This is a genomic window from uncultured Roseobacter sp., assembly GCF_947492555.1.
Taxonomy (GTDB): domain Bacteria; phylum Pseudomonadota; class Alphaproteobacteria; order Rhodobacterales; family Rhodobacteraceae; genus Roseobacter.
This window is the reverse complement of the sequence record NZ_CANLNE010000002.1, coordinates 54511-110492: the sequence shown is the minus strand read 5'-3', so window position 1 is coordinate 110492 and position 55982 is coordinate 54511. Positions and strand designations below refer to the sequence as shown.

Below are 55982 nucleotides of genomic sequence, written 5' to 3'. Positions count from 1 at the left end.
ACTGAACAGCCACTTTTTCCTTGATCGAACTTGTTTCTTCACCCTCGGTGATAAACGCGTCGCTTACATCAACCTGATTGCTTTCAGCCATCACTAACTCCTGATACCGCGCGAGCATCAGCATGCATTAGCCTTAAGAGGTCATTTACAAATCAGGCTTTAAACATTCGATTTTACTACAATTGATCTCATCCAGATATCAGGATGAACGCTTTGCTAACCAAATGACGGCAAACGGTAGACCGCGCTGACCATGGGAGTTTGATCCACTGTGCGGTCAAAGACGGAACGACCAATGAAGAAAGTAACGCCGCCGCGCATCGGGGCGTCGGTTATCGTGTCTTCGCTTGCGATAAACATGCTTGCCTTGGCATTGCCACTGGTTGTCTTGCAAGTCTTTGATCGCGTTATTCCGTATGAATCCCATGCAACATTGACGCTGCTCTTCGTTGGCCTCTGCGTGACAACTGTTCTGGATTTTCTTCTGAAATGGGCGCGCATCGTGGTCATGGGGTATCAGGGTGAGCGATTTGAACTCGTGCTGGGCGATCATTTCATGGATCGGTCTTTGAATGCGGAGCCCATCGCTTATGAAGCATCGTCCACCGGTGTGCATCTTGAACGCCTGAATGCCTTGGCCCAGTTGCGGGATTACTACAGCGGTCAAGGCCGCCTGTTTTCGATTGATGTGCCGTTCACGGCGATTTTCATCGTAATGATTGGCTTGATTGGCGGCTGGCTTGTGCTCGTGCCGCTTGCCAGTTTGGTTCTGCTTTATCTCTTCAAAACTGCCCTACAGCATGCGCAAGGGCCAATCTTTGAAAAGCGTAAAGTGTTGGATGGAAGGCGTTATTCGTTCCTGATCGAATGCCTGTCGCAAATCTTGACGGTCAAGTCGGATACGATGGAGCCGCAATTGTTGCGTCGCTACGAGCTTTTGCAAAAGCAATCGGTCGACATCAGCCAAAACCTGATCCAGGTCTCGGGCTTTTCACAGTCTTTCGGAGCGCTCTTCTCACAGGCGGCCGTGGCCGCGATGGGGCTTTTGGGTGGATATTTGGTTATCATCGGACAAATCGGGATAGCCGAGTTGGCTGCATGCATGTTGCTGAATGGACGAACGGTTCAGCCATTGCTCAAAATGCTTGGCCACTGGGCTCAGACTGAAAGCATTGAGGCGGCACAATCGAAGGTCAATGAAATTTCGGCGCTGCAACAGCGCCGTGCTGCAACTGGTTTTGTGCCGGGTCTCGAAGGCCACCTGAGCTTTGAAAATGTTTCAGCAGGTCGCGAAGGCCAGGAAAATCTGGTCTTCTCTGACGTCACACTGAGTTTGAAAGCAGGTGAGGCATTGAGCGTTGTGGGAGAGGCCGGTTCGGGCCAGGCGACCTTCATGCGTCTTATCCTTGGCGAACAGATACCAAAGTGTGGCCAAATCCACATCGACGGAAAGACCGTTGACGCGTTTTCAGCCACGCGTGGCCATGGTGGTATCGTCTATGTGGATCAGACACCCGCGATCTTTTCCGGGACTCTCTTGGAAAACACCTCCTGTTTTGGAGAAGGAGAGGCAATTGCACGCAGTCTCGCCATCTCTGCCGAGTTGGGCTTGGAGAAGAAAGTGCACCACCTGCCCATGGGCTACAGCACTCCCATGGGTCAGGTGGGACCGGTTGCGTCCAATTTGGCTCTTTTGCAGACCATCGCCTTGGTCCGGGCACTCGCTCTTGAGCCACGTATTCTGTTGATTAATGATGCTACGTCAGCGATGGATGAACGCGCTGTGACGCGCGTTGCGCACTACTTGAAGGCTATCAAGGGCAAGACAACTCTTGTGATGGCGACCCCGCGGCAGCAACTGCTTTCCCTTGCAGATCAGACGATCATGCTGGTCGACAGCACGACGGACAGTTTGTTGCTCTGGGACAATGATGCTGTTGACGATGCGACGACCGCCGCAGGGCTGGCGAAAAGGAGCGCGTGATGGATACGGTCATTCATCCCGGTCTGGGACTCTTGCAAAAACTGATGATGGCAGCCGGTTGGCACAGTAGCCACCGAAACTTGACCGAAGCAGCACCGCATCTTGCAGATCAGATGTCAGCAGACGATCTGATACTCACACTGAGGAACCTCGATATCCCTGTGTCCGTGGCCCAGGCACGGCAAAACGAAGTAGCTGAAACCGATTGCCCGGCGCTTTTCGTTGAAAGCTCGGGGAGAGTAACGGCCATTCTTTCTGTGGAGAATGGAGAGTTGCTGGTCACTGACGCTGAAAGGGAAGATCCGGTTCGGCATGCTCCGTCGAAACAGCGCGGCACGGTCGTCAAAGTCGAACGGTTTGCGCCATCAGACGAACCACAGACTTTTGAGGATTTCCGTAAAATCACAGCGGGTTTTCGACGGCTTTTGCCTTGGCTGGTCGTGGCATCTTTCATGACAAACCTCATGGGGCTCGCCACGCCGCTGTTGATTATGATGATATATGACCGGGTAATCCCATCCGGAGCAACGGATTTGGTCGTTTCGCTTGCTTTGGGTGCCGCGTTGATACTGACGGCGGATGCAGGTTTCAGATTCGCGCGATCATCTGCGGTGGCCTACATGGGCCGGGTTGTCGAACACCGACTGGGGTTAGCCCTTTTCCGCAAGCTAATGTCCTTGCCGCCCGATCAGATCCAAAAATCGGATGTGGAGCAACAGATCGCGCGTTTCAAGCAGTTCGAGGGTATGCGGGACATTTTCTCTGGTCAGGTTCTGACAACGGTGTTGGATCTTCCTTTCATACTGGTTTTCCTCGGGCTGATTTTTGCGCTGGCACCTCAGGTAGGATTCCTGGTGCTTGCATTGATTGTGGTCTTCCTGCTGGCCATCTGGGTGACATTGCCGGTGCAACAAACGTTGAATGCTCAGGCCGCATCGATCAAAGCAAAACAGCAAAAGCACCTCTTCGAGACTGTAAACGAACAACGAAACATTTATCGCCTTGGGTTGGGAGAGTTTTGGCACAAAAGATATGCTGCCGTCGCTCAAGAATCTGCCGATGCGTCGCGCAAAGCGCGCAGATTTCAGCATTTGTGCCAAGCTTTCGGACAGAGTTTGATGATGATTTCCGGTGTCGGGGCGATTGTTCTGGGCACTCTTGCGGCGATGGACGGGAGCATGTCATTTGGCGCGCTCATTGCGGTCATGGCTCTTGTCTGGAAGGTTTTGACGCCCCTGCAATCGCTCTACTCCAACGCGCCGCAAATCCTAGGCTTTTTGAAAAGCAGACAGCAGGTTGACCGGGTCCTTTCAATGCAACAGGAAATGGTTCGAGGCGCGGCATCATCGCATCAAAAGGAGTTTGAAGGTCGCGTAACTCTTAGTGGTGTGACACATCGGTTTGCTGATGCAACTGACCCGGCTCTGTCGCAAGTGTCTCTGGATATCGCGCCGCGCGAGTTCGTGGTGATTGCCGGCAACAACGGCAGTGGGAAAACCACGTTGCTCGAAGCCATTATGGGACTGCATCAACCTGTTGTGGGGTCGGTGCAACTCGATGGAATTGATATACGCCAGATCCCTGTCGATGATCTGAGACAGTCTTTCAGTTATGCACAGAAGAAACCTGAGGTTTTCCACGGAACATTGCTTCAGAATTTCCGTCTCGCCGCGCCGACAGCACATCTTGAAGACATCGAAGCAATGATTGCTGCGCTTGGACTTGACCAGGAGGTAGACAGCTTTCCGGATGGTTTAAACACGCGATTGACGGAGACCTACCGCAAGTCTCTATCGTCTGCGACCTCACGTGGCCTTGCGCTTTCCCGCAGTTTCATTCGGCCAGCAGCCGTCTACCTCTTGAACGACCCGAACGCCGGCCTTGACTACATTCGGAAGGCCGCGCTCACGCGGTTTCTCGGCGGGCTGAAGGGGAACCGTACCATTGTGCTTGTTTCGGATGATCCGGAATACATTCGACTGGCCGACAGATGTGTTTTCATGGCGGACGGACGCATTGTTGCCAATGATACTGGCAACGACGGACGCCGGAAAATCAGCGCACTGATCGCTGCAAACAAGGAATACTGAGATGGCATGGTTTACGCATCGAACAGATCAGACGGGCATTTTTGACCGAAACGCTGCCCGCGAAAAGAACCGTGAACCTCGTATTTCCGCGATTGTTGTTTTCACACTTGCGGCGTTTCTTGCCGGGGCGGTCACACTGGCCATGCGGACGACTGTTCCAGAACTTGCGCGTGCAACGGGAGAGATCACAACACTTGGGAGAGCCTATCAAGTTGAGAGTATCAATAGCGGAATCGTCAATTCAGTCCTTGTGAAGGAAGGGCAGCAAGTGAGTGAAGGCCAGATACTGGCAACGCTCACGTCGCCCAGCCTGGAGCGCAGTATCCGTAGTGTGCAGCAGCAGTACAATGCCATTCTGTCCAGGACCGAAACCCTGTCCTACATCCTCGATCACCTTGACCTTGAAAAGGAAGATCTTTCAGAGGCAGGCCAGGCCTTTGCAGATGGGACAAATTACGCGCGCTCGCGTCTTTATCTGCACGAGTTACAAAAGGAGATTTCTCGAAACAGGGCAAAAAACCTCAAGACCATCATTGAAAGATTAGAAAACGCGCGAGACTTGATGCAAAACCGCGTCTCGGAAAAAGAGGCATCAGTCGCTCGGCTGTTAAAGCTCTTTGAATCAGGCAGCATCACTCGTGTTCGTTTGGACGCCGAACAACAGTCTTTGGATGAACTTAGGGGTAGGCTGATTGACGCCAGTATCGAACTGGCCACAACCAGCGCAAACTACACAGAAGTACGTGATAAACCGCTGGAAAGCGACTTGGCGCTGCGAGAACAGACCCTGACAGAGCTTTTTGACCTGACGCAGGAGAGGGATGCATTGGCTACTCAACTTGCCGCACTTGAAGGCCAACAGGAAGAATTACTGGTACGTGCCCCTAGCGGTGGTGTTATCCAATCGGTTGATTTCCCGAGGATTGGAGAAATTGTGGAGGCCGGCGCCACGATCTTTGAGCTCATCAATACAAACGATCAACTGGTCGCGGAAATAAAAGTCGGCGAGGCTGACATTGGCCATATCCGCCGAGGGGACAAGGTATCCCTAAAACTCACTACTTTCGATTCACGCCGCTACGGCGAAGTGACCGGGACGATATCGAGTTTGTCTCCGACAGTCGTTACGGACCCCAAGGATGGCCAGGTTTACTTTCGTGGTGTTGTGGAGCTCGACAGCCTCACAATCGGTGCTGGCGAATTCAAAAAGCCTTTACGTGTTGGTATGACTGGCAGCGCAGAGATTGTGACGGACGAGCGCAGCATGCTCGCTTATCTTGGAAAGCCGGTGTATCGATCATTGGAAAGGGCTTTCGGAGAGCGCTGATTAATACATCTCTCCTGCCATTGGTGCCGGGAAATGAGGGTTGTGTTGCGAGTCCTTATCGAGAACCTGGGGTCTATCTGGCACCCCCGTGGCTATCTTTAGCCTTTTCAACGGGCATCAGGCAGTATTGCTCCCGAGGCGTTCATACGTTTTGGCCGGTTAGACCCAAATCGTGTCAACACTGTCCCAAAGCAATTTGATGCCCGCCAGAAATAGAAACCCGTATACAAATCGTGTGAAAACGGATTGCTCGATGAACCTGTGCAGCACCGTGCCAAGTGCAATCCCGACCAGTAACATGGGTGCCAGGATCAAGCTGACGTTCATACTGTCCCGTGTGAAGTGACCCATGGCGCCGTAAGCCACTGTTTTTGTTGCGTTCATGGCGAAGAAAAACATCGTGTTTGTCCCGACGAACACGGATTTTTCCATACCTTGGCGTAAAAGAACACCTTTTACAGGCGGTCCACCTGCATGGGCAACAAAACTGGCGAAACCGGACAATGCTCCAAGCGCAAAGACGGTTTTTTTCCCAGAGTGCTTTGGTGTCCGCTCGCGATACTGAACCCACACAAACTGCGCAACGAAAAAGATCGCAAGCAGGCCCACGGCGCAGCGGATCACATCTGCGCTCATCCATTGAAATGACAGAGCACCCAATGCGAGACCTACCGCCGCGCCAGGCAAGAGCATTCCTACGATCGCGCGGTTCCAATGCAACCGATATTGCCAGACGATAATCAGATCCATTGCCAGCAGAACGGGCATCAGAATCGCGACGGCCAATTGAGGTGCGATATAGAGGCTCATCAACGGTACCGACATCACGCCCAACCCACCGCCAAAGCCGCTTTTTGAGATACCCGTGATCAAGACGGCACTCGCAGCGATGAGGTAGAATGACACGGAGAGATCCATGGTGGGTCCTTTCAGCGGATACGCATCCAATACGCCAGTCGTAAAAATCTGAAAAATGGTTTATATAAATTTAAAAAATCACATTCTGAGATACTAATGCGAGACCTGAACGCACTTGAAAGCTTTGTAATTGCAGCCGAAACATTGAACTTTTCGCTTGCTGCAGAACTGCGCAATACCGTGCAGTCGGCGATCAGTGCGCATGTCCGGAAACTCGAAGACGAATTGGGCTGTATCCTCTTCACGCGGGGACGGGGGCGTCCGATGCACCTGACCCCCGAGGGAGAGGCCTTCGTGATCTACGCGCGCCGCATTCTGGGCCTTTCCGATGAAGCGGTAAAGGCCGTTCGGGGTGCGCGGACTTTGCGCCGGATCAGGCTGGGAACGACAGTGACGCTTGCTATGTCGGTTGTCACGCAGGCATTACGTCAGTTTGCGCAAGTCGAACCGGATGTTCAGATTCATATCCAATGCGAGCGTAGTGATGCTCTGCTCGCCCTGCTGGATGCTGGAGAAATCGACGTCGCTTTCATGATGGATCAGGGGCGCCGTCCGGGGCGTGATTTCGTTGAAAGCACGGCGCTGGTTTGGGTTGGTGTTGCTGAGTTTGACAAAACTTCGGCTCAAGAGGTGCCGCTGGTCTTTTTGACGGATGGGAGGGATCTGCGGGGGTATGCATTTGAAGCCCTGGATCGTGTTGGACGGACTGGATTCTTGGCGCACCTGAGCCCGCACCCAATCGGGGTTCGGGCCTTCGTGCTCGCAGGTTTGGCAATTACGGTAATGCCGCAAACAGCCGTTGTCCCGCCGCTGGTAAATCTGGGATCGGCGCTTGAGTTGCCCCGTTTGAAAGATGTGGCGCTGTCGCTCTATCACGACCCCAGAAAAGCGGGGCAAGACGTTAAGCTGTTCTCGAGGGCCATTCACGATCAGCTTGCAACGGAAGTGTGAGGCCGAGCCTCCAAGATACTCAACATCTGACGTCGTCAGGCCCAACTACAAGGTGTGGACGGCCCATTGCGAACCCGGGAAACACAATCAAGTTCTCTGGCGCAATTTCCTGTTGGCAGATATTTGCTCTTGCCCAACCCACTCACCAGTTCTCATTATTATCCGCCGCGCACCACAATTGGGTGCGCGGCCAGAGATTGGATCAGGTGGAATGCCCAATGATTCTGTTTAGCGTTTGAGACGGGCGCATAACTGCAGCTGTCTTGTCCGCGTTCGTTCGGTAGTAACCCCCAAGCTCAGCGGCGGGCCCTTGCGCAGCGGCAAGCTCAGAGAGCACTTTTTCCTCATAGGTCGCAAGCTCCTCTGCGATTGGGGCGAAATGAGCGGCAAGCGCCGCATCGTCTGTCTGAGCGGTCAAAGCTTCCGCCCAATACCGCGCAAACCAATAGTGGCTGTCACGGTTGTCCGGCTCGCCGACCTTGCGCGACGGTGAGCGGCCATTGTCGAGAATGCCTTGCGTCGCTGTTTCGACGGCTTTGCCAAGTACACGAGCCTGATTGTTGTCTTTTGCGTCGGCAAGGAAGATCAGGCTTTCTCCGAGCGCGCAGAACTCACCGAGGCTGTCCCAGCGCAGGTGGTTTTCCTCGACAAGCTGCTGGACGTGTTTTGGTGCAGAGCCGCCGGCCCCGGTTTCAAAAAGACCACCGCCATTCATCAGCTTCACGATAGAGAGCATCTTGGCAGAGGTCGCCAGTTCCAGAATCGGGAAGAGGTCCGTCAGGTAGTCGCGCAGTACATTGCCCGTGATTGCAATGGTATTCGCGCCCTTGGTGATCGTTTCAAGCGACGCGCGGGTGGCCTCGCGCGGCGCCATGATCTCGAACCTGTCGGCCGCGCCTTGCGCTTCGAGGATTGGCTTGACGTAAGCAATAAGTTCCGCGTCATGCGCACGGTTCTCGTCCAGCCAGAAGATCGCGCGGCAGCCTTCGGCCTTCTGGCGCGAGATAGCGAGGTTGACCCAATCCTCAATCGGGGCCTTGCGGGCGGAAGAGGATCGCCAGATGTCGCCCGCTTCTACGGTGTGTTGGTGCAGGACAGTGCCATCGTCCAAGATCATCTTGACGGTGCCAGCCTCGGGGATCTCGAACGTCGTGGGGTGCGAGCCGTATTCCTCGGCTTTTTGCGCCATCAGGCCGATATTCTGCACCGTCCCGGCAGTGGCCGGGTCCAGTTTGCCGTTCTCTTTGAAGTAACTGATCGCTTCGTCATAGACCGGCGCATAGGAATTGTCGGGGATCACGCAGTTCGCGTCAGCTTCTTTGCCATCCGGTCCCCAGCCCTTGCCGCCTGCACGAATGAGCGCGGGCATCGAGGCGTCGATGATCACGTCCGATGAGACGTGCAGGTTGGTCACGCCTTTGTCGGAATCGACCATGTACATCGGCGGGCGCGCTGCCATGCAGGCGTCGATGTCCGCCATGATCGTGGCGTTGTCTTTGACCCGCGCCAGCAGGTCGCCAAGGCCGGAATTTGGGTTTACGCCAAGTTCGGCCATTGCGGCGCCATGCTTGTCGAAAACCGGCGCAAGGAAGGCCTTAACCGCGTGACCAAAGAGAATAGGGTCCGACACCTTCATCATCGTTGCCTTCAGGTGCAGCGAGAAGAGGATGCCCTGTTCCTTAGTTTTTTCAATCTCCGCGGCGAGGAAGTCTTTGAGAGCCGCGGCACTCATAAAGGTCGCATCGACGACGGTGCCTGCGGGATACTCAAGGCCGTCCTTGAGGACCTTCTCACCTGCGGCCGTCTCAAGCACAATTTTTGCGCCCGTGTCTTTGCCGAGGGTCGCGGATGTTTCGTTCGAGAAGAAGTCATTGCCCGACATGGACGACACATGCGTCTTGCTGTCCGCTGTCCAGTCGCCCATGCGGTGCGGGTTCGCCTGCGCAAAGCTCTTCACAGCTTTCGCGGCGCGGCGGTCGGAATTGCCTTCCCGCAGAACCGGGTTCACGGCCGATCCCTTGATCGCGTCATACTTGGCACGTATGGCTTTCTCGTCGTCGGTCTCGGGCGCTTCGGGGTAATCGGGCAGTGCAAAGCCTTGCGACTGAAGCTCTTTGATTGCGCCCACCAGCTGGGGCACGGAGGCGGAGATATTGGGCAGCTTGATCACATTCGCCTCAGCCGTCTTAACCAACCGGCCCAATTCGGCCAGATCGTCGGACTGGCGCTGATCTTTGCTCAGATTTTCCGGGAAGGTCGCCAGAATGCGTCCAGCGAGACTGATGTCCTTTGTTCCAACGCTGACGCCAGCGGCTGCGGCGAATTTTTGAATGATCGGCAACAACGAAGCAGAGGCCAGCTCCGGTGCCTCATCGACTTTGGTGTAAATGATATCGGACATGAGATGCTCCCAATGACTAGAGTTGGGGCCCTGATATCTGAAGCGATCCGGAACGTCGACTGTATACCGTCGTATGCGGTTCGATATTTTTGTGAAATAGGTGCAAATCAGACAATTTTAGCTCTTTGCTGACACTCATCGAAGGCGCAGTGCAGCATTCTCCAAACCGGACATTGGTCATTTGCGAAGTATTTCCAACGAAGCAATGAACGGTTGCCGATAATTCTACAATTCCAGCGCACGTCCGGAATGCCTACTTTTCAAAGGCTACCAGTTGGGAAAACACCAAGACAGCTGGCTTTTGGATCAAAACAAATCTCATGTTCAGGAATTGTCAGGTCGGGTGGCAACGCTCGTGCGTGCGGCAATCGCCAAACCTCGTGCTAGCACGTCGAAGACGATCCGGATGCGTCGGCTGGTTTGTAACTCCCGGTGCGTGACCAGCCAAATCGGGAACTCCAACGAAGGGAAATCGGGCAGAACCTTCTCCATACCAGGCTCCACCTCTCCCAGAACTTCAGGCTGCATCGAAACCCCGTACCCGGCTTTCACAAGCTCCCATGCAACGGTGCCACTGGTGCTGGACATCACGAAGCTCTCCGCGCGCACTGGAATGCCCATGTTATGAAGCGGGGCCATCAGGCGTTCGGGATCCGCATGCCCAACGAAGTCATAGTCGGCGACGTCGCGAAATGTGCGGGGGCGGCCGACACGGTCAAGGTAGGATGTCGCAGCATAAAGATTGGCGCGAAAATCGCCAAGATGGCGTGCGATGAGGTCCGGTTGCTCCGGCCGGATGTGCCGGATCGCGATATCCGCCTCGCGTTGTGTCAGGTTTTGCATGTCGCTTGAGGCAAGGATGCGGACGCGGATTCCGGGAGCCTTCTCACGAAGAGGCATGAGCACACCCGGCAGGATCTCGGTAGACAACAAGTCAGTTCCTGTCACTGTAACTTCGCCTGTGACCTCCCGGGATTTGCCTTCGGCGACCATGGAAACGAGTGTTGCAGCCTCACCCATGGCGCGAACGTGATCGAGAAGGTCTCGACCGGACTCGGTCAGGGTGAGCCCTCGGACGCTGCGCTCGACAAGCGTCACCCCAAGCGCCTCTTCCAGAGCGCTGATCTGTCGACCGATGGTCGGCTGAGTCGTCTTCAAAACGCGGGCTGCGCCGCTGAACGAACCCTCTTCGGTTGTCGCGAGGAAGGCGCGCACCTGGTTCCAGTCGAAAGAGATGGCCTGCCAGTTCATTCATCAGCGTATAGCAGATGGACAGTTTTGAGCAATCGACCATTCCCAAACACATAGTAGAACCGCTCTTGACGCCCAAACAACCATAGATCCCCGTCGGACCCCTGTTTGACCCGGTCCGACGTCAAGCCCAACGCAAAACCTCGAATGCGAAAGTCCAAGACATGCGAAAAATTGATCGTCACACTCTGCTCTCGGCTCTCTGGCTCTTTACCCTGCTGAACATCATCTTCCGCGATATTCACCAGTTTGCCCTAAAGTCTCATCTGGAGATGCTGTTGACAGGGCGCTACAACGGCATGCTGATCACTGAAGAACTCATGCTGTTGGGCGGCGTCCTTGTCCAAGTTCCAATCGCGATGGTTCTCTTCTCCTTGTTGCTGACCCGCAGGATAGCGCGCCCCGTCACAATCGTTGCGACGATCATCACGACCTCGACGCTCCTTTCAACGGCGCCGACCGATATGGATGACACGTTCCACCTGGGCATTGAACTTGCGGCCATGATGGCAATCTTTTGGGCGGCGTGGACCTGGTCCGATGCGGATCGGATCGCAGTTTGAGCGCCCAGAAAATTCAAGGCCAATCAGATGTTCGCTCAACGCTCTCGGCGGGACCGAGCCGGCCAGTACGAGAAACTGGCACCACGCTACGACAGGCTTCATCACCGGTGGCTCCGCCACGCGGGTGGCGAGGCTCAAGCCGCCTTGGAGGCCTTGGTGCGCGCTCTCGCCACGTCCGATATGAAGTTGCTGGATGCGGGGTGTGGCACCGGCCGTTTGGCACGAACGTTAATTGCTGAAGGTATGCGGCCGAAATCGATCACCCTGCTCGACCCGTCGGAGGCTATGCTTGCGCGCTGCGCCGACATTCCGGTGTTAAAGATAAAAGGACGACTGGAGGCACTGCCGTTCGAAGACGGCGCATTTGATCTTGTGACCTGCGTCTGGGCCCTGGAAACCGTCCCGGATCCCCATTTGGCATTGACTGAACTCTGCAGGGTCGTTCGACCCGGTGGCGCACTTTGCCTCGCGTTTTGCGCGGATGAGCCTGCCCGTGGTCTGGCAGACTGCCTGATGCGGCAGGCGCTTTTGTATCGCGGTACCGGCCAGTTTTTGTCGTGCGCTGACTTGATGCGGGACATCGAGAGTTTCGACGGATTTCAAGCGCGCGCCATTCCAAGCCAAGGCCCGGCCGCGACCGTTCTTGCCAGGCGGACGGACGCTTTGGTTCAGGCGATCTCCAGGCCAAAAGCTGAACTGGAAAAGCCATAGCCGGGTCAGCGAGTTCTTTTGCGATAGCAGCCTGTACGCTTGGATTGCCGAGGAGCAATGCGTGCAATCAGGTCTCGACCGGTCTCTGGCGAAAGCGACGGCTGCTTTCTAGTGCTGAACTTCGAACTGACCGATAAGCCATTCTTCTACAGCGTTGATCGCATGTGTTGTTGCCATGTCTTTGGGTCGCACAAACCAATATGCATGGCTGGCATCCAGTGAGACATGGAAAGGTGCCACGAGCCGTCCTGCGGCGATGTCGTCGGCGACCAGCAGTGACCGTCCAAGTGCGACCCCCTGACCTTCGACCGCAGCCTGCAGAATCGCGCCGTCATCCCCAAGACGTGGTCCGGCGGGCGGAGATTGCTGGCATCCTGCGGCTTCGAACCAGGCTGGCCAGTCTTCTGGAATGTCGCCGCAAAGAAGCGTGGCACGATACATGTCTTCAGGCGCGTCCAACTCATGTTTCTCGGCATACTCCGCAGAACAGACGGGCGTTACGGTTTCTGTGCCGAGCTTGACCGCTTCCAGATTGCCCGGAGGTGCCGGGCTGTAGCGGATGGCCGCGTCAACACCCTCCGTAACAAAGTCCACGAGATGCCGAGACGCCGTAATGCGAAGATCGATGTCGGGGTTTGCGCTCAGGAAATCACCCAAGCGCGACGCAAACCAGCGCGCTGCGACCGACGGAAGCATCGAGAGAGTGACAATCTGATCAGATCGTTGTGCATCTGCAACTGCGGACCAGGTCTGGGCGAAGGCGTCCGCCAGTTGACGCGCCAGACGTTCGCCTGCCGGGGTCACGCTTAATCTGGCGCCGTTGCGCAGAAACAGCGCGACACCCAACGTCGCCTCCAGATCCGAGACCTGACGCGACACGCCGCTCTGCGTGATGCCAAGTTCCCCTCCGGCAGCGGTGAAGCTGCCGCACCGGGCTGCTGCCTCGAATACCTGCAGGGATCGTAATGGTGGTTTAGCATGAGTCAGGCGCATGCCCTCCCTCATATTTTCTCATTTAAGCAATTTAATATCATCCATTAGCATGAGTTGAACTCAGATAATAGACTGGACGCGCCATGGCCGATGCCCCCTCAACCTCCCTCACCTCCCCCGATCTGAAGAGCTATGTGCCGGATTTGCCCCTGGTGATCTGGATGGTTGTCCTGACCGTTGTCCTTGGCCTTGCAGCTGGTCTTGGAGCGAACGAAGTGGTCGGGCAGTTCAACGCAGGGTTTGGACGGGCCTTGGGTGAGTTTGCCTTGATCCTCTTGCCGTCGTTTACCTTGGCTGCGGCCTTGTCGCTTCAGAACATTGCGTCCAACGCGGCGGGCCGAACGGTCGCGCTGGCCTCGCCGGTTGCGGGCGCAGGGATGATCTGTCCGGACACCGCCTATGCCGCGCTTTCTCCAGCGGCTGGGCGCTACAAGATGGATACGGCGTTTGGGGCTTATGCGGGGTTCAAGCTGCTCTATCCGGCTGGCCCGCTGATCGTGGCGGCGGGCTTGGGTGTTACCAGTGCCCAAGGGGTCGAACCTGCCACTCTGTTGCTGTGCGGCGTGCTGTTGACGCTTCCTGTCTGGGCAGCAGGGGTGGTGTGGGGACGCTTCGCCACAAGAGGCACCGCGACGACGAGCGAAACGGAAGGTCCAGCAGACAATGGCCGTTTGTTAAGGGCATTCGCGCCGTTTTTGGTGATGGCGGCACTGCTGATCTTCGGGGGCGTGGTCGGGACGACCGGAAACAACGTATTGGACTTTCTATTGCTGCCGAAGGGGGCATTGATCACCGCTGCGATCCTCGCCTTGTTGCAAACGCCATCTGACAAACGGCGCGCGTGCCTGGATAGCGCGGTCCGACGGACAGGTTCGCTTCTATTGGTCATCGGCGCGGCAAGTGCGTTCGGCGCGGTGCTGACGGGGCTGGTGGCACTGGACCGTCTGGTGCCGCAGGGTGACGGGGCGCTGACCCTGATCGCACTCTTTGCTTTGACCGTGCTGTTCAAGCTGGCCCAGGGATCGTCCATGGCGACATTTGCCGCCATCGCGCCCGTCGCGGCCCCGATCGTCCTGGCCAGCGGTGTCAACGAAATTGCGGCGGTCTTCGCGATTTGCCTGGGCTCCTTCATCGCGATCCTGCCCAATGACAGTTACTACTGGCTGGTTCGTCGGGACGCTCTCGAAGATGAGCCGAGCGAAGGGCGCGTCATTCACATCCTGACTGGCGGCGCACTGGTGCAGGCGTTGGTCGGCATGACTGTTCTTCTGGCCGTGGTGGCTTTATGGCCCTGATAGAGATCGTGATCTGAAGGCTGGACACGTTGGCGTAGCCGCGATTGATGCATAAGGTCTGGCATCCGGACTTGCCGTTTTTCGTGACACGCCTCGTGACTGGGAATGCTTCGGCGCAAGTATTCTGACGGGGGTAGGCTTTCTCTGGTCGCAGAAGACTGCGGCGCGGTCGCGGCTTTCTCCACGAGGTTGCCGTATTGTGCAGTCTTCCCGGAGGTGTATCGTAAATCCGTCCGATTGGTGGACTGCATGATCCGCACGCTTTCGACCTCCGTATTCCCGCGGACCCTGATCTTACCGGATGTCCTACGAAGTTATTCGCGCCAGATTTCCTGGCGCTGGCGTTCTGCAACGGCTTGAGAAATTCCAGCAAACCGTTTCGTCATGTACCGAATAAACCGCCGTTTGGCCGGGGATTGGCTTTCCATATCGTTCCAGAGCATTCCCAGTTCACGCTTCGGGTGCTCAATTCGAATGGGCAGAGCGACAATGGTGTTTTTGGGCTGCATGTAAACCACGGAAAACGGCAAAACCGTCAACGCTTTTGAGCCTGCAAGAACGTTGATGATGGAAGACAATGTGCCACCTGAGTAACTGACTTTGAAGTCACTGATGCCAATACTATCAAGCACGTCCCGTAGATCTTGGTAGAGAGGGCTTCCTGCAGGTTGTGTAATCCATGGAAACTCTGAAATCTCCTCCAAGCGCAACGACTTCTTTCTGGCTAATGGATGGGCCGATCCGCATGCGATCACATTTCGGCCTTTAAGTATTCTTTGGAAACCGATGTCATCAGGGACGTCACCCGGTTCCATTGGGCAGACACAAGTATCTACGGTTCCTGCTCTCAGGGCCTCGATCAGTTCTTCAGCATATCCATAGCTTTGGTCGACGCGCAGCTCGGGAAATTCATCTTGGAACCCGGCAATAATAGTAGAGATGACGCCGTCCATAAAGATAGGCGTGCCCGCGACGCGGACGGAGCCCGCGTGGCCGCTTATGAACTGCGAAGCGATATCTTGAGCCTGTTGCGTCGCGCGCGCGATCACGCGCCCTTCAGAAGCCAGCCTCGTGCAAAGTTCGGTTGGCTGCAGGGGTCGACGCCCTTTTTCGAACAGGCTTTCTCCAAGACGGGCTTCGAGGTCCGCCACGATCCGAGACAGGCTTGGCTGTGATTTCCCCAGATCACGTGCACCCTGGCTCATTCCTCCCGCATCAACGATGGCTGACAGGATGTGCAGGTGCTTTGGATCAATTAACATAGCATTATGCTATATTATTTGGCGGAAGTATTATCAACATGCGATATTTCGCTCGCTAGCCTGATGTCGAGGAGGAATCGACATGGCTTTTCCAGCGATAGGAAATGAAGGCGATGAGCAAGTGCGCGTTCGGTTCGGAAGAGCCATTCGTCGCGATCTGGCATCCGAATTAGAGCGGCTTGGCAGCCGACAGGCGATGATCCTGTCTACACCGCAGCAAAGCGATTTGGCCTTCGAGGCCAGCGAAGTGCTCGGACCGCTTGCCGCCGGCGTGTTCTCCAAAGCCACCATGCATACACCCATCAACGTAACTGAAGATGCATTGGAACATCTGCGTGCGTCCCGCGCTGATTGCCTTGTCGCACTCGGGGGCGGGTCGACGATTGGGCTTGGAAAGGCTCTCGCATACCGCACTGATCTGCCCCAGATCACGGTGCCAACCACCTATGCCGGAAGCGAAGCGACGCCCATTCTCGGGCAAACCGAAGATGGGGTCAAAACGACGTTGAGCGACCCAAGGGTGCTGCCGGAGGTGATCTTGTACGATCCGGAACTGGTGGCCACTCTCCCGGTGGGTATGACGGTCACATCCGGCCTCAACGCAATGGCACATGCGGCAGAAGCGCTTTATGCCGAGAACCGCACAAAAGAAACCACGAACCTTGCTATCGAGGGATTGCAGGCCTTGGCCGAAGGACTGCCCAAGGTTGTTGACGCGCCGGGCGATCTGGACGCGCGCGAGATGACGCAACGCGGTGCCTGGGCCTGTGGCACCGTACTGGGCCGGGTTGGCATGGCGTTGCACCACAAGCTTTGCCATACGCTTGGTGGGTCATTCGATCTGCCTCATGCAGAGACGCACGCGATTATTTTGCCGCATGCAATCGCCTACAATGCGCGTGCCGCGGCACGTGAGTTAGAGGCCATCACCGATGTACTGGGCGGCAAGTCGGCGGGTCAGTCGCTCTTTGGGTTTGCAAAGACACTCGGTGCGCCGCTTGCACTGCGCGATCTGGGCGTCAGCGAAACCGACCTCGACCGAGCTGCCGATCTGGCGACACGAAAACCCTATCCAAATCCACGACCCGTAACTCAAAACGACATTCGCGCGCTCTTGCAAGCGGCGTGGGCCGGCGATGCGCCAGCATTCTGAGACAGACGTGACACGAGGGAGAACACGCATGATTACGAGACGCACACTTTTAAAGAACTCGGCAGCAACCAGCCTGACACTGGCCGCTGGAGGATTGGCAGCCCCAGCCATCGCACAAGGCGCAAAGATCAAACTGGGGTACGTCAGTCCGCAGTCGGGGCCTCTGGCCGCCTTTTCCGAAGCGGATCAGTTCATCATCGACGGATTTCTCGGCTCTGAAGCGGGGTCCAACTTCGAGGTTATCGTAAAAGACAGCCAGTCCAACCCCAACCGTGCCGCCGAAGTCGCCAAAGAACTTATTCTTGATGATGAAATCGACTTGATGTTGGTTGCCTCCACACCCGAAACCACCAATCCTGTGGCGACCACTTGCGAGGCCGAAGAAATCCCTGTGATTTCCACGGTCGCGCCCTGGCAGCCCTGGTTCATCGGGCAGCAAGGCAACCCGGGCGATCCGAGCTCGTGGGAGCCGTTCTACTACAGCTTTCACTTCTTCTGGGGCCTCGAGGACGTCATCTCGGTTTTCACCGCGATGTGGAATCAGCTGGAGACAAACAAGCAGGTCGGCGGGCTCTTCCCTAATGATGGCGACGGCAATGCTTGGGGCGATCCGAATGTGGGCTTCCCACCGGTTTTGGCCGAACAGGGCTACGGGTTAACGGATCCAGGCCGTTACCAGAACCTGACGGATGATTTCAGCGCGCAGATCAATGCTTTTAAACAGGCCAATGCTGATATTGTCACTGGCGTGCCGATCCCGCCCGATTTCACGACTTTCTGGACCCAGGCCAAACAGCAAGGGTTCAATCCAAAAGCAGCCAGCATCGGCAAGGCGATCCTGTTTCCGCAGGCGGTCGAAGCCCTTGGCGATCAAGGACACAACCTGTCGTCCGAGGTCTGGTGGTCGCCGACACATCCATTCAACTCTTCGATCAGCGGGCAATCTGCTGGCGATCTCGCCGCGGCGTACTCAAACGCCACCAACAAGCAGTGGACACAGCCAATCGGCTTTGTGCATGCGCTCTTTGAAATGGCCGCAGACGTCATGGGCCGCACGGATGATACAGGCGATGCGGACGCTGTTGCCGCGGCAATCGCTGCATCCCAGCTTGAAAGCATCGTGGGCCGGATTGCATTTGACGGTGCAGGACTGCCGCCCTTTGCAGCGCAGAACGTCGCCAAAACACCGCTTGTCGGGGGACAATGGCGCCTGAAAGACAGCGGAGATTACGATCTGGTGATCGTCGACAATACTGACCATCCGAACATTCCGACCGGCAGCAAAATGGAGCCGATCAGCTAAGCGGTCTGTCCCGCTACTCTGTGGCTGGACAACGCGGGCCGAGGAACTCTCATGACCATGCTCACCCTTCAAAATGTATCAAAAAGCTTTGGCGCGCTGACCGTGACAGACAACGCTAGTTTCGAGGTGCCCAAAGGGCAGGCGCTGGGTATTATCGGGCCGAACGGCGCAGGGAAATCCACCCTCTTCAACCTCATCACCGGTAATCTGCGGGCCGATCAGGGCAGGATTCACTTTGAAGGGCGCGATGTTACCACAGTTTCAGCGATGGAACGTTGCCTGACAGGCATCGGGCGGTCCTTCCAGATCCCGCAACCTTTCGAGAAGTTGACCGTGTATGAAAACCTTCTGGTTGCTGCCACACACGGCCGCAATCAATCGGAGGCTGAGGCGCATGACGCTTGCGTCGACGTACTGGAGCGTACCGAGATGTTGCGTCGTGCGAACCTCCCTGCGGGCAAGTTGAGCCTTCTGGAGCGCAAGCGGCTGGAACTTGCGCGTGCCATGGCGACGAACCCCAAGCTTTTACTATTGGATGAAATCGCAGGCGGTTTGACGGAAGGCGAATGCCAGGCGCTGATCGGCACGATCAAAGATATCCACGCTCAGGGCGTTACGATCATCTGGATCGAACACGTTCTGCATGCGCTAACCTCTGTTGTCGAACGCCTGCTGGTTCTGGATTTCGGAAAGGTCATCGGCATCGGCGACCCAGACGCGATCATGAACTCGAAAGAGGTCAAAGAAATATATTTGGGGATCGAGGTCTGATGGCACTTCTGGAGACGCAAGGCCTGACCGCGAATTACGGTGACTTCCAAGCTCTCTTTGGTGTCGACATAGCCCTGAGTGAGGCGGAAACGATTGCGATTATCGGCGCCAATGGTGCCGGAAAAACCACGTTGATGCGCTCGATCTCGGGCGTGCTGCAGAATGCACCCGACATGGTGCGCTTTGAGGGGCAGGGGATTGGTGCCCTGCCTGCAGATGAGATCATGGCACAGGGCGTCGCCATGGTGCCCGAGGGCCGCAGACTGTTTCCGTCGCTTACGGTCGAAGAAAACCTGATGATCGGCGCCTACGGGCGTAGCACGGGCGGACATTGGTCGCTGCAGACGATCTACGATCTGTTCCCGATCCTCAAGGAACGCCGTCACAATCCCGGCACGGCTCTTTCAGGTGGCCAACAGCAGATGGTCGCCATTGGCCGTGCGCTGATGTCGAACCCTCGTGTTTTGCTATGCGATGAAATCAGCCTTGGCCTCGCGCCGGTCGTGATCAAGGACATCTACAAGGCCGTGCCTGCCATACAGGCCGCCGGTGCCAGCATCATCGTCGTGGAACAGGATATCGGTCAGGCCATGGCTGTGGCTGACCGGGTGTATTGCATGATGGAGGGCCGCGTGACGTTGTCGGGCACCCCCAGTGAGCTGAGCCGTGAGGCCATCCACGACGCCTATTTTGGAGCGGGACATTGATCTGGGTTGATACAATCGTGCAGGGTGTTCTGCTGGGCGGTCTCTATGCGCTTTTCGCCGCAGGCCTGAGCCTTGTCTTCGGGATCATGCGGCTGGTGAACCTCGCTCATGGTGATCTGATCGTCATGGGGGCCTACCTGATCCTCGTTCTTGTCACCCTGCTGGGGCTCCCCCCGTTTGTCGCGTTGCTTTTCGCTGTGCCTTTGATGTTCGCGTTCGGCTGGGGGCTGCAGAAGTTCCTGCTGAACCGGACGCTCGGTGACGATATTCTGCCGCCGCTTCTGGTAACATTCGGACTGTCTATTGTGCTGCAGAACGCGCTGTTGGAAGGTTTTTCGGCCGACAGTCAGCGCCTGCCAACGGATGCATTGACGACGGCCTCTGTCGCCGTCGGGCCCTTGAACCTGGGCGTTATGCCGTTGCTCACCTTTGCCTCGGCGATTGCCGTGATCATTGGTCTCAATCAGCTTTTCTATCGCACCTCGCTGGGGCGGGCTTTCAGGGCCACGTCGGACGATGCGGTGACCGCAAGCCTCATGGGGATCAAACCGGCCAATATTTTCGCAACGGCCACGGGCATTGCCTTGGTGATCGTTGCAATTGCCGCATTGTATCTGGGATTGCGCTCCAACTTCGATCCCAATGTCGGACCCGCGCGCCTGATCTACGCTTTTGAAGCAGTCATTATCGGCGGGCTTGGCTCGCTCTGGGGTACGCTTGTCGGGGGGATCATCATTGGCGTGGCGCAGACCGTCGGGGCGGCGCTGAACCCTGAATGGCAAATTCTGGCCGGACACCTGGCTTTCCTCGCGGTGTTGCTGGTGCGCCCGCGTGGCCTCTTTCCAAGGGCGCATGACTGATGGCTACTTATTCTGTTCAAACCCGCACGCGTGCCTCCAGTGGCTTTGCAGTCTTTGCGACACTTGCGATTGTCCTTTTGATCCTGCTGCCCTTCTTCGCCGGGCGCAGCACCATTCAGGACATGTTCTTTATCCTGACCATGCTGGTGCTGGCGCAGTTCTGGAACCTTCTGGCAGGCTACGGCGGCCTGGTGTCCATCGGCCAGCAGGCGTTTGTGGGCATGGGCGCTTATGCGATGTTCGGGGCGGTAATCTTGCTGGGGGTCGACCCCGTCCCGTCGATCCTGCTCGCGGGTGTCGCGGCGCTGATTATTGCCGTGCCAACCGCCTTTTTCGCCTTCCGTCTGCAAGGGGCTTACTTCGCCATCGGCACATGGGTCATCGCCGAGGTGTTCCGCCTGCTGGTCGCGCAGTGGAAGACGCTGGGCGGAGGCACCGGCACGTCATTGCCGCGCTCGGCCACGCGGGAGATGTGGTTCACCGATGCGATAAAAACGCTCTTTGATGTGAAAGCCTCTGCCGCGCGTGACATCCTGGCCTACTGGCTGGCGCTGGCGCTGGCCCTGGCAACCATCGGCGGCATCTATTGGCTGTTGCGTACCCGGCGCGGCCTCGCCCTCGCGGCGGTGCGCGACAATACGGAGGCCGCGAAATCCGTTGGGGTCGATGCGGCACGCATGAAATGGGTGGTCTTTCTGACATCGGCTTTTGGAACCGGCCTCGCTGGCGGGCTGATCTACATGCAAAAGGCGCGTATCTCGCCCGACGCGGCATTCAGCGTCACTGACTGGACAGCCTATGTCATTTTCATCGTTGTGATCGGTGGCATCGGCACCATCGAAGGTCCGATACTCGGTGTCCTTATCTTTTTCGCCCTGCAATCGCTGCTGGCCGACTTTGGCAGCTGGTATCTCATGACGCTGGGCGTGCTCGCCATCGTCATCATGCTGATAGCACCTCGTGGCCTTTGGGGGCTGATCTCGGAACGCACGGGCGCACATCTCTTTCCCATTCGCCGCAGGTTGACCGGCGGCAAGCTTGACCAACTGGAGGACTAATCATGGCAGACATCACAACAGACGTGCTTATCATCGGAACGGGTCCTGCCGGGTCCTCCACCGCGGCGCTCTTGTCCACCTACGGCGTCGAGAACATGATCATCAACCGCTATCGCTGGCTGGCCAATACGCCACGCGCGCATATTACCAACCAGCGCACGATGGAGGTGCTGCGTGATCTGGGCCACGACGTCGAGGATGAAGCCTATATGTTTGCGGCAGAGCAGGAGCTCATGGGCGAAAATGTCTTTTGTGAAAGCCTCGTGGGCGAAGAGATCGGACGCATGAAAAGCTGGGGCACGCATCCGCTCTCCAAGGCCGAACATCTGCTGAGCAGCCCCACATTCATGAACGACCTGCCGCAGACCTTTATGGAACCGTTGCTGTTCAAGACGGCCTGCCAGCGCGGCACGCAGGCGCGGATGAGCACCGAATACCTCAGCCATGTACAAGACGCAGACGGTGTTACAACCACATGTCTGGATCGGTTGACCGGCAAGGAAGTGACCATCCGGTCCAAGTATCTCGTCGGGGCGGACGGGGGTAATTCGCTGGTCGCGGATCACATTGATCTTCCATTCGAAGGCCAGATGGGCGTGGGCGGATCGATGAACATTCTCTTCAAGGCCGACCTGAGCAAATACGTAGCTCATCGTCCTTCGGTGCTTTACTGGGTCGTTCAACCCGGCGCGGATGTGGGGGGGATCGGCATGGGCCTGGTCCGCATGGTGCGCCCGTGGAACGAATGGCTGATCGTCTGGGGCTATGACATTAACCAACCACCTCCTGACGTCGACGATGCCTTTGCCACAAAGGTCGTACGCGATCTGGTGGGCGATCCTGATCTGGAAGTGGACATCACCAGCTGGTCCACATGGACGGTCAACAACTACTATGCCACGCATCTGCAAAAAGATCGCGTGTTCTGCATGGGTGATGCGATCCACCGGCATCCCCCCTCCAATGGTCTGGGCTCCAACACGTCCATTCAGGATGCCTTTAATCTGGCGTGGAAAATCGCGGCTGTTCTCAAAGGGCAGGCAGGGGATGCGCTGCTCGAGACCTATTCGGTTGAACGCGCTCCTGTCGCCAAACAGATCGTGACCCGCGCCAATCAGTCGATTGGCGAGTTTGGACCAATCTTTGAGGCACTGGGGCTGACCGAGAGCAATGATCCCGAGACAATGCAGAAAAACCTCGAAGCGCGCTGTGACAGCACGCCCGAGGCCGAGACACAGCGCGCCGCAATTCGTGAGGCAATTGCTTTCAAAAAGTATGAGTTCGACGCCCATGGGGTCGAAATGAACCAGCGCTACAAATCAGGCGCAGTTGTGACGGACGGTCAGATGGAACCCGATTTCGCTCTTGATGCGGATCTTCACTATCAACCAACCACATGGCCCGGCGCGCGGATTCCACATGCATGGCTATTTGACAGAGAGGGCAACAAGCACTCCACCCTTGATTTGGCCGGCCATGGTGTCTTCACGCTCTTCACCGGGCTTGGCGGCAAGCGATGGGTCGATGCGCTGACCGAGATCGGAAAAGAAATGGGAATTGATGTCGAGGCACATGTCGTCGGCCCCCGGCAGATCTACGTCGACCATGTGGGCGATTGGGCACGCGCGCGAGAGGTCAGCGACGCGGGATGCATCGTGACCCGTCCGGACCAGCACGTTTGCTGGCGGCACGACGGTCTGGCGGATGACCCCAAAAGTGAACTGCGCCGCGTGTTCACACAAATTCTGGCGAAGTGAGGATGTTATGACCGAAACAGGATATTTTACCGAAGCCAACTCTGCAGAAATCGTTGCCAGCCGCAATGCAGGTGCCAAGGACGCGCGACTGGCAGAGGTGATGAGCGCCATAACCCGCCACCTGCACGCAGCCGTAAAGGAGATCGAGCCGACGCAAGACGAATGGTTTGAAGCGATCCAGTTTCTGACCAAAGTCGGCCATATGTGCAATGACTGGCGGCAGGAGTTCATTCTTCTGTCGGACGTCATGGGCGTGTCTATGCTGGTTGATGCGATCAATAACCGCAAACCATCGGGCGCATCGGAATCGACGGTTCTGGGTCCGTTCCACGTGGAAGATGCGCCGGAGCTTCCCATGGGATCTGACATTTGTCTCGACCAGAAGGGGGAGCCGATGCTGGTCAAAGGACGTATTCTTGATACCGAAGGCAATCCGATCGACGCGGCAAAGATCGACGTCTGGCAAGCCAATGATGAGGGCTTCTATGATGTTCAGCAAAAAGGTCTGCAGCCGGAATTCAACCTGCGCGGTGTCTTTCGCACAGAGGCTGATGGAACTTATCATTTCAAAGGCGTGAAGCCAAAATTCTATCCAATTCCCGATGATGGCCCGGTCGGGCAGATGCTGGCCAAGCTTGGGCGGCATCCCTTCCGGCCGGCGCATCTGCACTACATCCTGGAGGCAGATGGGTTCGAGACACTGATCACCCATATCTTCGATCCAGACGATCCCTACATCCACTCCGATGCCGTCTTTGGCGTAAAAGAGAGCCTGCTGGCCAAGTTCGAACTGATAGAAGACCCGGATCGTCTCAAAGAGGCTGGCTTCGATGCTCCGTACTACGAAGTGGTGCATGATTTCGTATTGGCGCCTTCGAAATGACCAAGCCCTGTATCATCTGTGTGGCCATAACCGGATCATTGCCCACAAAAGAAAACAATCCCGCGGTGCCTATCACCGTTACGGAACAAATCGAAAGCACGCATGAAGCTTTTGAGGCAGGTGCCACGGTTGTGCATGCGCATGTGCGCAATGACGATCAGACACCATCCAGCGATCCCGACAGGTTTGCGGCCCTGCAGAAGGGGCTGGAAAAACACTGCCCGGGCATGATTATTCAGTTCTCAACCGGCGGGCGTTCCGGAGCGGGCAGGACCCGCGGCGGGATGCTGCCTCTAAAACCAGACATGGCCTCACTGTCCGTAGGGTCGAATAATTTCCCTACCCGTGTTTATGAAAACCCGCCTGAACTGGTTGATTGGCTGGCCGCCGAGATGAAATCACACGGTGTGAAGCCTGAGATCGAAGCCTTTGATTTGTCACATATCCTCAAAGCTGCAGCGATGTATCAGGCTGGCCAAATTGCGGATGTGCCTTACGTTCAATTTGTCATGGGGGTGAAAAACGCAATGCCGGCAGACCGCCACGTGTTTGGTTTCTATGTGGAAACGGTGAAGAGACTATTTGGAAACGATGTTCCTTGGTGTGCGGCCGGGATAGGTGCCGCCCAAAGGGTTTTAAATGACTGGGCTATTTCATCCGGTGGCCATGCGCGGACCGGGCTCGAAGATAACGTGAGACTTGATAGGTCAAAGCTTGCTCCCTCGAACGCTGCGCTTGTCCGCAGAACCGTTGGTATGTGCGATCAATATGAGCGGCCAGTGGCCACAGCCATGCAAGCGCGCAAAATACTTGGCATTGATCCAGCTTGAACTGTTCCAATACCGATGAATGTCTGCGATGCGGACATCGAACCCAAAATCGCCGCACCGTCGATCAAGGCCGGCTTCTAGCGACTGCAAGATGCACTTTGTACGGCGACCCGGATCTCCTAGGCGCCAACAGTCTGGTAGTAGTCGACCGCCTGAGGTTCGATGTCCCAATTCCACCAAAATTGCGTATTGAATTCGACAATCTCACTACCGAGGAAAAACTCCTCATACTGGTAGGAGACGGTAACATCGCTCGAATCCATCCCTTGGAAGCGCACTAGATCGACACCGCGACCGTCTCCCAAAATCAGATCGTTGCCGAACCAGGTGGTGCTGTCCCCAGCATCCTCCCGCAAGATGATGGTGAGGTCATCTTGTGGATTCAGATTACCATGTACTTCGTCACTGGTCAGATAGATGTCGTCTCCGGCGCCACCTTCAACAACATCGGTGCCTCCTGAGTGTACGATGACATCTGACCCCGCATCGCCCTCAATGGTATCATTTCCGTCGGTATCGTAGGCAAGTAACCTGTTGACATAGGCGTCGAAGCTTTCGCCCTCGCGATAACTCGCTTCAGCACCATTGTCGTAAATGTAGTCCGCGCCTTCACCGCCGTGCAGTTCATCGTGCGCAGCCGAGCCCGTAAGCGTGTCATGCCCATTTGCCGTATAGGCAGTAATCCGAAATCCGCCCGTGATTTCGTCGTCATTTTCTTCGTAAAGGCGGAAATCTGCTTCGCCTCCCGCATCGGTCAGTTCGAAGACTTCAAAATTCTGCAACCGCAGAGCTCCTAACCGGATACTGATCTGACTTGTCAGACTCAGTTGCCTCAAACAAAAACTCACCCAGATATGTCGCCTCAAGCACTCCCCAAGGCCCAAAGATGTTAGGAGTGGCAGGAAATGCACCAATTGTACGATATTCAGAATAGGTGTTTTCAGAGCCTTCTGGAGCCCAGATCAAATACATGTGTTTTGCGGCACCAAATGTCCCGCCAACATCTCTATTCTCAAGGTAAATCGGCATTGTCTCTCCCAAACTTTGCTATTTCGATCCATGAGCTATGACGTAGGAAACGCGATCGCCGATCATCATTATCCGGACGACACCACCACATCGTCCGCGCACGAGGCGATCAAGAAGTGTCGGGCTTTTGATGCAGAAATTCAGCAGCCGGTCATAGCCGCCTCGTGGGGTATCCCTAAACTCTGGTGCTTCACGGCTCTCGATAAATGGCATTCTGTGACTATCCATAAATGCGATGAGCTGTTTGTCTGAACAGCGTATCCCTGCTAGCGCTTCTTCCAGCAATATCCGGCGAAGGTTCTTCGGACCGCCTTGCGCAATTTGCTCCGAGTACATAGTCATCGGTGATGACCAGAGTATTGCGTGGCATTGGCGGTAGACCTCAGGTACGTCGACTTTCTCAGCAGAGCTGCCACGCCCCCATGTTGAAGCAGTTACCAGTAAGAGCAGAAAAAAAATCAGTTTCGCGACTCGTTTCACTTTCTTACACCCTCCAGTGTTGAGCTGGTATGTCGGTGCATACTGTCATCTTCGGAGCCTCTTGTGTGGCTCTACTTATTACCACCACCGCCGACATGAGTGACAATGCCTTCAAACGTGTGGATGGAGATGTTATTGCATCGCTTCCCAAAGATGATGGACCGAAACGACCATGTGCAGTGCACATAGCCATAGCTAAAGTCATAATGGAACCGACGGTTCGGAGGGCCGAAGGGTCCGGTTGATGCACCTGGTGGACTTCCACGGTGCTTTCCAACAGTCCAACCACCTGCTTTGAAATAGGAATCCAAATCTTCTGCGTCACACGCAACGCCAATCAGAATGCCGGTGTCGATGACACTACGCCAATTTGTCCCGCCGTTGTTGGTCAGTGCATTACGAAGAGGCCCCTCCAAAACCTCAACGCATGTCCTTTTCTCGTCTGAGCTGGCGTTAGAGGCCAGGATGCCAACTGCAAAACCTAAGAGGCAAACTGCTATAGTTTCTCGAATTGTCGTTCGACGGATATGCGGCATTACAACCTTCCCAGTTTGTCTAGGCACTTGTTCCCGCTAGGGCTGCGTTTACGGCGATTGCATAGGAGATTCTTCAAGAGTTCTGAGGGGATCGGTCACTTGCTTGAATTCATACAGATAGATCGTCGTCGAACATGCAGCTCCGAAGCTTGAAATGGCATAATGGACTTTTCCAGGGCCACATCGCCAATCTCTTGATGCTTTGACTTCTGTTTTCATGAAACGCTGCATAAATCTAGGTCTCGACAGCGTGCTTATAGTAATGCGAGTACATCGGTAGCTCTCGAGGTTGGCAATGAAAAGGAACGCTACGGACTTGAATTTTGACTTTATGTTTAACAAGCCGAAGAAATTACGATTTGCCACGAATGAGGAACTGAACGCTTCTGCGCCTTCTAAGCAGACGTCTGTTCCGAGGTAATGCTCGCTCTGGCGATAGTGGATTTGCTGAGTAAGGTGATGGTGAGCGCTTGAATTTGTATCACCCTTGATGTGGCGATATCCGCGTTTAATGAGGGTATGCAAATTTTTCTATTGAAATGGTCGCTTGCTCCAATTCCTCAACTCTAGTGAAATGGCTGTCTGAATTGCTCCGAGGTACCTCATAGGAAACGAAGGACATTAGAGGTAAAGGATCGTCCAAGTTCAGAGGTATAGCATAGAACATGCAATCGACCGATGTGCTTCTTGGAATCGGGGTTCAGTATTCGCCTGCAATCCGTAAGGTGAGCACAACTGAAGCGATCCACTATATTCGTCGCGAGCAATTGGGCCGTGAACTAGCCGGTTGATCAGGGCCGTTCTTCTATTTCATTGGACCTGCAGTGATCGAAACTATTTTTCCTCTGAGCAAGGTTACACCCGACTGAGCCCTACACCCGCCTGTTAACCACCGCATGGGCCAAGATCTAGTAAGGCAAAAAACCAGTCCGCGGTCCCCTCGAAAGCTTTCACCAGAGATATCCACAACCCTAAGAAAGTGCCATCCACCCGTCTCAAACCAAGAGATTAAGTCATTCTCACTGCCGGCCAAATTAGTGAGCTGGTGTCCCGAACGGTCCGAATTAAGCTCTGGATAGGAACTACCTCGCAAAGCCCAATCCAGTTCGTTTAGTTTCTCAGAGCAACTCTGTTGCGATGCAAGGCCCAGCAGCCCAAAGGCTCCCAATAGTTCACTTGTGTGCTTTCCAAAAGCGGAAGTAGAGACATCTTCAGCAGAGAGATCTTCCACCGCCGAACGATAATGCACTATAGGCGGGTTGATGTCATGCCATTTCGCAGATTCATAAGAATGCTCCGCGCGTGCCTGGTCGGTGAGGGTCAATGCCAAGCCACCGCAGCCCCAGAATAGAAGTATCACCAATAATCTCTTAACACTCATCAAAACACTTCGCCCCTTAAGGATTGATGAAGCAACACAGTATTCTGGACATCCATGAACACGCACTTCTTATCCCGCTGAAATAGTTGAAGTCGCATTTTTGTTTTTGCAGATTAGAGAGGGTTCAAGGAGTAGCCATTTCTTACTGCTCTTTTGCCACGTACAGCAATATCTTCACCTACTTGCAATCAGACAGGTGCTATTGCTCTACTTTTTTTAGGTAGAGGACAAGGTGATGGTCCCTGGGACAAAGTCCCTGCAACTCTACAACAATGACCGCATCTTTGGTCGGGCTGAGAGGATTCGAACCTCCGACCCCCTGCTCCCGAAGCAGGTGCGCTACCAGGCTGCGCTACAGCCCGACCGATGGCGCCGAAATAGCGCCATCACCACGCCATGGCAAGCGTATGATGTTGCCTATTTCCGGCGTTTGTCTTTCCGCAAGAACGGTGACACGCGCGGTGTCGTGCCGGTCTCCGGGCGTGATCGGGTCCGCAGCACAGGCTGTTCAGAGTCCTCGGACCTGCTCTCTCGTAAGACAATGAACAGCCCGCTGGCGATGATGATGGCAGAGCCGATGATCGTGTTTCTATCGGGCTGTTCGTCAAAGAAGAGCAGGCCATACATTGTGGCCCACAGGATCTGCGAATATTGCATCGGTGCGACAATGACAGCCTCGCCGTTGTTGTAGGCGGCAATCAGAAAACGTCCCGCGGTCCAAGCCAGAACCGCGATGATTCCAAGTTTGCCAAGATCGGCCAGCGGCATAGGCTGATAAACCAGGGGGAGCAGGGCAGCCATCACGATGAAATTCGCCATCATCGGGTAGAGCATGATGACAACCGTGCGTTCCTCCCGGCCGATTTTGCGCACGATGATTGATGCAAAAGACCCGCAAACAGCCGATACGAGGGCCGCGAGATGGCCGAGTTCCAGCTCTGCCTGTCCGGGACGCAAAACCACCAGAACGCCCGTCAACCCGACCGCAACGGCGATCCAGCGGCGCAGTTTTACCTGCTCGCCTAGGATTGGAATGGCAAGAACCGTGATAAGCAGCGGCGAGGCAAACAGAATGGCATAGACCTGCGCCAGCGGTAGGACGGAAAAGGCGTAAAAGGCACAAAATCCGGTGATCACCGCGGCGACCGTGCGGGCGGCCATCCACCAGGGGTGCACCGGGATCAGGGTGCCGGGCGTGGCATCGCGCAAGAGGTAGAGCATCGCCAGCGGAAAGCTGAACAGAACGCTGAAAAATACGATCTGCACGGGAGAGTATCCACCGCCGAGGACCTTGATGATCACGTCGTGGCTGGCGAACAGGCCAAAGGCGGTCAGCGCCATCAGGGCGGCTTTGAGGTTCGGGTTCATCGGTGTCGGGCCTTGGTCAGAATCAGGCGATCAGACGGGTGGTGCCACCCGTCTGACCCCTACCTTAGACTGCAACAGATCGGGTGCCTGCAAGGCCTGATCACGTCAGGCGACCGTCAAATGGCGTCTGTTACAAGCTTTTATCGAGTGCGCCAAGAATTGCGTCACCCATTTCGGTGGTGCTGATGGGAGTGCCGCCTTCTTCGCCCATCAGATCGGCGGTGCGTGCGCCGTCCGCCAGAACTTTTTCGATGGCCGCTTCGAGCCGCGCGGCCTCGTCGCCCTGATCAAAGGAATAGCGCAGCGCCATGGCAAAGCTGAGGATGCAGGCGATTGGGTTGGCTTTGCCTTGCCCGGCGATATCTGGTGCGGAGCCGTGCACGGGTTCGTAAAGGGCACGCGGTGGGCCGTTCTCGGTCGGCTTGCCCAGGCTGGCAGAGGGCAGCATGCCAAGGCTACCGGTCAGCATCGCCGCGCAGTCGGACAGGATGTCGCCAAAGAGGTTGTCGGTCAGGATCACGTCGAACTGTTTGGGTGCGCGCACCAGCTGCATCGCCCCGTTGTCGGCATACATATGGCTGAGCTCGATGTCAGGATAGTCGGTGTCGCGCACCTTCTGCACGACTTCGCGCCAGAGAATGCCGCTTTCCATCACATTGGCCTTCTCCATGGAGCAGACCTTCTTGCCGCGACGCCGCGCCAGCTCGAAGGCTGACCGGGCGACACGGTCGATTTCACCTTCGGTATAGCGCTGGGTGTTGATGCCGACACGCTCGTTGCCTTCTTCGAAGATGCCGCGCGGTTCTCCGAAATAGACGCCGGACGTCAGTTCGCGCACGATCATGATGTCGAGCCCGGCCACAACATCTTTCTTCAGCGAGGAGAAATCCGCAAGCGCGTCAAAACACTGGGCGGGGCGCAGGTTGGAAAACAGGTCCATCTCCTTGCGCAGACGCAGCAACCCGCGCTCGGGTTTCACGCTGAAATCCAGATCGTCGTATTTGGGACCGCCGACCGCACCCAGCAGTACCGCATCCACCTCAAGCGCCTTGGCCATCGTGTCATCGTGTAGCGGCGTGCCATGCGCGTCATAGGCCGCACCGCCAACCAGATCTTCGCTCACATCGAAGGCCAGATCACGTTTGGCGCCGAACCAGTCAATGACACGCTTGACCTGTTCCATGACTTCCGAGCCGATGCCGTCGCCGGCGAGGATAAGAAGGGAAGGGTTGGCCATGGAACGTCTCCTGCAAAATCTGTTGCTTGCGGCCTACCGCGCGGTCCTGTCAGGGTCAAGAAGGCGCAGGGAATGAGCAAGGCTGCAAAGCAGGAATACGTCGGAGTTCCGGTACTCGCGCATGGCGGAGCCGACCCCTCAGGGCTAGAGTAACGATCAATCCGTGTTGAGGAGGTGCAGGTGCAAACAGCGAGATACCGCCAGATATCCATTCGTATCGGGTTGGTCTTTCTGATCCTGCATTCTCTGCCCTTCGCGATCTGGGCAATTCATTCCGGTGCCTTGCTGTTGATCAGTCCGGACATGTCGGAAAACAGGTTTTACACCCCCGGCGGCACTGGCACCAACATTGCGATTTTTGCACATATGTCTCTGGGTGCGCTGCTGATGGTTTTTGTTCCGCTGCAGTTCTGGCCGGGTCTGCGGGCGCGGTTTACGGCCTACCACCGGTGGTCCGGTCGGCTGCTCTGTCTGGGAGCTGGCGCGATTGGCCTTGCCGGTTTAGCCTATATTTTTGTACGTGGCACCATCGGCGGGTTCTGGATGGATCTTGGCTTCGGCGTCTACGGAGTTTTGGTCTGTCTCAGTGCGGGTCAGGCCATCCGCTATGCCCGCAGAAGGGACTTTGCAGTGCACCGCCGCTGGGCGTTGCGGGTTCTGGTGTTGACTTTCGGCTCATGGCTTTACCGGTTGCACTACGGGATCTGGTACTTCTTCACCGATGGTCTGGGGTCCACGCCGGACTTCGACGGCACGTTTGATCTGGTTCAGAACTTTGCATTCTATCTGCCCTACCTCCTGCTACTCGAACTATGGCTGCGCCGTGAGCCCCGAACGGCCTAGCGCGCGATATCGACCCAGACAAGACGGTGGCGGCTCGCGATCTCAACGGCCTGTCCCAAGGGCGTTTCGGGGTCCGGCCACACCACGCCCGCGCCCAGGACGCGCCAATCCGCGGAGGGCAGGACGTAGTCAACCCGCAGATTTCCGGGGATGGGATCGTCCCAGTCCACTGTGTCTAAGGGATCGCCCGTCATGATGTCGCTGCCGGTGCTCCGCGGCATCGGATCCTGCAGCCGCGGATCATCCAGCGTGGTCGTGATGGCAGTCTTGATCCCTTCGCCGCCCCGCCGGTCCTGGTTGAAATCACCCATCAGGACAAATTGGTCCTGTGGTGCCGGGCCAAATGTTCCGGCCAGATAATGCTGCCAGAAGGTGATTTCGTCATGATTGCGCCTGCCATTGCGGTCTTCCGGCCCGTCAAAGACCGGTGGGCTTGCATGAAAGGTCATGATCGTGACCCGGCCGATGTCCGGCACGTCAACCGGCACAACCCAATGCGCTGTGGTGGACAGGCGCTGGATGGCCTGAGCTTCCTCTGAGGGGAAGGGTTCATCGTCTTCGTGTGGCAGTAGTGCATCCGGGAAATCCCGCCAAAGCATCGCACTGAAATCCTGCACCGCATCCGTGTTAATCGGGTATCGCGACAGCACGGCCATGCCGCCCTGGCCTGAAAAGCGGCCGTAGCTTTGCGCGTCTCGGGGTCCACCACGTCTGCCATCACCGTCCATGTCGAGACCGGTGGCCATGCCCGTGTTGGGGCGGGCTGCGAAACTGTAGGGGAATTCGATGTCCCACGCGGTCAAGGCGCGCTGATACGCCATGAGAGCTGCCCCGGTCAGATCGTAGTCAAACCCCTGCAGAACAAGAACATCGGGGTGTGCTTCGGCAATGACCTGCAGCGTGGCTGTGATTTGAGGATCTTCGCCCCGCACAATATCCCGTAGCAAAAGGCCGGGCCCTCTACGCGCCAGTTCAGTGTTGAATGTCGCAATTCGTAAACTGTCTGCATCCGCACTTGTCGCGGCTATGGTTGCCGCAATGATGAGCGCCGAGGTCAGGCTGTTTGGTATTCGGCGTCCTCGGCAGCTGTCCGATAGGCACGCCGCCGTTTTTCCTCGATCATACTGGCGACCCGGCTCATTGCGATTCCGCGCATGATCATGCTTGCAGGAAGAAAGGCCCATGCGGTGATCGTCCAGATAAGGGTTTGAGGGTTCTCAAGTGACACCGGGTTTACCAGATCGGATGTGGCCTTGACCACCGCCGGGATGATGAACGGCAAGAGAAACCCAATGGCGATATTCACCCGTGCATCACGCTGCAAGCGGTGCAGCACATCTCCCCCCGCAGTCGGGTCGAAAAGGGGAAGGTTGACCCAAACGTTAAAGGCCCCTTTGCGAACAGGCCAGCCCCAAAGACGCACCAGCGCGACAAAAGCAACCATGGCGACAAGCGAGATGAGATAAGATATCCCGGCAGCTGACCGGACGGTGTTAATCACCTCGGTCGACGCGTCATAGGGCAGCATCAACACGATCAGGCGCACCGGGGAATACGGGAAGTCGATCCCGTTGCCGATGATTGTCCCGATTGCCGTAATCCCCTGGCTCATTGAGTTGGGGTCAGAGCTGCCGCGCGCAATGGCGGTTAGCAGGAATACCGTGAGAAACAACGCGACAAACCGCAACCGGTTAAAAGGGGCGGCGTCTCGGAATTCCACGATGCTGGGCGATGTGGAGTTGTATTCAACAAATGTCAGAAAGGCGGCAAGCAGTGCCGCAAGCACCACCAATTGCGATTGATCCGATGCCACATCGGGCAGCAAAAGAGCTGGTGTGGCGATCAAAAGCGCCACCAACAGTCCGCGCATGACTGCGCCTGACATACGTACAAGCATCCGTTTTCTTCCCTTCAAACTGGTCAGCCGCGATTCGTTGCCGCGTCTTGTCCCAACTTGATGCCACCGGGGCGGTGGTCTGCTGCCTCATTCTTGCCCCATTTGTGACATCATTCGTCTTAGTTCCACAAGTGTCATGGTTAACAAGACGCAATCCATTGGGCGTTTTGAGGGAAGAGGTGGTGCCTTCTTGCATCAATACTGTGGCAGAAAACTGGCAACACCCAAGATGTAGTGGGCGCCGTCGAGGTGCCCACTAAAATCATGTTAATAGTTTGTCATTGTCCCCGATTGAGGAACCTGCCGCGATCAGGGTCAGACCCAGGGACGGGCCTGCGATGCAGCCGTCTCAAAGCTGTCGATAGCCGCTGCCTTCTCCATTGTGAGGCCAATGTCATCAAGGCCGTTCATCAGGCAGTGCTTTTTGAAAGGGTCGAGATCGAAGCTGAAGACTTCGCCATCGGAACTGGTCACGGTCTGCGCGTCCAGATCGATGATCATTCGGGCGTTCGATCCCTTCTCGGCGTCCTTCATCAAGAGGTCCACCTGCTCCTGCGGCAACGCAATGGGCAGGATGCCGTTCTTGAAGCAGTTGTTGTAGAAGATATCCGCGTACGACGGGGCGATGATGCAGCGAATGCCAAAATCCTTGATCGCCCAGGGTGCGTGCTCCCGTGAGGAACCGCAGCCAAAGTTATCACCGGCCACAAGAATCTCCGCCTCGCGATAGGCATCCTTGTTGAGCACGAAGTCCGGAATTTCCTTGCCATCGTCATCATAGCGCATCTCGTCAAAGAGGTTCACGCCGAGACCTGAACGCTTGATGGTTTTCAGGAACTGTTTGGGAATGATCATGTCAGTATCGACATTGATCAGCGGCATCGGGGCGGCAATCCCGGTCAGGGTATTGAACTTGTCCATTTTGTCTCTCCTCGCCTTCAAAAGGCTGTCGATTCAACGATCATATCGTGGTGATGTGAACCGCATGTGGTGCAATCAGCAGGTAGGGTGGGCTTTCAGGCCACCTACTCCCGTCACATCATTTCGCGTACATCCGTCAGCTTGCCGGTGATGGCAGCGGCGGCGGCCATGGCGGGCGACATCAGGTGCGTGCGTCCGCCGCGGCCCTGCCGACCTTCGAAGTTGCGGTTGGAGGTCGCGGCACAGCGTTCTCCCGGCTGCAACTGATCCGGGTTCATCGCCAGACACATGGAACAGCCCGCAAGGCGCCACTCAAAACCGGCCTCCTTGAAGATATCCGCCAGACCTTCTTCCTCGGCCTGCGCGCGCACAAGGCCGGATCCGGGCACGACCATCGCCCGCAGCCCGTCTTTCTTCTTCTTCCCCTTCAGGATCGCGGCAGCGGCGCGCAGATCCTCGATCCGGCCGTTGGTGCAGGAGCCGATAAAGACCGTGTCGATCTCCACATCCGACAGCGGCGTGCCCGGCGTCAGACCCATGTAGTCGAGGGAGCGCTGGGCGGCGCCAATTTTCCCGCCTTCGAAATCATCCGCTGCAGGCACAGCAGCGGTAATGGGCAGCACATCCTCGGGCGAGGTGCCCCAGGTCACAACCGGCGCGATGTCTTCACCCTTCAGCGTGATGATCTCATCCCATACGGCGTCATCATCAGAGAAAAGTGTTTTCCACCAGTCCATCGCGGCTTCCCATTGTGCGCCTTTCGGCGCATGCGGGCGACCTTTGCAGTATTCGAATGTCTTCTCATCAGGTGCAATCAAACCGGCGCGGGCGCCGCCCTCGATGGCCATATTGCAGACGGTCATGCGGCCTTCCATGGAAAGGTCGCGGATCGCTTCACCGCAGTATTCGATCACATAGCCGGTGCCGCCCGCGGTGCCGGTGGCGCCGATGACGGACAGCGTGATGTCCTTGGCGGTCACGCCCGGGCGCAGCTTGCCGGTGATCTCGACCTTCATGTTCTTCGACTTCTTCTGGATCAGCGTCTGGGTGGCCAGCACGTGTTCCACCTCAGACGTTCCGATGCCATGCGCCAAAGCCCCAAAAGCGCCGTGGGTGGCTGTGTGCGAGTCGCCACAAACAACCGTCATCCCCGGTAGCGTCCAGCCCTGTTCCGGCCCGACGATATGTACGATGCCCTGCCGGATATCGGAAACCGGATAATAGTGGATGCCAAAATCCTTGGCGTTGGTATCCAGCGCCGCCACCTGAATGGCGCTGTCTTCGGTCATGTTCGACGGGTCTTCGCGGCCCGGCGTGGTGGGCACGTTGTGATCCGGCACGGCGATGGTTTTCTCCGGTGCACGCACCTTGCGGCCCGTCATGCGCAGCCCTTCAAAGGCCTGCGGGGACGTCACCTCATGTACAAGGTGGCGGTCGATATAGAGCAGGCATGTGCCATCGTCGGCTTCATGCGCGACATGGGCATCCCAGATTTTATCATAGAGCGTTTTGGGGGACATGGGTCCTCTCCCGTAATGTGAAATGGGTCAGTTTGGGTGAAGCGCGGGCTTATAGCCGCGCCAGCACGGTATGGGTCGCCCCAAAGAAGCGTTCACGCAGGCGCGCGCGATCATCCATATCAATGATGCGTGTCATGCAAGACCAGATACAGGGCTACAGGCGCTGCCGCAAGGGTTGCCGGGTTGTGAGAGCCGTTTGTCTGTGTCACTTTCCGGTCAAAAGGAGCGCCGATGGAGACCGAAGAAGAACCTTTTGCCGCCGCATTGATGTCGGTTGATGAAATTTGGTTCCTCTTCACCAGTTTCCTGGAAAGCGTAATCACCCCCGGCTGGCGGCAGAATCAGGTGCTGATCGTGCTGGGGTTGGCGGTGCTCTGCTACTTCCTGCACATCGTTTCGGGCCGCGTGATTGAAAATCAGGTGCGCGCGCGGGAAGGGTGGTCCAAGTGGCAGCTGCGCATGATCGTCCAGATCAAACGGCGCATGGGGTTGGTCTGGTTCGCGCTGCTGGCGGGCGGGCTTTACCTCTTTATGCAGCAGATCACCTGGCCCTCTCGATCATATTTCATCGGGCTTTCGGCCACGCTCGCCATTGTCTGGACCGGCATTGCCTATGCTGCCCGGCTGGTGCGCAACCGATTCCTGCGACGGCTGGTGACCTGGGGGCTGTGGATTTACGCCACGCTCTATTTCGTCGGTGTCTCGGATGAGGTTTCCGAATTCCTCGATGATCTCGCGCTGGACGTCGGGGATTTCCACCTGTCCCTGCTCACTCTGATCACCGCGGCGGTGGTGATCGGCGTGTTCTTTACTGTTGCCCGGCTGGTCAGTTCCACCACGGCCTCCAGCATTCGCAAGAACGAAGACATCAGCCCGTCAATGCAGGTGCTGGCCGTCAAAGCGGTGCAGATCACACTTTACGGATTTGCCTTCTTCATGGGGGTCAAGGCGGTCGGGATCGACCTCACAGGGCTTGCGGTCCTATCGGGTGCGATTGGTGTGGGCCTTGGTTTCGGTCTGCAAAAGGTCGTCTCGAACCTTGTGTCCGGCGTAATCATCCTGCTGGATAAATCGATCAAACCCGGCGATGTGATCAGCCTGGGTGAGACCTTCGGCTGGATCAACTCGCTCGGCGCGCGCTACGTGTCGGTTGTTACGCGGGATGGCAAGGAATACCTGATCCCGAATGAAGACCTTATCACCAGCCAAGTGGTGAACTGGTCGCATTCCAATGAATTCGTGCGGTTGGATATCTTTTTCGGCACCTCCTACGGCTGCGATCCGCATCAGGTGCGTAAGCTGGCGATAGAGGCGGCGGCGGATGTTGACCGGGTGCTGGCGCATCCCAAGCTTCCAGTGTGCCATATTGTCGGATTTGGCGACAGTTCTGTGGACTACATCTTGCGGTTCTGGATCAGTGATCCGACCGGCGGGCTGACCAATATTCGCGGAAACGTCTATCTCGCGCTCTGGGATGCGTTTGAAGCGCACAACATCTCCATTCCGTTCCCGCAGCGTGAGGTCCGGATGCTCACAGATGAACAGGATATCGTCCGGGACGGGACGTAAGGTTAACCGATCTGTAACGCTGTCATTGAATTGTTGCAGCTGCGTTGTTACCCTGTAGGTACCCCAGCGCCGGGGGTCCGGCGGCGCGTTCAAAGGAGGACAATGTCCTGTCAATCCATGCTGATGCAGCAGATGCTGCTCAAAACGGGCCTGCAGTAATGGTCACTGAGGCCGACACAGCCACCAGCGAAGCGCTCCTGGCAACCATCCTTTCATCCCTTTCCGACGACAAGGCCGAAGACATCGTGCAGATTGATCTGCGCGGCAAGACCGAGATTGGCGACTATATGGTCATCTGCTCCGGTCGCTCGACCCGGCAGGTGTCTTCTATCTCGGAAAAACTCGCGCAGACGGTCAAAGATGAATATGGTCGCACTGCCAAGATGGAAGGCAAGGAGACCGGAGATTGGGTTCTGATCGACACAGGCGATGTGATCGTGCACGTGTTCCGTCCGGAAGTGCGCGAATTCTATCAGCTTGAGAAGATGTGGCAGCCCATGAGCGGCTCGGAGACGGCGGCCAACTGATCCCTTTGGGGTAGGCCGGTTTCATGCGTGTGCATATCATTGCGGTTGGACGCCTGAGGGCGGGGCCGCAAAAAGACCTGATTGATGACTATTTGCAGCGGTTCGACCGCACCGGGCGTGCGCTTGGCCTCGGCCCGGCGCGTGTCGTGGAGGTGGACGACCGCAAAGGCGGCGGCATGGCGGGAGAGGCGGCGCTGATCCGTCGGGCGCTGCCTGCGGGCGCTGTTCTCGTGGCTTTGGATGAGCGCGGAAAGCTCGAAACGTCGCCCGCCTTTGCGCAGCGGCTTGCAGGATGGCGTGACGCAGGGCGCGGAGATCTGGCGCTGGTGATCGGGGGGGCGGACGGGATCGATCCGGGCTTGCGGGCCGAGGCCGATTTGTCGCTCTCCTTTGGCAAGATGGTCTGGCCGCATATGCTTGTGCGCGTCATGCTGACCGAACAGCTCTATCGCGCGGCGTCCATCCTCGCGGGTGCGCCCTATCATCGGGAGTGACAGCCTGAGAGGCACCGGCGGCGTTATCTGTGTCACTGGCAGCTCAGGTCTTTAATTTCCTGGTCAGAGTGGGAGTATGTACAATGCCACGTATCAGATATGGCTACCATGTATCGATGTGTTAAACGCGGCGCGTAGCAGCTTGGCCGCCGCAGACAAAGTGCCTGCCGCGCTCCAGGCGATGCCGACATCCATGGTGGGAATGGCCTCTGCGAGATCAATTCTCTCGACGCGCCGACCATCAAGTGTCCAGGGACGATAGATCACGTCGCTCAGAATCGTGACGGCCCGCCCGGTGGCCACGAGACTGCGCACCGCTTCCACCGAGGTCGAGACAAGTTTGATTTCGGGATGGCCCGTGAGGTCGGTCCAATAGGCAAGCCCCTGTTTGTCCGCATCATCGGACCTCAGCACGGCGTAGGGATGTTTGGCGACATCTGTCAGGGTCACTGTCTTTTGGCGGGTCAGGGGGTGATCCACGCTGACCCACAGCCGTCGCGGTGACCTGTGAAAGGTCCGGCTTTTCAGACCCGCACCCGGCGTAAGGTTCGAGGTCAACACCAGAGCCAGATCCAGCCTGTTTTCAACAAGGCCCTGTTCGAGGACCTCTCTGGGTTCTTCGGTGAGCTCGACGTCGATGCGGGGATGCTGGCGCGCAAAATGCTCGATCACCGGGATGGAAAAGTAGCTGGAAAGCGTCCAGCTCATGCCAAGGCGCACCCGGCCCGTTATCGCATCATCGGTGGTCTCTACACTTTTCATCGCGGCCTCAAAGGAGACAGCAATGTCGCGGGCATGATGCCGGAACTGCTGCCCAGCTCTGGTCAGCCGCAGCCCGGTTGGCAGGCGGTCGAACAGCGCTGTGCCCAACATCCCCTCCATATCCTTGATCGAAAGGGTCACGGCAGATTGCGATACGTTGAGCGCTCTGGCCGCAGCGGAAACCTGCCCTGCATCGACAACGGCGAGAAAATACCTGATCTGGCGATGGGTCAGCATATTAATTTTTCCAATATTACATATTTGGAGTCTGTATTTTCAATACATAAGAGCTTGTGTCAATCTCACGCTGAACCTTCAGGAGCTCGGCCATGAAACACCAGCGCATTCAGCCGCATCACGCGGACATACCGATACCCGGCCTCGCCGACGAGGCAGTCGAAACGCTTGCGTTCAAGGCGTTGGAAGCACGGCTTGAACGTCTGGACGCTGCAAAAGAAACAATTACACTCTTCCAGTTTCCGGATGATCGGAGCCTCCTTGCGCGTATTCGGAACTGGCGGCAGTTGCGCAAGGCGCGCGCGCAATCTCTGCCTTTGGAAGACGTCATGGACACTGTGGACGAGCCCCGGTGGCGCGGACATTGGGCAACAGTGAAGTATCTTTAGCGATCGCCTTAACTGCCTGGCGAATGCAGTCCAGGAGAAGCCTGCACCACTTGGCGCAACCTGTGTCAGCCTATCTGAAAAATCTTTGAAGCTGTTGCGTCTTTCAACTCCTGAGGGGCCACGCTGAAAACAGCATTTGGCGCGCCAGCGGCTGCCCAAATGCGGTCATGCTCAAGGAGGGCCGCGTCCATCCAGGTGTCTGTTTCCGATAAATGCCCAACGGGGGACACGCCGCCGATCGCAAAACCTGTCTCAGAACGAACACGTCTCGGGTCGGCTCTGATCAAGGTTTCCCCGAAAATGTCGGCGGCTCTTGCCAGATCGACGGTGTGTTTCCCGCTCACCAGAAGCAGCCTCAGCTTGCCTGTCTCGGCACCCTCGAAAATCATGGATTTGACGATCTGTTCGACCGAGCAATTGCACGCGGTCGCGGCATCCTCTGCCGTTCGGGTCGAGCCCGGCATGTGTTGAATGGAGGTGTCCAGCTTCAATGCGCCAAGCGCCTTTTGCACCCGTTTTACACTCTTTGACATCTGTATCCTCTAGAATCATCTGGATACAGATTTTATAATAGTATACAAATAGTCAAGTTTGGTGACTTCGATTGGGAACGGAGTATGACACGCAAGATCATCCGGGACGGGCAAACCGCAGAGGAAATCGCTGCGGCTTTGCGTGCAGAGGTCATTGTGGGCAAACTCCCGCCGGATACCGTTTTGTTTCAGGAAGAACTGGCGGAACGTTTCCAGACCAGCAGAATGCCAATCAGGGAAAGCCTCAAAATCCTGGAAAGGGAGGGGCTTGTCCTCCTCCCGGCCAATCGCAGCGCGGTGGTTGCGCCTCTGGATGTGGAAAGCTTCGTGGAGATCAACGAAATGCGCGCGGTTGCGGAGCCGCTTGCGCTGCGACACGCGATCCCCGAGCTTACAAACCGTCAGATTGCGCAGGCCGAGGCAATACAGGAAGAGGCAGAGCGATCAGATATCGCAAGGTTCGCTGCCTTGAACCGCGCGTTTCATATGACCTTGCTGGAACCTTGTGCACGTCCAAGACTTCTGTCGCATATTGCGTCGCTGAACGATTTGTCCCAGCGGTATTTTCACACCGTGGCCGTTGAACTGGAATACTCTGCGCGCTCTCATGACGAGCACCGTTCATTGATCGCGGCGTGCGTTGCCCGGGATAGGGTAGCAGCGTGCATGATCTTGCAGGAACACATCGAAGCTGCGAGCCAGCTGATGGAAGATGCGTTGCGCGCCAAAAGGGCTGCTACATTGCGCCCGCGCACCGGAGACACGGCGCGGTTCGCGCGCTAACGCAAAGTGATCACCTTGGTTTTGGGGTTCCACCCGCCGGGTAGGTCACGCGCCTGCACCTGCACCTGTGTTGTCCCTTCCGGAATACGCACGCCGGAGAGGGAACGGGTAAACGGCTGTTCTTCCACGTGTGGATGCGCCAGCTCACGGATCGCAAGCTGATTGCCCTGCATGTCCAGAATGCGCCAGGCGTCGGCGTAGTGATCCCATCCGGTGTCGGGGTGCGAGATCGTCACGTCGAAACGCCAGGTATCGCCGCTTTTGCGGGCCTTCACATTGTCAATTTGCGGTGGTTCGGCCAACGCCGGAGTTGCGGCCAGAAGCAGTGCCAGAAATGCATATTTCATTTTAAGATCAACCAAATCATACCCTATCTACGCTGCCTAATCTAAGGGTTCAGCAGAATTTTGCGAGAGTGAGATGCAAATTCTCTGCGCCAGATCACGGTCACGGTGAAGAGCGAGGCAAGCATGAGTGCGATCGGACCGGCCAGCCAGGCGGCGGAGGCAAGCGCGAAATACATCGACCTCAGCCCGCGGGTAAAGCTCCGCGCGCCAGTGATGTTGATCTGGGCAGCCTGTTCTGCCCGTTTGAAGGCATCGGGGTGGGATGGGTCATTCGGAACAGCGGCCATCAGGACGGCACAATATCCGAACAACCGGTTGGCCCAGACAAATTTCAGGAAGGCATTGGTGAGGAAAAGCGTCAGGACCATCAGTTTCAGCTCCCACACAATTGTGGGATGATCCATCAAGGTGATGTCAGCCGCAACGCCCGCCAGACGCTCCGCATTGCCGATCACGGCAAGGGTGCCGCCGATGGCAATGACCGACGTGGAGGCAAAAAATGTCGTGCCCTGTCGCAGGGTGCCCAGAACCTGCGAGTCAAAGATGCGCGGGTCGCGCGTCACCATCTGGCGCATCCATTCCTGCCGATAGCCCGCCATGATGCGCGTGGTCGACAGATGTTTGGCCGAGGGGTGTTCCACGCGCCAGCCGATAGCGGCCCAAAAGAAGAAAATCATGCCAAGGGCTACAAAATCCAGGGGCTGAAACAGCGCAAATCGGTCCATCAGTGTCATGCCAGACGCATGGCAGGTCCGATAAAACTTGCCAATGGGTGAAATTGGTCATATTATTTTACCAAATGGAGGAATGATCATGGAAATGCCGATTCCCGCCCCGGCTGTCTTGGCACGCAAGGATCGCGTCGTGGCGCGCTTGCAGGCGGTTCTGCCATCGGACGCGGTTATTCAGGACCCGGCAGAGACGCGCGCCTATGAATGCGATGCGCTAACGGCCTACAGATGTCCGCCGATGGTGGCGGTTCTGCCCGCAAGCACGCAGGAGGTCTCGGAAATCCTGCGCATTTGTCATGAAGAGGGCGTGCCCGTGGTGCCGCGTGGTTCGGGGACGTCGTTGGCCGGTGGGGCCTTGCCGACAGCGGACTGCGTGATCCTGGGTGTGGCGCGGATGAATGATGTGCTCGACACCGACTATGACAATCGCACGATCAAGGTGCAGACCGGGCGCACAAACCTCAGCGTGACCGGGGCTGTGGAGGAAAATGGTTTCTTTTACGCGCCTGATCCTTCCAGCCAGTTGGCCTGCGCCATTGCCGGGAACATCGCCATGAATTCCGGCGGCGCCCATTGCTTGAAGTACGGTGTGACGACGAACAATCTCATGGGTGTCACCATGGTGATGATGGATGGTGAAATCGTTGAACTGGGCGGTGCCCATATGGATGCAGCAGGGCTCGACCTTCTGGGACTCATATGCGGCTCCGAAGGGCAATTGGGTGTCGTGACCGAGGCGACCCTGCGCATTTTGCCGAAGCCCGAGGGTGCACGGCCTGTTCTCATGGGCTTCGACAGTGCCGAAATCGCCGGTGCCTGCGTGGCGGATATTATCAAGGCAGGCGTTTTGCCCGTGGCCATTGAGTTCATGGACAAGATGCTGATCGAGGTTTGCGAAGATTTCGCCAAGGCGGATTATCCCATGTGTGAGGCGCTGTTGATTGTCGAGGTTGAGGGATCGGAGGCGGAGATCAACGATCAGCTGGCGCTGATCACGGAGATCGCCCGCCGCCACAACCCCGTTGCTCTCCGGGAAAGCGCGTCTGCCGACGAAAGTGCGCGGATCTGGGCGGGTCGCAAGGCGGCGTTTTCCGCGATTGGGCGGATCAGCGACTACATGTGTCTTGATGGCACGATCCCGGTCAGCGAATTGCCCTATGTGCTGCGCCGCATTGGCGAGATGTCGGAGCAATACGGTCTGCGGGTTGGCAATGTTTTCCACGCGGGCGACGGCAATATGCACCCGCTGATCTGCTATGACGCCAATAAGCCCGGTGATCTGGAGATATGCGAGGAATTCGGCGCGGAAGTGCTGAAGCTCTGTGTCGAGGTCGGCGGCTGTCTGACCGGTGAGCATGGTGTGGGGATCGAAAAGCGGGACCTGATGACGCATCAATATGCGCCCGCCGATCTCGAAGCGCAGATGGCCGTGAAAGATGTGTTTGACCCGCAGTGGTTGCTGAACCCCGCAAAGGTCTTTCCGCTTGCCGTGTCAGAGACGCGGCGTGCGCTGGACGTCGCGGCGGAATAGGGGCTTTGCCCCCGCGCCTTTGGCGCTCCCCCAGGATATTGAGAGCCAAGAGAAGATATGAGACCTGACACGGAAGCGGCGCTGGCCGACATTGTAAAATCGGCCAAGGGGCCTTTGGCGATTCAGGGCGGGGGCACGCGTGGCCTGTCGCCTCAGGGTGATGTTCTGTCGGTGGCCGGACTGTCGGGCATTACGCTGTATGAGCCCGGTGCGCTGACGATGGTGGCGCAGGCAGGCACGCCGATCTCTGAGATTGAGGCGGCGCTGGCCGCTGAAAACCAGCGTCTGGCCTTTGAACCGATGGATCATCGTGCCGTGTTGGGCACGCAGGGCGACCCGACACTGGGCGGTGTGATTTCGGCGAATGTGAGCGGTCCGCGCAGGATTCAGGGCGGATCGGCGCGCGATTATGCCTTGGGCGTGCGGTTTGTGGACGGTACGGGCACGGCCGTGAAAAACGGTGGGCGGGTCATGAAGAATGTGACCGGATATGATCTGGTGAAACTGATGTGTGGCGCCTTTGGGACGCTGGGTGTTCTCACGGAGGTTTCGCTCAAAGTTCTGCCCAGCCCCGAGACACAGGGCACGTTGATGTTGCGCGGTCTGGATGATGTGGCGGGCGTGCGGGCGATGTCGGCCGCTATGGGATCTCCCTATGAGATCACGGGGGCGGCCCATTGCGCCAAGATCATGGAGGGCGGATCGGTCACAGCGCTGAGGATCGAAGGGTTCGAGACGTCGGTTGCCTACCGCATGGACCAGCTGAAAGACTTGCTCAAGGGCTTCAACGTCGACATGAACGTTGCGGATGCGACCATGTCGGATTGGATCTGGAAAAGCGTGCGCGACGCCACTTTGCTGGCCGATGTGCCGGAAGACATCTGGCGGGTGTCCTGTAAACCCTCCGACGCGCCTGCGTTGATGGCGCGGTCAGGGGCGGTTGGTTGGTATTTTGACTGGGCGGGTGGTCTGATCTGGGTGCGCATGCCAGCCGGGGGTGATTTGCGCGCGGCTTTGGGCGCCTTTGACGGTCACGCAACCTTGGTCCGGGCATCCGAGGCGACGCGGGCAGTTGTGCCAACCTTTCATCCAGAAGCGCCGGGCGTCGCGAAAATCAGCGCAGGATTGCGCGCCCGTTTTGACCCGCGCGGCATCCTGAACCCCGGTCTGATGGGCCCTGTTGCAAGAGAGATTGCCTGATGCAGACTACTTTCACGGAAAAACAACTCCAGGACCCGGGCATTCAGCGCAGCAACGAGATCCTGCGCAACTGCGTGCACTGCGGATTCTGCACGGCAACCTGTCCGACTTATCAGGTTCTGGGCGATGAGCTCGACAGTCCAAGGGGCCGGATCTACCTGATCAAGGACATGCTGGAGAATGACCGCGATCCCGATGCCAAGACGGTCAAGCACATTGATCGCTGTCTGAGCTGTCTGGCCTGCATGACTACCTGCCCGTCGGGTGTGCATTACATGCATCTGGTGGACCACGCGCGCGATTACATCGAACAGCGCTACAAGCGGCCGTTCAGCGACCGCGCGCTGCGGTGGATACTGGCGCGCATTTTGCCTTACCCGATGCGATTCAGGCTGGCGCTGGTCGGTGCGAAGCTGGGGCGGCCCTTTGCGCGGTTGATGCCGGATGCCCGGCTGCGCGCCATGTTGGAAATGGCGCCGAAGAAAATTCCAGCGGTCAGCCGCAACGATGATCCACAGAGCTTTGCGCCGGAGGTGCCGCGAGTCAAACGGGTGGCGCTGATGACCGGCTGTGCGCAGCGGGCGCTGAACACGGATATCAATGACGCGACGATCCGGCTCCTGACCCGGCTGGGCTGCGAGGTGGTGGTCGCCGAGGGGGCGGGGTGCTGCGGCGCGCTGACCCATCACATGGGCAAGACCACGGAGAGCCACGCGACGGCTGCGAAAAACATCCGTGCCTGGGCGCGCGAGATGGATGGCGAAGGGTTGGACGCGATTGTGATAAACACCTCGGGCTGCGGCACGACGGTGAAGGATTACGGGCATATGTTCCGCAATGAACCGCTGGCCGCCGACGCCAAGCGCGTGTCGGAGATTGCCATGGACGTGTCCGAGGTGCTGATGCAGCTGGATGTGCCGGAAGGTGCCGACAAGGAGATGGTCGTGGCCTATCATGCCGCTTGTTCGTTGCAGCATGGCCAGCAGATCAAGACCTACCCCAAGGATCTGCTGAAACGCGCGGGCTTCACCGTTGTGGAGCCGTCTGATGCGCATCTATGCTGTGGATCGGCGGGGACCTATAACCTGATGCAGCCCGAGATTTCCAAAAAGCTGAAAGATCGCAAGGTACGCACCTTGGAAGCAAAGCAACCCGATGTCATCGCCGCAGGCAACATCGGCTGCATGATGCAGATCGGATCAGGCACCAAAAAGCCGATCGTGCATACAGTGGAATTGCTGGATTGGGCGACTGGTGGGCCGCAACCTCCCGCAATGATTGAAGATTTCAATCCAAGGTCTGAAATCCCCAAGCTTCGTTAACGAATTGACGACGGACCGTTAACCAAATTGCCCGTAATCAGGCCGCTAGTGCCCTATTTCTGCCGTATGTGATGCGTATTTTTGTTCGCATCGATACGAAGGAATTTTCTGTGAAAAAGTGGTTGGTTTTGTTTGTTTTGGCGGCGCTTACGACAACAGGTGCTATCGCGCAGGATGCGCGTTTGAAGGCGTTGGAAGACGGCAATGATGCGAGTCCGTGGGAAGCGGTCGGCCGTTTGGATATTGGCGGCAAGGGATTCTGCACAGGTGCCTTGATCAGCCCCGACTTGGTCCTGACCGCTGCGCACTGCCTTTACGACAAGGCCTCAGGTGTGCGGATCAATCACGAGACTGTCGAATTCCTGGCGGGGTGGCGCAGTGGGCGTGCATCGGCCTACCGGCAGGTGCGCCGCGCGGTGGTGCACCCTGATTACACCTACGCGGAAGACGTCTCTTCCGCACGGGTGCGCAATGACATCGCGCTTTTGGAATTGGCTCGCCCCATTCGCAACACCACGATTGAACCTTTCGAGACAGCACCGCGCCCGCGCAAAGGGGACCGGGTCGGCGTGGTCAGCTATGCCCGCGACCGCTCCGAAGCACCGTCCTTGCAGGAAGTCTGCACCGTGCTGGCCCGCCAACAGGGTGTTCTTGTCACCTCCTGTTCGGTTGATTTCGGATCGTCAGGGGCCCCGATCTTTGTCTTTGCCGAAGGCAAGGCGCAGATTGTATCTGTTGTGTCCGCCAAGGCAGAGATGAATGGTGAAGACGTTTCACTGGGAACTGCTTTGGGCGCCCCGCTGGATTTTCTCCGGTCCGAACTGGTGGCGGGGAAGGGCGTTTATCAGGAGTCCGCGCCGATTGCGGCCCGCGTTGGCGTTGGTGAGGGGCGCAGTTCCACAGGTGCAAAATTCATTCGACCGGTGAACTGACCGATGCGGTTCGTTCTGACTTTGACATTCATGGCTTTGCTGGGCGGGACCGGCCCTGTCGAGGCACAACAGCGCAACACGTCACTGACTGGTCTTGGCGGGGCAAACGAGGCGCTGGTCTGGCAGGCTGTCGGGCGGCTTGACGCCGACAGTGTCGGGTTTTGCACGGCGACGCTGATTGCCCCGGACCTTTTGCTGACGGCGGCGCATTGCGTCTATTCGCCTACCTCGAATACGCCCCTGAAAGCAGAAGACCTCACGTTCCGCGCTGGTCTGCGCAATGGAACTTCCGCTGCCGAGCGTCAAATTGCCCAGATTGAGGCGCATCCCGGGTACACGCCGGGCCAGGGCTCTACCGTGGAGAACATTCGCCACGACGTCGCCCTGTTGCGACTCAAAACGCCGATCCCAACCCATATGCTTGATCCCTTTGTCCTCTTTGACGAGCGGTTCGCGAAGGGACCGGTCAGCGTCGTATCCTACGGGCGGGGGCGCGCGGAGTTGCCGTCCAGACAGGCGGTTTGCCGCATGTTCGATCACTACCAGGGGGTGGTTTTGATGGATTGCGATGTGACATTCGGTTCCTCGGGCGCGCCCGTCTTCAGTCACAAGAACGGTCGGGGGCAGATTGTCTCCGTCGTCTCAAGTGTGGGCCGCTTTGAGGGCAAAAAGGTCTCTTTTGGTATGGTGCTTCCTAGGCTCGTGGCCGATCTCAAACGTCAGATGCGGGCCAATGCGCAAAACCCTTTGGCCAGCGCGCGCAGGATCACAATCAACAGCGGCGTCAGCCGAACAACATCGACCGGTGGCGCAAAATTTGTCCGCCCCGGGGGGTCTTGAACCGCTCAAATCTCATCCCCACATTACCGGTATCCGGGGTGCCTCTGCAGGGCCCCGGCACATAACCATTGCCGGCGGACGTCCATCCGGAGCCGCTGGCGCGTAATCGCTCAAAGAAGAGGATAACACTATGCGTACCTTTGATTTTGCACCGCTTTACCGGGCTACCGTTGGCTTTGATCAAATTGCCGATCTGATGGACCGGGTGCTGACAACCGAGGGCACACAGCCTTCCTACCCCCCTTACAACATCGAAAAACTGGACGATGACGCCTATCGTATCTCGATTGCGGTCGCCGGATTCTCGGATGCGGACCTCAGTGTCGAAGTTCGTGAAAATGCCCTGATCGTTTCAGCCAAGAAAGCCGAAGAAGACGCGGCGCGCAGCTACCTGCACCGCGGTATCGCAACCCGTGCCTTTGAGCGGCGCTTTCATCTGGCGGATCACGTCCAGGTCACCGGTGCCGCCCATGTCGACGGAATGCTGAACATTGATCTGGTCCGCGAAGTGCCCGAGGCGCTGAAACCGCGGCAGATTTCGATCTCCTCGACGAAGCAGATCGAGAAAGACGTGGTCGACGCGAAATCCGTGAACTGATTTCACGTCACCGTTTGGCTGTTGGGCCCGCGTTTCTGACGCGGGCCTTTTTCGTTTATGCACCCTCACCTACGACCAGGGCAGTCCGTTCAGCCAGTTTTTGACAGCCAGCACTGAGGCCCGGTCGGATTGATCCGCGTGAGACAGCAGCCAGACCTCCCGCGCAGGTGTGGTCGTCTGGTGTCGAATATCGACCCGTTGCAGGCGTGTATCAGCCGTCGCAACGGCGCGGGGTAGAAGTGTCTTTCCCAACCCCTGCGCGGCAGCTTCCCAGGCGGTTTCGAGATCGGCAACTTTCAGCGGTGCAGGCCCCGCAGGATCCCGCTGCGCGGCGCTGGCAAGCCAACGCGCCTGGGGCAGACTTGCGTGCGCATCCTCGTAGTCGATCCACGGTGTCTCCGGGAGCGCGCTTTCTGCCAGAGCCGACGAGGCAAAGAGGTCGAACGTCACCCTGCCCAGTTTCTGAGCCTTGACGCGCAGCCCCCCGGCTGCTGGTCGCGCAAAACGGAGCGCGAGGTCAGCCTCTCGTTTGTTCAGATCAAGCAACCGCGCCTCCGGAACCAGTTCCAGCGTCAGACCAGGCTCCTGATCCTGCAATATGTGAACCTGTGGCACCAGAATCCGATTGATGATCACCGGAACCGAACTGATCCGCACCACACCGGTGAGACGGGTTGTGATCTGCCCCAGCAGGTCTTCCACCGCGATGGCGGCCCGTTCGGTGGTCTCCGCATGGATCAGGACGGCGTGCCCAATCTCCGTCAGAACATATCGCCCGGCGCTGTCGCGCAGGAACAGTGTCACCCCGAGTTTGTCCTGCAAATCCGCGATCCGACGCGCGACGGTTGTATCGCTGGTTCCCAGATGCTGCGCCGCTGCCAGTAGAGTTTCGGCGCGGTGCAAGGCAATCAGATATTTCAAATCATTCCAGTTAAAGCTCTGCATTTTTGCAGGCTAGATGGTCACATACACTGAATCAATCGGCGTATGTGTGGTGGTAGCTTTGGCTTAAACACGCTGGAGGACCGCATGACATTCATCATCCTGTTCGAAGACGCCTCGCAGGCAGACCCGGATATTCGAAAGACTTATATGCCCGCGCACCTGGACTTTCTCGAGGCGCACTCCGATGCAATTAAATCTGCCGGGCCGCTTTCAGATACCGCAGGCGCCGGGCAGGGTGGTCTCTGGGTCGTGGATGTGCCGGATGAGGCTGCGGCAAAAGCCTTGGTGCATGCGGACCCGTTCTGGCCAACTGGACTGCGCAAATCCTTCCGTATTCTGGCGTGGCGCCAGGTTTTCGCAGATGGCAAACGGCACATTGATCCCAGGACGTGAACCTACGAAAAAGGGCCGCACGCGGCGGCCCTTTTCATATCAGTTGATCCGATTGTCAGACTGACATGCAGATGTATTTCATTTCGAGGTAATCCTCGATCCCGTGATGCGATCCTTCGCGGCCCAGACCCGATTGCTTCACGCCGCCGAAGGGCCCGACTTCGGTAGAGATGATGCCGGTGTTCACTCCCACAATCCCATATTCCAGCGCCTCGGCCACCTTGTAAACGCGGCTGAGATCCTTGGCGTAGAAATAGCTTGCGAGGCCAAAAATCGTGTCATTGGCCATGGCGATCACCTCGTCCTCGTCTTCGAATTTGAAGAGCGGAGCAAGCGGGCCAAAGGTTTCCTCGGTCGCGACTTTCATATCCTGCGTCACACCGGTCACGATGGTTGGTTCGAAGAACGTGCCACCCTTCTCGTGTGGTTTGCCGCCGGTCAGCACCGCGCCGCCATTGTCGACCACGTCCTGCATGTGCTCCTGCACCTTCTCGACCGCTTCTTCGTTGATCAGCGGACCCGTAGTCACGCCCTCGTCGAGCCCGTCCCCGACGTTGAGGTTTTCCACCGCCACTTTCAGCTTGGCTGCAAAGGCATCGTAGACCCCGGCCTGCACATAGATGCGGTTGGCGCAGACGCAGGTCTGCCCGTTGTTGCGGAATTTGCACAGCATGGCCCCTTCGACCGCGGCATCCAGATCGGCGTCGTCAAAGACGATGAAAGGAGCGTTCCCGCCAAGCTCCATGGAGCACTTCATCACCTGATCCGCGGCTTGTTTCAGCAGGATGCGGCCGACTTCGGTGGAGCCGGTGAAGGTCAGCTTGCGCACAGCGGGGTTCTCGCAGAACTCCTTGCCGATCTCAGAAGAGGAGGAGGATGTCACAACGTTGAACACACCCGCCGGGATGCCCGCACGTTCCGCCAGAACACCCATGACGATCGCGCTGAGCGGTGTTTCCTTGGCCGGACGCGCGACAAAGGAGCATCCCACCGCCAGCGCGGGGGCCGCCTTGCGCGTGATCATCGCGTTGGGGAAATTCCAGGGCGTGATCGAGGCCGCCACGCCGATGGGTTGTTTCAGCACGGTGATGCGCTTGTCGCGCTGGTGGCCGGGGATCGTCTCGCCATAGACCCGTTTGGCCTGCTCGCCCATGAATTCGATAAAGCTGGCGCCATAGCCGATTTCGCCCTTGGCTTCGGCATGGGGTTTGCCCTGCTCGGCGGTCAGGATGGTCGCCAGATCGTCAGCGTTTTCCATCATCAGATCGTACCACTTGCGCAGCACGGTCGCGCGTTCCTTACCGGTCCAGCTGGCCCAGTCCTTCTGCGCCGTTTCTGCCTGCGCAATGGCACCCGCGACCTGAGCACGGCTCAGGTCGGCCACCTCGGCAATCACGTCACCACGGGCGGGATTGGTCACGTCGAAGGTGCCGTTGTCGCCCTCGACCCACTGCCCGCCGACGTAGGCGCGGGTTTCCAGCAAGCTCGGGTCTTTCAGAAGGGATTTGAGGTCGGTGTTTAGAATATCTTTCATTTCGGGTCCTCCACGAAAATGGCTACCGTTCTCATTTCAACTCTGACTATGATTGTCCAGTTCCGAAACGAGGATGACCATGATGATGCCGCTCGACGACGCCTATGCCAATGCAGCCTATATTGCTGGGGCAGAGACCTATCCACCCAAGTGGGAAGCTGCGGCCGCGGCGTTTCGCGAAAGGCTTGCCACGCGTGCCGAGGTTGGTGTCCCCTACGGTTCGTCAGACAGGCAGGTGTTTGATTTCTTTAACACAACGAAAGACACGCAGGGCACCGTGATCTTCGTGCATGGCGGCTACTGGAAGGCCTTTGACCGCAGCAGCTGGTCACATCTGGCGGCGGGAGCGCTGGCAGCAGGTTGGTCCGTGGCTATGCCGAGCTATGATCTCTGCCCGGATGTGCGGATTTCCCAGATCACGCGCCAGATCGCGCAGGCGGTTCAGACGATTGCCGCGCGGACGGAGGGGCCACTTGTCCTTACCGGGCATTCCGCGGGGGGGCATCTGGTGGCGCGAATGCTGGCGCCCGGTGTGCTGCCCGACGATGTCCGCGCACGCGTCATGCGCGTGGCCCCGATCTCCCCCGTGGCGGATTTGTTGCCGTTGTTGCAGACATCGATGAACGACCTTTTCCAGATGAACGAGACCGCCGCGCGGTCGGAAAGCCCGACGCAGCAGGATCCGCCCAAGGGCGCGCAGGTGAGGATCTGGGTCGGCGGAGACGAGCGCCCGGTCTTCCTTGAGCAGGCAGAAGCCCTGGCCCGGGCCTGGGATATCGAAAACACCGTCGTGCCGGAAAAACACCATTTTGACGTCATCGACGCGCTGGAAGATGCGCAAAGCGACATCGTGCGGTTCCTGACCGCAACCTGAGCCTTGATCGCGCGCGCAGAATCGTCCAAGCCTTGGTGCGGCTGTGGGGCGATGGCGTCGTCCTGCGCGCGGCCCGATTTGTCCTGAACGCCGGGACCTTTCTGTATAAGGAGGGTCTGACATGACCACCTCACCCCTTTCCGACCGGCCCGAGATGTATCGCTATCACAACGGCGAGAAATCTCCCCTGCCATTCGAGGTTTCGGAATATGAAGCGCGGCTTGCGGAGCTGCGCGAGCGGATGGCGGCGGCAGGTGCCTCTGCGGCCGTCTTTACCTCGATGCACAACATCGCCTACTACTCGGGCTTTCTCTACTGCGCCTTCGGGCGGCCTTACGGAATGGTGGTGACGGAGACGGAGGCGGTCACGATCAGCGCCGGCATCGACGCGGGCCAGCCGTGGCGGCGCAGTTTCTGCGACAACATCACCTACACCGACTGGCAGCGCGATAACTTCTGGCGCGCGGTAGCCAGTGTGACCGGCAAGAACGCGATCATCGGCTATGAGGGCGACCACCTGACCCTGATGCAGCGCGACAAGCTGGAGGACTTTCTGCAGCCGCTGACGATGGTGGATCTCTACGAGACCACGATGCGGCAGCGGATGCAGAAATCCGAGGCTGAGATTGCGCTCATCCGGCACGGGGCGCAGGTGGCGGATGTGGGCGGTTATGCGATCCGCGAGGCGATCAAACCGGGCGTGCGCGAGATCGACGTGGCAATGGTGGGTCGGGATGCGATGGAGCTGGAGATCGCCAAGCGCTTTCCAGACGCGGAGTACCGCGACACATGGGTCTGGTTTCAGTCGGGGCTGAACACCGATGGGGCGCATAACCCGGTCACCGGGCGGGTGCTGGAGCGCGGTGATATCCTGTCGCTCAACACCTTTCCGATGATTTCAGGCTATTACACGGCGCTGGAGCGGACGTTGTTCGTACAGGAATGCGATGCGGACAGTCTGAAGATATGGGAGGCGAATGTGGCGGCCCATAAGTACGGAATGAGCCTTCTCAAGCCGGGCGTGTCCTGTGCGGATGTGACCCACAAGATCAACGATTTCTTTGCCGAACGCGATCTGCTGCAATACCGCACCTTTGGTTACGGACACTCCTTCGGCGTGCTGAGCCACTATTACGGGCGCGAGGCCGGGCTTGAGCTGCGCGAGGACATCGACACGGTGTTGGAACCGGGCATGGTGATCTCAATGGAGCCGATGCTGACCATCGCTGCGGACAAGCCGGGTGCGGGCGGATATCGCGAGCATGATATCCTGGTGATCACCGAGGATGGTAATGAGAACATCACCGGCTACCCCTACGGCCCGGACTTCAACATCGTCGGCTAGACCGGTGCGCCGCGGCTTTTGGCAGGGCCGCGGCGGTGCTATCAGGCACGTTCCGGCGTGATGCTCAGGCTGCCTTTGGTCGCGTGGCTGTAGGGACAGACTTTGTGGCCACCCGCGATCAGGTCGTCTGCCACGGCTGCATCGACGCCCGGCAGGGATACCTTGATTTTAACGTCGAGGCCAAAGCCGAGGTCTTCGCGCGGGCCGATGCCGACGGTGACATTCACCGACGCGTCATCCGGCACGTCGATCTTGTTCTGGCCCGCGTAAAAGCGCAGCGCGCCGAGGAAGCAGGCCGCGTAGCCGGTGGCAAAGAGCTGTTCGGGGTTCACACCGTCCCCGCCTGCGCCGCCAAGCTCCTTGGGGGTGACCAGTTGCGCGGTGAAACTGCCATCATCGACGCGGGACGTGCCTTCGCGGCCGCCGCCCGTGGCTGTGGCGCTTGTGCTGTAGAGAACTTTGGTGGGCATAGGTATCTCCTTTTATATCGGGTGCGTTATTATCGTACGCGATATAAATAATGGAATCGATCTTGTCAACCTTGCGATTAAATCGCCCGCGACCTAAATTAATGGTATGGCGAACGATCTGACACCCCCGACCACCGCGGACCCGATGGCCCCGATGATCTGCTTTGACCTCTACGCGGCGTCGCAGGCCTTTACGCGGGTCTACAAGCCGCTGCTGGCACCCTTGGGCCTGACCTATCCGCAGTACCTGGTGATGCTGAACCTGTGGTCCGACGCCCCATTGAGCGTGGGCGAGATCGGGCGGCGGGTGAGCCTGGAAAGCAACACGCTGACACCTCTGATCAAGCGGTTGCAAGAGGCCGGGCTGGTCACGCGCACCCGCGATCCCGACGACGAGCGCCGCGTGGTGGTGGCCCTGACGGACCGGGGGCAGGCGCTGGAGGCGCAGGCCGCCCATGTGCCGGGCTGCATTCTGGAAGCCACCGGCATGCCACAGGCGGAGATTGAAGCGCTGCAGAGGACCCTGCGGGGTCTGACCCGCACGATGCTCGACGCCGCCGCATCAAAATAGGCTTCCCAATGGCAAGGACATTTGCGATGCAGCAATCAAAGCAAGGGCGCATGGGATGTAAATAGAGTTTACATCCCCTATATTGCGGGTAAGCCGCACAAAGGAGATCGGAATGGCCGCACTGGCACGGATGCTGTTTATCGGGTTCATCGTCCTGACAATCATCTACGTCTGTCTGTCCTTCTACTCGCGGTCCGTCCGGCGCGGTAAGCTGGAAGCGGAATGGGATGAAGCCAGAGGCCCCGGCGACCGCGAGAGTTTCGTGCGCGCGGGGTTGCAGGATTACGATGGGTCGCTGCGCCGCAAGCTCATCCTGGGCGTCTATGTCATCCCGTCGATTGCCATCGCGCTGCTCATCTATTTCACAAATTTCGCCTGAGGGGCTGGTCCATGTTTTACGTCAAATGGGGTTTCATCATCGCCTTCTGGCTGCTGGTCGCGTCTTTCTTTCACTACACGCTGCCACAGGTCGATATCGCGCGGGTGACGGATACCTACGAAAAGCGGATCGACCCCGGTGAAAACCGGCTGTTTTGGGCGCAGGCCGATGCGGGGTCTGACCCCAATGCGATCAGCCGGGATGTGTTCTTTATCCAGACGCGCCGGGCCGACGGCAAGGTGATGGTCTACCGAAACGAAGACACCGGCTGGGGCTGGCCGCCCTATTTCAAATTCGACACGTCGAACCTGCAGGCGGAAGCGGCGGACGCGAAATCAACGTCTGCGGCCCCGCAATATGTGGCAATCCGTCACTATGGCTGGCGCAACGAGTTCT

At 57.5% G+C, this 55982-nt stretch carries 56 protein-coding genes, 1 tRNA gene and 1 pseudogene (2 of these 58 only partly in view); 36 read left to right on the top strand and 22 right to left on the bottom strand.

Features of this window, described 5'->3' with window-relative positions; all coding sequences use genetic code 11:
• On the bottom strand, positions 1–91 hold the 5' end (the start) of the coding sequence (locus tag Q1A07_RS07595; RefSeq protein WP_299779427.1) for a PA14 domain-containing protein. Its footprint begins 2774 nt before the window's first position; only the first 91 of its 2865 coding nucleotides appear in the window; the start codon lies at positions 89–91; the stop codon falls past the left edge of the window.
• A gap of 204 nt (positions 92–295) precedes the next feature.
• Between Q1A07_RS07595 and Q1A07_RS07590 the strand changes: the two genes are divergently transcribed.
• From Q1A07_RS07590 to Q1A07_RS07580, 3 genes are read left to right on the top strand one after another with little or no spacing between them, the layout of a single operon-like run.
• Entirely contained in the window at positions 296–1984 is a 1689-nt protein-coding gene (locus Q1A07_RS07590) for an ABC transporter transmembrane domain-containing protein (protein WP_299779425.1), read from the top strand.
• Entirely contained in the window at positions 1984–4074 is a 2091-nt protein-coding gene (locus Q1A07_RS07585; RefSeq protein ID WP_299779423.1) for an ABC transporter transmembrane domain-containing protein, read from the top strand. Before Q1A07_RS07590 ends, Q1A07_RS07585 begins: the two co-directional genes overlap by 1 nt.
• 1 nt (position 4075) lies before the next feature.
• The gene (locus tag Q1A07_RS07580; RefSeq protein WP_299779421.1) at positions 4076–5401 is read left to right on the top strand and encodes an HlyD family type I secretion periplasmic adaptor subunit; all 1326 of its coding nucleotides are present in this window, start codon (positions 4076–4078) and stop codon (positions 5399–5401) included.
• Positions 5402–5560: 159 nt separating this feature from the next.
• Here the strand turns inward: Q1A07_RS07580 and Q1A07_RS07575 are convergent, their stop codons facing one another.
• Positions 5561–6319 (bottom strand): sulfite exporter TauE/SafE family protein, encoded by a 759-nt coding sequence (locus Q1A07_RS07575; protein WP_299779419.1) that lies wholly within the window; start codon positions 6317–6319, stop codon positions 5561–5563.
• Between the two features lie 96 nt (positions 6320–6415).
• Here Q1A07_RS07575 and Q1A07_RS21910 point away from each other — a divergent pair.
• Positions 6416–6595 (top strand): annotated as a pseudogene (locus tag Q1A07_RS21910) (LysR family transcriptional regulator); the annotation flags it as partial.
• Between the two features lie 18 nt (positions 6596–6613).
• The gene (locus tag Q1A07_RS07570) at positions 6614–7270 is read left to right on the top strand and encodes a LysR substrate-binding domain-containing protein (protein WP_299779417.1); all 657 of its coding nucleotides are present in this window, start codon (positions 6614–6616) and stop codon (positions 7268–7270) included.
• Positions 7271–7472: 202 nt separating this feature from the next.
• Here Q1A07_RS07570 and Q1A07_RS07565 read toward each other — a convergent pair whose 3' ends face one another.
• Positions 7473–9671, bottom strand: a complete 2199-nt coding sequence (locus Q1A07_RS07565; RefSeq protein ID WP_299779415.1) for an NADP-dependent isocitrate dehydrogenase — start codon at positions 9669–9671, stop codon at positions 7473–7475.
• Positions 9672–9995: 324 nt separating this feature from the next.
• A complete protein-coding gene (locus tag Q1A07_RS07560; RefSeq protein WP_299779413.1) occupies positions 9996–10922 on the bottom strand; it encodes a LysR family transcriptional regulator in 927 nt (308 codons plus the stop codon).
• A gap of 164 nt (positions 10923–11086) precedes the next feature.
• Here Q1A07_RS07560 and Q1A07_RS07555 point away from each other — a divergent pair, with 164 nt between their 5' ends.
• On the top strand, positions 11087–11485 hold the full coding sequence (locus Q1A07_RS07555; protein ID WP_299779411.1) for a DUF6326 family protein: 399 nt from the start codon (positions 11087–11089) through the stop codon (positions 11483–11485).
• Between the two features lie 27 nt (positions 11486–11512).
• Positions 11513–12196: a methyltransferase domain-containing protein gene (locus Q1A07_RS07550; protein ID WP_299779409.1), complete on the top strand. Its 684-nt coding sequence runs from the start codon at positions 11513–11515 to the stop codon at positions 12194–12196.
• A 108-nt stretch (positions 12197–12304) separates the two neighbouring features.
• Here the strand turns inward: Q1A07_RS07550 and Q1A07_RS07545 are convergent, their stop codons facing one another.
• Complete coding sequence (locus Q1A07_RS07545; protein WP_299779407.1) at positions 12305–13189, bottom strand: LysR substrate-binding domain-containing protein; 885 nt, start codon at positions 13187–13189, stop codon at positions 12305–12307.
• An 83-nt stretch (positions 13190–13272) separates the two neighbouring features.
• Here Q1A07_RS07545 and Q1A07_RS07540 point away from each other — a divergent pair, with 83 nt between their 5' ends.
• On the top strand, positions 13273–14484 hold the full coding sequence (locus Q1A07_RS07540) for a hypothetical protein (protein ID WP_299779405.1): 1212 nt from the start codon (positions 13273–13275) through the stop codon (positions 14482–14484).
• A gap of 314 nt (positions 14485–14798) precedes the next feature.
• Here the strand turns inward: Q1A07_RS07540 and Q1A07_RS07535 are convergent, their stop codons facing one another.
• A complete protein-coding gene (locus tag Q1A07_RS07535; protein ID WP_299779403.1) occupies positions 14799–15746 on the bottom strand; it encodes a LysR family transcriptional regulator in 948 nt (315 codons plus the stop codon).
• 82 nt (positions 15747–15828) lie between these two features.
• Here Q1A07_RS07535 and Q1A07_RS07530 point away from each other — a divergent pair, with 82 nt between their 5' ends.
• From Q1A07_RS07530 to Q1A07_RS07490, 9 genes are read left to right on the top strand one after another with little or no spacing between them, the layout of a single operon-like run.
• A complete protein-coding gene (locus Q1A07_RS07530) occupies positions 15829–16899 on the top strand; it encodes a maleylacetate reductase (protein WP_299779401.1) in 1071 nt (356 codons plus the stop codon).
• Between the two features lie 28 nt (positions 16900–16927).
• On the top strand, positions 16928–18202 hold the full coding sequence (locus tag Q1A07_RS07525) for an ABC transporter substrate-binding protein (RefSeq protein WP_299779399.1): 1275 nt from the start codon (positions 16928–16930) through the stop codon (positions 18200–18202).
• A 51-nt stretch (positions 18203–18253) separates the two neighbouring features.
• Positions 18254–18973, top strand: coding sequence for an ABC transporter ATP-binding protein (locus Q1A07_RS07520; protein WP_299779397.1), 720 nt, complete (start codon positions 18254–18256; stop codon positions 18971–18973).
• Positions 18973–19680, top strand: coding sequence for an ABC transporter ATP-binding protein (locus Q1A07_RS07515; protein WP_299779395.1), 708 nt, complete (start codon positions 18973–18975; stop codon positions 19678–19680). The genes Q1A07_RS07520 and Q1A07_RS07515 overlap by 1 nt, the downstream gene beginning before the upstream one ends.
• Positions 19677–20540 carry a branched-chain amino acid ABC transporter permease gene (locus Q1A07_RS07510; RefSeq protein WP_299779393.1) on the top strand — a complete coding sequence of 288 codons (864 nt, stop codon included), beginning with the start codon at positions 19677–19679 and terminating at the stop codon, positions 20538–20540. Before Q1A07_RS07515 ends, Q1A07_RS07510 begins: the two co-directional genes overlap by 4 nt.
• Entirely contained in the window at positions 20540–21598 is a 1059-nt protein-coding gene (locus tag Q1A07_RS07505) for a branched-chain amino acid ABC transporter permease (protein ID WP_299779391.1), read from the top strand. The genes Q1A07_RS07510 and Q1A07_RS07505 overlap by 1 nt, the downstream gene beginning before the upstream one ends.
• A gap of 2 nt (positions 21599–21600) precedes the next feature.
• Entirely contained in the window at positions 21601–23355 is a 1755-nt protein-coding gene (locus Q1A07_RS07500; RefSeq protein ID WP_299779389.1) for an FAD-dependent monooxygenase, read from the top strand.
• Positions 23356–23362: 7 nt separating this feature from the next.
• Entirely contained in the window at positions 23363–24238 is an 876-nt protein-coding gene (locus Q1A07_RS07495) for an intradiol ring-cleavage dioxygenase (protein WP_299779387.1), read from the top strand.
• Positions 24235–25068, top strand: a complete 834-nt coding sequence (locus Q1A07_RS07490; protein ID WP_299779385.1) for a 3-keto-5-aminohexanoate cleavage protein — start codon at positions 24235–24237, stop codon at positions 25066–25068. The genes Q1A07_RS07495 and Q1A07_RS07490 overlap by 4 nt, the downstream gene beginning before the upstream one ends.
• Before the next feature lie 119 nt (positions 25069–25187).
• Here the strand turns inward: Q1A07_RS07490 and Q1A07_RS07485 are convergent, their stop codons facing one another.
• Together Q1A07_RS07485 and Q1A07_RS07480 are read right to left on the bottom strand one after the other, a co-directional pair.
• The gene (locus tag Q1A07_RS07485) at positions 25188–25850 is read right to left on the bottom strand and encodes a hypothetical protein (RefSeq protein ID WP_299779383.1); all 663 of its coding nucleotides are present in this window, start codon (positions 25848–25850) and stop codon (positions 25188–25190) included.
• Entirely contained in the window at positions 25837–26097 is a 261-nt protein-coding gene (locus tag Q1A07_RS07480) for a hypothetical protein (protein ID WP_299779382.1), read from the bottom strand. Before Q1A07_RS07480 ends, Q1A07_RS07485 begins: the two co-directional genes overlap by 14 nt.
• Before the next feature lie 30 nt (positions 26098–26127).
• On the opposite strand from Q1A07_RS07480, the gene Q1A07_RS07475 reads away from it, so the two are divergent.
• Complete coding sequence (locus tag Q1A07_RS07475) at positions 26128–26349, top strand: hypothetical protein (protein ID WP_299779381.1); 222 nt, start codon at positions 26128–26130, stop codon at positions 26347–26349.
• Positions 26350–28779: 2430 nt separating this feature from the next.
• On the opposite strand, the gene Q1A07_RS07470 is transcribed toward Q1A07_RS07475, so the two are convergent.
• The 3 genes from Q1A07_RS07470 to leuB form a co-directional block, all read right to left on the bottom strand.
• Positions 28780–28856 (bottom strand) — tRNA-Pro (locus Q1A07_RS07470).
• Between the two features lie 55 nt (positions 28857–28911).
• Positions 28912–29862, bottom strand: coding sequence for a DMT family transporter (locus tag Q1A07_RS07465; protein WP_299779379.1), 951 nt, complete (start codon positions 29860–29862; stop codon positions 28912–28914).
• A 130-nt stretch (positions 29863–29992) separates the two neighbouring features.
• Positions 29993–31099 carry a 3-isopropylmalate dehydrogenase gene (gene leuB / locus Q1A07_RS07460; protein WP_299779377.1) on the bottom strand — a complete coding sequence of 369 codons (1107 nt, stop codon included), beginning with the start codon at positions 31097–31099 and terminating at the stop codon, positions 29993–29995.
• A gap of 180 nt (positions 31100–31279) precedes the next feature.
• Between leuB and Q1A07_RS07455 the strand changes: the two genes are divergently transcribed.
• A complete protein-coding gene (locus tag Q1A07_RS07455; RefSeq protein ID WP_299779376.1) occupies positions 31280–31942 on the top strand; it encodes a DUF2306 domain-containing protein in 663 nt (220 codons plus the stop codon).
• On the opposite strand, the gene Q1A07_RS07450 is transcribed toward Q1A07_RS07455, so the two are convergent.
• The 4 genes from Q1A07_RS07450 to leuC all read right to left on the bottom strand — a co-directional run bounded on the left by Q1A07_RS07450 (position 31939) and on the right by leuC (position 36280).
• The gene (locus tag Q1A07_RS07450; protein WP_366944044.1) at positions 31939–32889 is read right to left on the bottom strand and encodes an endonuclease/exonuclease/phosphatase family protein; all 951 of its coding nucleotides are present in this window, start codon (positions 32887–32889) and stop codon (positions 31939–31941) included. The two genes, Q1A07_RS07455 and Q1A07_RS07450, sit on opposite strands and share 4 nt — an antisense overlap.
• Before the next feature lie 107 nt (positions 32890–32996).
• The gene (locus tag Q1A07_RS07445) at positions 32997–33839 is read right to left on the bottom strand and encodes a hypothetical protein (RefSeq protein WP_299779374.1); all 843 of its coding nucleotides are present in this window, start codon (positions 33837–33839) and stop codon (positions 32997–32999) included.
• Between the two features lie 315 nt (positions 33840–34154).
• A complete protein-coding gene (gene leuD / locus Q1A07_RS07440; RefSeq protein ID WP_299779372.1) occupies positions 34155–34760 on the bottom strand; it encodes a 3-isopropylmalate dehydratase small subunit in 606 nt (201 codons plus the stop codon).
• A 113-nt stretch (positions 34761–34873) separates the two neighbouring features.
• The gene (gene leuC, locus Q1A07_RS07435; protein ID WP_299779370.1) at positions 34874–36280 is read right to left on the bottom strand and encodes a 3-isopropylmalate dehydratase large subunit; all 1407 of its coding nucleotides are present in this window, start codon (positions 36278–36280) and stop codon (positions 34874–34876) included.
• A 231-nt stretch (positions 36281–36511) separates the two neighbouring features.
• Here leuC and Q1A07_RS07430 point away from each other — a divergent pair, with 231 nt between their 5' ends.
• The 3 genes from Q1A07_RS07430 (at position 36512) to rlmH (ending at position 38870) form a co-directional block, all read left to right on the top strand.
• On the top strand, positions 36512–37849 hold the full coding sequence (locus tag Q1A07_RS07430; protein WP_299779368.1) for a mechanosensitive ion channel domain-containing protein: 1338 nt from the start codon (positions 36512–36514) through the stop codon (positions 37847–37849).
• A 158-nt stretch (positions 37850–38007) separates the two neighbouring features.
• Positions 38008–38376 (top strand): ribosome silencing factor, encoded by a 369-nt coding sequence (gene rsfS / locus Q1A07_RS07425; RefSeq protein ID WP_299779366.1) that lies wholly within the window; start codon positions 38008–38010, stop codon positions 38374–38376.
• 23 nt (positions 38377–38399) lie between these two features.
• Positions 38400–38870 carry a 23S rRNA (pseudouridine(1915)-N(3))-methyltransferase RlmH gene (gene rlmH / locus Q1A07_RS07420; protein ID WP_299779364.1) on the top strand — a complete coding sequence of 157 codons (471 nt, stop codon included), beginning with the start codon at positions 38400–38402 and terminating at the stop codon, positions 38868–38870.
• A gap of 93 nt (positions 38871–38963) precedes the next feature.
• On the opposite strand, the gene Q1A07_RS07415 is transcribed toward rlmH, so the two are convergent.
• Entirely contained in the window at positions 38964–39869 is a 906-nt protein-coding gene (locus Q1A07_RS07415; RefSeq protein WP_299779362.1) for a LysR family transcriptional regulator, read from the bottom strand.
• A gap of 92 nt (positions 39870–39961) precedes the next feature.
• On the opposite strand from Q1A07_RS07415, the gene Q1A07_RS07410 reads away from it, so the two are divergent.
• Positions 39962–40258 (top strand): hypothetical protein, encoded by a 297-nt coding sequence (locus tag Q1A07_RS07410; RefSeq protein ID WP_299779360.1) that lies wholly within the window; start codon positions 39962–39964, stop codon positions 40256–40258.
• Positions 40259–40323: 65 nt separating this feature from the next.
• Here Q1A07_RS07410 and Q1A07_RS07405 read toward each other — a convergent pair whose 3' ends face one another.
• Positions 40324–40791 (bottom strand): YbaK/EbsC family protein, encoded by a 468-nt coding sequence (locus Q1A07_RS07405; RefSeq protein ID WP_299779358.1) that lies wholly within the window; start codon positions 40789–40791, stop codon positions 40324–40326.
• 84 nt (positions 40792–40875) lie between these two features.
• Here Q1A07_RS07405 and Q1A07_RS07400 point away from each other — a divergent pair, with 84 nt between their 5' ends.
• Entirely contained in the window at positions 40876–41574 is a 699-nt protein-coding gene (locus tag Q1A07_RS07400; protein ID WP_299779356.1) for a GntR family transcriptional regulator, read from the top strand.
• Here Q1A07_RS07400 and Q1A07_RS07395 read toward each other — a convergent pair.
• Both Q1A07_RS07395 and Q1A07_RS07390 read right to left on the bottom strand, forming a co-directional pair.
• Positions 41571–41921 carry a hypothetical protein gene (locus Q1A07_RS07395; protein WP_299779354.1) on the bottom strand — a complete coding sequence of 117 codons (351 nt, stop codon included), beginning with the start codon at positions 41919–41921 and terminating at the stop codon, positions 41571–41573. The two genes, Q1A07_RS07400 and Q1A07_RS07395, sit on opposite strands and share 4 nt — an antisense overlap.
• Positions 41922–41962: 41 nt before the next feature.
• Entirely contained in the window at positions 41963–42655 is a 693-nt protein-coding gene (locus Q1A07_RS07390; RefSeq protein WP_299779352.1) for a DUF599 domain-containing protein, read from the bottom strand.
• 79 nt (positions 42656–42734) lie between these two features.
• Here Q1A07_RS07390 and Q1A07_RS07385 point away from each other — a divergent pair, with 79 nt between their 5' ends.
• From Q1A07_RS07385 to Q1A07_RS07360, 6 genes are all read left to right on the top strand, one after another.
• Positions 42735–44183, top strand: a complete 1449-nt coding sequence (locus Q1A07_RS07385; protein ID WP_299779350.1) for an FAD-linked oxidase C-terminal domain-containing protein — start codon at positions 42735–42737, stop codon at positions 44181–44183.
• A 57-nt stretch (positions 44184–44240) separates the two neighbouring features.
• The gene (locus Q1A07_RS07380; protein WP_299779348.1) at positions 44241–45383 is read left to right on the top strand and encodes an FAD-binding protein; all 1143 of its coding nucleotides are present in this window, start codon (positions 44241–44243) and stop codon (positions 45381–45383) included.
• Positions 45383–46705, top strand: coding sequence for a glycolate oxidase subunit GlcF (gene glcF, locus Q1A07_RS07375; protein WP_299779346.1), 1323 nt, complete (start codon positions 45383–45385; stop codon positions 46703–46705). The genes Q1A07_RS07380 and glcF overlap by 1 nt, the downstream gene beginning before the upstream one ends.
• A gap of 110 nt (positions 46706–46815) precedes the next feature.
• Positions 46816–47637 (top strand): trypsin-like serine protease, encoded by an 822-nt coding sequence (locus Q1A07_RS07370; protein ID WP_299779344.1) that lies wholly within the window; start codon positions 46816–46818, stop codon positions 47635–47637.
• Between the two features lie 30 nt (positions 47638–47667).
• The gene (locus Q1A07_RS07365) at positions 47668–48477 is read left to right on the top strand and encodes a trypsin-like serine protease (RefSeq protein WP_299779341.1); all 810 of its coding nucleotides are present in this window, start codon (positions 47668–47670) and stop codon (positions 48475–48477) included.
• Positions 48478–48607: 130 nt separating this feature from the next.
• On the top strand, positions 48608–49075 hold the full coding sequence (locus Q1A07_RS07360; RefSeq protein ID WP_299779340.1) for an Hsp20 family protein: 468 nt from the start codon (positions 48608–48610) through the stop codon (positions 49073–49075).
• A 69-nt stretch (positions 49076–49144) separates the two neighbouring features.
• Here the strand turns inward: Q1A07_RS07360 and Q1A07_RS07355 are convergent, their stop codons facing one another.
• Positions 49145–50020, bottom strand: coding sequence for a LysR family transcriptional regulator (locus Q1A07_RS07355; RefSeq protein WP_299779338.1), 876 nt, complete (start codon positions 50018–50020; stop codon positions 49145–49147).
• An 84-nt stretch (positions 50021–50104) separates the two neighbouring features.
• On the opposite strand from Q1A07_RS07355, the gene Q1A07_RS07350 reads away from it, so the two are divergent.
• A complete protein-coding gene (locus Q1A07_RS07350) occupies positions 50105–50413 on the top strand; it encodes a YciI family protein (RefSeq protein ID WP_299779336.1) in 309 nt (102 codons plus the stop codon).
• Between the two features lie 55 nt (positions 50414–50468).
• Here the strand turns inward: Q1A07_RS07350 and Q1A07_RS07345 are convergent, their stop codons facing one another.
• Positions 50469–51947, bottom strand: a complete 1479-nt coding sequence (locus Q1A07_RS07345) for an NAD-dependent succinate-semialdehyde dehydrogenase (protein WP_299779334.1) — start codon at positions 51945–51947, stop codon at positions 50469–50471.
• 85 nt (positions 51948–52032) lie between these two features.
• On the opposite strand from Q1A07_RS07345, the gene Q1A07_RS07340 reads away from it, so the two are divergent.
• Both Q1A07_RS07340 and Q1A07_RS07335 read left to right on the top strand, forming a co-directional pair.
• Positions 52033–52821 (top strand): alpha/beta hydrolase, encoded by a 789-nt coding sequence (locus tag Q1A07_RS07340; protein WP_299781364.1) that lies wholly within the window; start codon positions 52033–52035, stop codon positions 52819–52821.
• A 121-nt stretch (positions 52822–52942) separates the two neighbouring features.
• Positions 52943–54166, top strand: coding sequence for a M24 family metallopeptidase (locus tag Q1A07_RS07335; RefSeq protein ID WP_299779332.1), 1224 nt, complete (start codon positions 52943–52945; stop codon positions 54164–54166).
• Positions 54167–54207: 41 nt separating this feature from the next.
• On the opposite strand, the gene Q1A07_RS07330 is transcribed toward Q1A07_RS07335, so the two are convergent.
• Positions 54208–54636, bottom strand: a complete 429-nt coding sequence (locus Q1A07_RS07330) for an organic hydroperoxide resistance protein (RefSeq protein WP_299779330.1) — start codon at positions 54634–54636, stop codon at positions 54208–54210.
• Positions 54637–54742: 106 nt separating this feature from the next.
• Between Q1A07_RS07330 and Q1A07_RS07325 the strand changes: the two genes are divergently transcribed.
• The 3 genes from Q1A07_RS07325 to Q1A07_RS07315 all read left to right on the top strand — a co-directional run.
• Positions 54743–55207: a MarR family transcriptional regulator gene (locus Q1A07_RS07325; protein ID WP_299779328.1), complete on the top strand. Its 465-nt coding sequence runs from the start codon at positions 54743–54745 to the stop codon at positions 55205–55207.
• 112 nt (positions 55208–55319) lie between these two features.
• Positions 55320–55586, top strand: a complete 267-nt coding sequence (locus Q1A07_RS07320) for a hypothetical protein (RefSeq protein ID WP_299779326.1) — start codon at positions 55320–55322, stop codon at positions 55584–55586.
• 11 nt (positions 55587–55597) lie between these two features.
• Positions 55598–55982, top strand: partial view of a DUF1523 family protein gene (locus Q1A07_RS07315; RefSeq protein ID WP_299779324.1) — the 5' portion only. 266 nt of this gene lie beyond the right edge of the window; the window shows 385 of its 651 coding nt (coding positions 1–385); the start codon lies at positions 55598–55600; its stop codon lies beyond the right edge, outside the window.

What these genes read in the sequence shown, in the direction of transcription:
- Q1A07_RS07530 (WP_299779401.1), top strand. Translation starts at nt 15,829, where the DNA reads ATGGCTTTTCCAGCGATAGGAAATGAAGGCGATGAGCAAGTGCGCGTT.
- leuC (WP_299779370.1), bottom strand. Translation starts at nt 36,280, where the DNA reads ATGTCCCCCAAAACGCTCTATGATAAAATCTGGGATGCCCATGTCGCG.
- Q1A07_RS07500 (WP_299779389.1), top strand. Translation starts at nt 21,601, where the DNA reads ATGGCAGACATCACAACAGACGTGCTTATCATCGGAACGGGTCCTGCC.
- Q1A07_RS07395 (WP_299779354.1), bottom strand. Translation starts at nt 41,921, where the DNA reads ATGAAATATGCATTTCTGGCACTGCTTCTGGCCGCAACTCCGGCGTTG.
- Q1A07_RS07390 (WP_299779352.1), bottom strand. Translation starts at nt 42,655, where the DNA reads ATGACACTGATGGACCGATTTGCGCTGTTTCAGCCCCTGGATTTTGTA.
- Q1A07_RS07385 (WP_299779350.1), top strand. Translation starts at nt 42,735, where the DNA reads ATGGAAATGCCGATTCCCGCCCCGGCTGTCTTGGCACGCAAGGATCGC.
- Q1A07_RS07330 (WP_299779330.1), bottom strand. Translation starts at nt 54,636, where the DNA reads ATGCCCACCAAAGTTCTCTACAGCACAAGCGCCACAGCCACGGGCGGC.
- Q1A07_RS07495 (WP_299779387.1), top strand. Translation starts at nt 23,363, where the DNA reads ATGACCGAAACAGGATATTTTACCGAAGCCAACTCTGCAGAAATCGTT.
- Q1A07_RS07515 (WP_299779395.1), top strand. Translation starts at nt 18,973, where the DNA reads ATGGCACTTCTGGAGACGCAAGGCCTGACCGCGAATTACGGTGACTTC.
- Q1A07_RS07545 (WP_299779407.1), bottom strand. Translation starts at nt 13,189, where the DNA reads ATGCGCCTGACTCATGCTAAACCACCATTACGATCCCTGCAGGTATTC.
- Q1A07_RS07410 (WP_299779360.1), top strand. Translation starts at nt 39,962, where the DNA reads ATGAAACACCAGCGCATTCAGCCGCATCACGCGGACATACCGATACCC.
- Q1A07_RS07350 (WP_299779336.1), top strand. Translation starts at nt 50,105, where the DNA reads ATGACATTCATCATCCTGTTCGAAGACGCCTCGCAGGCAGACCCGGAT.
- leuB (WP_299779377.1), bottom strand. Translation starts at nt 31,099, where the DNA reads ATGGCCAACCCTTCCCTTCTTATCCTCGCCGGCGACGGCATCGGCTCG.
- Q1A07_RS07465 (WP_299779379.1), bottom strand. Translation starts at nt 29,862, where the DNA reads ATGAACCCGAACCTCAAAGCCGCCCTGATGGCGCTGACCGCCTTTGGC.
- Q1A07_RS07505 (WP_299779391.1), top strand. Translation starts at nt 20,540, where the DNA reads ATGGCTACTTATTCTGTTCAAACCCGCACGCGTGCCTCCAGTGGCTTT.
- Q1A07_RS07550 (WP_299779409.1), top strand. Translation starts at nt 11,513, where the DNA reads ATGTTCGCTCAACGCTCTCGGCGGGACCGAGCCGGCCAGTACGAGAAA.
- Q1A07_RS07340 (WP_299781364.1), top strand. Translation starts at nt 52,033, where the DNA reads ATGCCGCTCGACGACGCCTATGCCAATGCAGCCTATATTGCTGGGGCA.
- Q1A07_RS07490 (WP_299779385.1), top strand. Translation starts at nt 24,235, where the DNA reads ATGACCAAGCCCTGTATCATCTGTGTGGCCATAACCGGATCATTGCCC.
- Q1A07_RS07400 (WP_299779356.1), top strand. Translation starts at nt 40,876, where the DNA reads ATGACACGCAAGATCATCCGGGACGGGCAAACCGCAGAGGAAATCGCT.
- Q1A07_RS07565 (WP_299779415.1), bottom strand. Translation starts at nt 9,671, where the DNA reads ATGTCCGATATCATTTACACCAAAGTCGATGAGGCACCGGAGCTGGCC.
- Q1A07_RS07335 (WP_299779332.1), top strand. Translation starts at nt 52,943, where the DNA reads ATGACCACCTCACCCCTTTCCGACCGGCCCGAGATGTATCGCTATCAC.
- Q1A07_RS07590 (WP_299779425.1), top strand. Translation starts at nt 296, where the DNA reads ATGAAGAAAGTAACGCCGCCGCGCATCGGGGCGTCGGTTATCGTGTCT.
- Q1A07_RS07405 (WP_299779358.1), bottom strand. Translation starts at nt 40,791, where the DNA reads ATGTCAAAGAGTGTAAAACGGGTGCAAAAGGCGCTTGGCGCATTGAAG.
- Q1A07_RS07525 (WP_299779399.1), top strand. Translation starts at nt 16,928, where the DNA reads ATGATTACGAGACGCACACTTTTAAAGAACTCGGCAGCAACCAGCCTG.
- Q1A07_RS07575 (WP_299779419.1), bottom strand. Translation starts at nt 6,319, where the DNA reads ATGGATCTCTCCGTGTCATTCTACCTCATCGCTGCGAGTGCCGTCTTG.
- glcF (WP_299779346.1), top strand. Translation starts at nt 45,383, where the DNA reads ATGCAGACTACTTTCACGGAAAAACAACTCCAGGACCCGGGCATTCAG.
- Q1A07_RS07480 (WP_299779382.1), bottom strand. Translation starts at nt 26,097, where the DNA reads ATGCCGATTTACCTTGAGAATAGAGATGTTGGCGGGACATTTGGTGCC.
- rsfS (WP_299779366.1), top strand. Translation starts at nt 38,008, where the DNA reads ATGGTCACTGAGGCCGACACAGCCACCAGCGAAGCGCTCCTGGCAACC.
- Q1A07_RS07445 (WP_299779374.1), bottom strand. Translation starts at nt 33,839, where the DNA reads ATGCTTGTACGTATGTCAGGCGCAGTCATGCGCGGACTGTTGGTGGCG.
- Q1A07_RS07555 (WP_299779411.1), top strand. Translation starts at nt 11,087, where the DNA reads ATGCGAAAAATTGATCGTCACACTCTGCTCTCGGCTCTCTGGCTCTTT.
- leuD (WP_299779372.1), bottom strand. Translation starts at nt 34,760, where the DNA reads ATGGACAAGTTCAATACCCTGACCGGGATTGCCGCCCCGATGCCGCTG.
- Q1A07_RS07430 (WP_299779368.1), top strand. Translation starts at nt 36,512, where the DNA reads ATGGAGACCGAAGAAGAACCTTTTGCCGCCGCATTGATGTCGGTTGAT.
- Q1A07_RS07380 (WP_299779348.1), top strand. Translation starts at nt 44,241, where the DNA reads ATGAGACCTGACACGGAAGCGGCGCTGGCCGACATTGTAAAATCGGCC.
- Q1A07_RS07320 (WP_299779326.1), top strand. Translation starts at nt 55,320, where the DNA reads ATGGCCGCACTGGCACGGATGCTGTTTATCGGGTTCATCGTCCTGACA.
- Q1A07_RS07560 (WP_299779413.1), bottom strand. Translation starts at nt 10,922, where the DNA reads ATGAACTGGCAGGCCATCTCTTTCGACTGGAACCAGGTGCGCGCCTTC.
- Q1A07_RS07535 (WP_299779403.1), bottom strand. Translation starts at nt 15,746, where the DNA reads ATGTTAATTGATCCAAAGCACCTGCACATCCTGTCAGCCATCGTTGAT.
- rlmH (WP_299779364.1), top strand. Translation starts at nt 38,400, where the DNA reads ATGCGTGTGCATATCATTGCGGTTGGACGCCTGAGGGCGGGGCCGCAA.
- Q1A07_RS07360 (WP_299779340.1), top strand. Translation starts at nt 48,608, where the DNA reads ATGCGTACCTTTGATTTTGCACCGCTTTACCGGGCTACCGTTGGCTTT.
- Q1A07_RS07585 (WP_299779423.1), top strand. Translation starts at nt 1,984, where the DNA reads ATGGATACGGTCATTCATCCCGGTCTGGGACTCTTGCAAAAACTGATG.
- Q1A07_RS07580 (WP_299779421.1), top strand. Translation starts at nt 4,076, where the DNA reads ATGGCATGGTTTACGCATCGAACAGATCAGACGGGCATTTTTGACCGA.
- Q1A07_RS07365 (WP_299779341.1), top strand. Translation starts at nt 47,668, where the DNA reads ATGGCTTTGCTGGGCGGGACCGGCCCTGTCGAGGCACAACAGCGCAAC.
- Q1A07_RS07540 (WP_299779405.1), top strand. Translation starts at nt 13,273, where the DNA reads ATGGCCGATGCCCCCTCAACCTCCCTCACCTCCCCCGATCTGAAGAGC.
- Q1A07_RS07475 (WP_299779381.1), top strand. Translation starts at nt 26,128, where the DNA reads ATGAGCTATGACGTAGGAAACGCGATCGCCGATCATCATTATCCGGAC.
- Q1A07_RS07520 (WP_299779397.1), top strand. Translation starts at nt 18,254, where the DNA reads ATGACCATGCTCACCCTTCAAAATGTATCAAAAAGCTTTGGCGCGCTG.
- Q1A07_RS07345 (WP_299779334.1), bottom strand. Translation starts at nt 51,947, where the DNA reads ATGAAAGATATTCTAAACACCGACCTCAAATCCCTTCTGAAAGACCCG.
- Q1A07_RS07355 (WP_299779338.1), bottom strand. Translation starts at nt 50,020, where the DNA reads ATGCAGAGCTTTAACTGGAATGATTTGAAATATCTGATTGCCTTGCAC.
- Q1A07_RS07325 (WP_299779328.1), top strand. Translation starts at nt 54,743, where the DNA reads ATGGCGAACGATCTGACACCCCCGACCACCGCGGACCCGATGGCCCCG.
- Q1A07_RS07415 (WP_299779362.1), bottom strand. Translation starts at nt 39,869, where the DNA reads ATGCTGACCCATCGCCAGATCAGGTATTTTCTCGCCGTTGTCGATGCA.